This window comes from Paraburkholderia sp. SOS3, from assembly GCF_001922345.1.
GTDB lineage: Bacteria > Pseudomonadota > Gammaproteobacteria > Burkholderiales > Burkholderiaceae > Paraburkholderia.
Genome location: NZ_CP018811.1, coordinates 1032238 through 1086149 on the forward strand (window position 1 = coordinate 1032238; position 53912 = coordinate 1086149).

Annotated in this window: 62 protein-coding genes and 3 pseudogenes (1 of these 65 running past the window's edge); 37 read left to right on the top strand and 28 right to left on the bottom strand. The window is 61.6% G+C overall.

The genetic code is table 11. The features are described from left to right. Positions 1-533: 533 nt before the first annotated feature. Positions 534-1214 carry a VIT1/CCC1 transporter family protein gene (locus tag BTO02_RS04685; RefSeq protein WP_075156049.1) on the bottom strand — a complete coding sequence of 227 codons (681 nt, stop codon included), beginning with the start codon at positions 1212-1214 and terminating at the stop codon, positions 534-536. Between the two features lie 383 nt (positions 1215-1597). On the opposite strand from BTO02_RS04685, the gene BTO02_RS04690 reads away from it, so the two are divergent. Then, entirely contained in the window at positions 1598-2062 is a 465-nt protein-coding gene (locus BTO02_RS04690; RefSeq protein ID WP_075158595.1) for a glycine zipper family protein, read from the top strand. 18 nt (positions 2063-2080) lie between these two features. On the opposite strand, the gene BTO02_RS04695 is transcribed toward BTO02_RS04690, so the two are convergent. After that, positions 2081-3280, bottom strand: a complete 1200-nt coding sequence (locus tag BTO02_RS04695) for an MFS transporter (RefSeq protein WP_075156050.1) — start codon at positions 3278-3280, stop codon at positions 2081-2083. 192 nt (positions 3281-3472) lie between these two features. Here BTO02_RS04695 and BTO02_RS04700 point away from each other — a divergent pair, with 192 nt between their 5' ends. Genes BTO02_RS04700 through BTO02_RS04720 form a run of 5 tightly spaced genes read left to right on the top strand, consistent with a single transcriptional unit; the run spans position 3473 to position 7911 of the window. Then, positions 3473-4453: a chromate resistance protein ChrB domain-containing protein gene (locus tag BTO02_RS04700; protein ID WP_075156051.1), complete on the top strand. Its 981-nt coding sequence runs from the start codon at positions 3473-3475 to the stop codon at positions 4451-4453. Next, positions 4450-5637, top strand: coding sequence for a chromate transporter (locus BTO02_RS04705; RefSeq protein ID WP_075156052.1), 1188 nt, complete (start codon positions 4450-4452; stop codon positions 5635-5637). The genes BTO02_RS04700 and BTO02_RS04705 overlap by 4 nt, the downstream gene beginning before the upstream one ends. 31 nt (positions 5638-5668) lie before the next feature. Further along, positions 5669-6403: a superoxide dismutase gene (locus tag BTO02_RS04710; protein WP_232243442.1), complete on the top strand. Its 735-nt coding sequence runs from the start codon at positions 5669-5671 to the stop codon at positions 6401-6403. Between the two features lie 58 nt (positions 6404-6461). After that, positions 6462-7505 (top strand): YncE family protein, encoded by a 1044-nt coding sequence (locus BTO02_RS04715; RefSeq protein ID WP_075156053.1) that lies wholly within the window; start codon positions 6462-6464, stop codon positions 7503-7505. A 49-nt stretch (positions 7506-7554) separates the two neighbouring features. Next, positions 7555-7911, top strand: a complete 357-nt coding sequence (locus BTO02_RS04720; RefSeq protein ID WP_075156054.1) for a COG4315 family predicted lipoprotein — start codon at positions 7555-7557, stop codon at positions 7909-7911. A 20-nt stretch (positions 7912-7931) separates the two neighbouring features. On the opposite strand, the gene BTO02_RS04725 is transcribed toward BTO02_RS04720, so the two are convergent. The 3 genes from BTO02_RS04725 to BTO02_RS04730 form a co-directional block, all read right to left on the bottom strand. Then, entirely contained in the window at positions 7932-8699 is a 768-nt protein-coding gene (locus BTO02_RS04725) for an MBL fold metallo-hydrolase (protein ID WP_075158597.1), read from the bottom strand. Positions 8700-9086: 387 nt separating this feature from the next. Further along, positions 9087-9218 (bottom strand): hypothetical protein, encoded by a 132-nt coding sequence (locus BTO02_RS35375; protein ID WP_269667996.1) that lies wholly within the window; start codon positions 9216-9218, stop codon positions 9087-9089. 17 nt (positions 9219-9235) lie between these two features. Next, complete coding sequence (locus tag BTO02_RS04730; protein ID WP_075156055.1) at positions 9236-9730, bottom strand: YciE/YciF ferroxidase family protein; 495 nt, start codon at positions 9728-9730, stop codon at positions 9236-9238. A gap of 208 nt (positions 9731-9938) precedes the next feature. On the opposite strand from BTO02_RS04730, the gene BTO02_RS04735 reads away from it, so the two are divergent. From BTO02_RS04735 to BTO02_RS04755, 5 genes are all read left to right on the top strand, one after another. Beyond that, positions 9939-10826: a manganese catalase family protein gene (locus BTO02_RS04735; RefSeq protein WP_075156056.1), complete on the top strand. Its 888-nt coding sequence runs from the start codon at positions 9939-9941 to the stop codon at positions 10824-10826. Positions 10827-10860: 34 nt separating this feature from the next. After that, positions 10861-11370 (top strand): ferritin-like domain-containing protein, encoded by a 510-nt coding sequence (locus BTO02_RS04740; RefSeq protein ID WP_075156057.1) that lies wholly within the window; start codon positions 10861-10863, stop codon positions 11368-11370. A 128-nt stretch (positions 11371-11498) separates the two neighbouring features. After that, complete coding sequence (locus BTO02_RS04745; protein ID WP_232243443.1) at positions 11499-12140, top strand: hypothetical protein; 642 nt, start codon at positions 11499-11501, stop codon at positions 12138-12140. A 144-nt stretch (positions 12141-12284) separates the two neighbouring features. Further along, complete coding sequence (locus BTO02_RS04750) at positions 12285-12590, top strand: hypothetical protein (RefSeq protein ID WP_075158599.1); 306 nt, start codon at positions 12285-12287, stop codon at positions 12588-12590. Positions 12591-12729: 139 nt separating this feature from the next. Then, the gene (locus tag BTO02_RS04755) at positions 12730-14025 is read left to right on the top strand and encodes an NRAMP family divalent metal transporter (protein WP_075158600.1); all 1296 of its coding nucleotides are present in this window, start codon (positions 12730-12732) and stop codon (positions 14023-14025) included. Positions 14026-14081: 56 nt separating this feature from the next. Here BTO02_RS04755 and BTO02_RS04760 read toward each other — a convergent pair. From BTO02_RS04760 to BTO02_RS04800, 8 genes and pseudogenes are all read right to left on the bottom strand, one after another. After that, positions 14082-15205, bottom strand: a pseudogene (locus BTO02_RS04760) (ATP-binding protein). 160 nt (positions 15206-15365) lie between these two features. Next, complete coding sequence (locus BTO02_RS04765) at positions 15366-15668, bottom strand: hypothetical protein (RefSeq protein WP_075156058.1); 303 nt, start codon at positions 15666-15668, stop codon at positions 15366-15368. 439 nt (positions 15669-16107) lie between these two features. After that, on the bottom strand, positions 16108-16323 hold the full coding sequence (locus tag BTO02_RS04775) for a hypothetical protein (protein ID WP_075156059.1): 216 nt from the start codon (positions 16321-16323) through the stop codon (positions 16108-16110). 93 nt (positions 16324-16416) lie between these two features. Beyond that, positions 16417-16707 (bottom strand): hypothetical protein, encoded by a 291-nt coding sequence (locus BTO02_RS04780; RefSeq protein ID WP_075156060.1) that lies wholly within the window; start codon positions 16705-16707, stop codon positions 16417-16419. Positions 16708-17050: 343 nt separating this feature from the next. Next, positions 17051-17317: a translation initiation factor IF-1 gene (infA, locus tag BTO02_RS04785; RefSeq protein ID WP_075156061.1), complete on the bottom strand. Its 267-nt coding sequence runs from the start codon at positions 17315-17317 to the stop codon at positions 17051-17053. Between the two features lie 30 nt (positions 17318-17347). After that, positions 17348-17572, bottom strand: a complete 225-nt coding sequence (locus BTO02_RS04790; RefSeq protein ID WP_075156062.1) for a hypothetical protein — start codon at positions 17570-17572, stop codon at positions 17348-17350. Between the two features lie 632 nt (positions 17573-18204). Further along, positions 18205-18417, bottom strand: a complete 213-nt coding sequence (rpsU, locus tag BTO02_RS04795) for a 30S ribosomal protein S21 (RefSeq protein ID WP_075156063.1) — start codon at positions 18415-18417, stop codon at positions 18205-18207. 463 nt (positions 18418-18880) lie between these two features. Then, positions 18881-19084, bottom strand: a complete 204-nt coding sequence (locus BTO02_RS04800) for a cold-shock protein (RefSeq protein WP_075156064.1) — start codon at positions 19082-19084, stop codon at positions 18881-18883. A 367-nt stretch (positions 19085-19451) separates the two neighbouring features. Between BTO02_RS04800 and BTO02_RS04805 the strand changes: the two genes are divergently transcribed. The 4 genes from BTO02_RS04805 (at position 19452) to BTO02_RS35495 (ending at position 22273) form a co-directional block, all read left to right on the top strand. After that, a complete protein-coding gene (locus tag BTO02_RS04805) occupies positions 19452-19688 on the top strand; it encodes a hypothetical protein (RefSeq protein ID WP_075158602.1) in 237 nt (78 codons plus the stop codon). Between the two features lie 426 nt (positions 19689-20114). Continuing rightward, positions 20115-21122 (top strand): S1 family peptidase, encoded by a 1008-nt coding sequence (locus tag BTO02_RS04810; protein WP_083614984.1) that lies wholly within the window; start codon positions 20115-20117, stop codon positions 21120-21122. 86 nt (positions 21123-21208) lie between these two features. Next, positions 21209-21469 carry a hypothetical protein gene (locus tag BTO02_RS04815; protein ID WP_075156066.1) on the top strand — a complete coding sequence of 87 codons (261 nt, stop codon included), beginning with the start codon at positions 21209-21211 and terminating at the stop codon, positions 21467-21469. A gap of 570 nt (positions 21470-22039) precedes the next feature. Further along, positions 22040-22273, top strand: coding sequence for a DUF6723 family protein (locus tag BTO02_RS35495; protein ID WP_075158603.1), 234 nt, complete (start codon positions 22040-22042; stop codon positions 22271-22273). 190 nt (positions 22274-22463) lie between these two features. On the opposite strand, the gene BTO02_RS04825 is transcribed toward BTO02_RS35495, so the two are convergent. Beyond that, on the bottom strand, positions 22464-23135 hold the full coding sequence (locus tag BTO02_RS04825) for a TetR/AcrR family transcriptional regulator (RefSeq protein WP_075158604.1): 672 nt from the start codon (positions 23133-23135) through the stop codon (positions 22464-22466). A 235-nt stretch (positions 23136-23370) separates the two neighbouring features. Here BTO02_RS04825 and BTO02_RS04830 point away from each other — a divergent pair, with 235 nt between their 5' ends. Continuing rightward, a complete protein-coding gene (locus BTO02_RS04830; protein ID WP_075156067.1) occupies positions 23371-23844 on the top strand; it encodes a nuclear transport factor 2 family protein in 474 nt (157 codons plus the stop codon). A 24-nt stretch (positions 23845-23868) separates the two neighbouring features. Further along, complete coding sequence (locus tag BTO02_RS04835) at positions 23869-25305, top strand: MFS transporter (protein WP_075156068.1); 1437 nt, start codon at positions 23869-23871, stop codon at positions 25303-25305. A gap of 220 nt (positions 25306-25525) precedes the next feature. Here the strand turns inward: BTO02_RS04835 and BTO02_RS04840 are convergent, their stop codons facing one another. From BTO02_RS04840 to BTO02_RS04855, 5 genes and pseudogenes are all read right to left on the bottom strand, one after another. Continuing rightward, positions 25526-26263, bottom strand: coding sequence for a glutathione S-transferase family protein (locus tag BTO02_RS04840; protein WP_198039189.1), 738 nt, complete (start codon positions 26261-26263; stop codon positions 25526-25528). Positions 26264-26380: 117 nt separating this feature from the next. Beyond that, positions 26381-26566 (bottom strand): annotated as a pseudogene (locus tag BTO02_RS35610) (integrase); the annotation flags it as partial. Positions 26567-26789: 223 nt separating this feature from the next. After that, entirely contained in the window at positions 26790-27686 is an 897-nt protein-coding gene (locus BTO02_RS04845; protein WP_075156069.1) for an NmrA family NAD(P)-binding protein, read from the bottom strand. A 31-nt stretch (positions 27687-27717) separates the two neighbouring features. After that, positions 27718-28272 carry a carbonic anhydrase gene (locus BTO02_RS04850; protein WP_075156070.1) on the bottom strand — a complete coding sequence of 185 codons (555 nt, stop codon included), beginning with the start codon at positions 28270-28272 and terminating at the stop codon, positions 27718-27720. Positions 28273-28387: 115 nt separating this feature from the next. After that, positions 28388-29374, bottom strand: a complete 987-nt coding sequence (locus BTO02_RS04855) for a nitrilase-related carbon-nitrogen hydrolase (RefSeq protein ID WP_075156071.1) — start codon at positions 29372-29374, stop codon at positions 28388-28390. Between the two features lie 213 nt (positions 29375-29587). Between BTO02_RS04855 and BTO02_RS04860 the strand changes: the two genes are divergently transcribed. Next, entirely contained in the window at positions 29588-30544 is a 957-nt protein-coding gene (locus tag BTO02_RS04860; RefSeq protein WP_075156072.1) for a GlxA family transcriptional regulator, read from the top strand. A 368-nt stretch (positions 30545-30912) separates the two neighbouring features. On the opposite strand, the gene BTO02_RS04865 is transcribed toward BTO02_RS04860, so the two are convergent. After that, a complete protein-coding gene (locus BTO02_RS04865) occupies positions 30913-31506 on the bottom strand; it encodes a TetR/AcrR family transcriptional regulator (protein ID WP_075156073.1) in 594 nt (197 codons plus the stop codon). A 169-nt stretch (positions 31507-31675) separates the two neighbouring features. Between BTO02_RS04865 and BTO02_RS04870 the strand changes: the two genes are divergently transcribed. Further along, positions 31676-32608, top strand: coding sequence for an NADP-dependent oxidoreductase (locus tag BTO02_RS04870; RefSeq protein WP_232243445.1), 933 nt, complete (start codon positions 31676-31678; stop codon positions 32606-32608). 91 nt (positions 32609-32699) lie between these two features. Here the strand turns inward: BTO02_RS04870 and BTO02_RS04875 are convergent, their stop codons facing one another. Together BTO02_RS04875 and BTO02_RS04880 are read right to left on the bottom strand one after the other, a co-directional pair. Further along, positions 32700-33545, bottom strand: coding sequence for a helix-turn-helix domain-containing protein (locus tag BTO02_RS04875; protein ID WP_075156075.1), 846 nt, complete (start codon positions 33543-33545; stop codon positions 32700-32702). 37 nt (positions 33546-33582) lie between these two features. Continuing rightward, the gene (locus tag BTO02_RS04880; protein WP_075156076.1) at positions 33583-34140 is read right to left on the bottom strand and encodes a carboxymuconolactone decarboxylase family protein; all 558 of its coding nucleotides are present in this window, start codon (positions 34138-34140) and stop codon (positions 33583-33585) included. 462 nt (positions 34141-34602) lie between these two features. Between BTO02_RS04880 and BTO02_RS04885 the strand changes: the two genes are divergently transcribed. The 7 genes from BTO02_RS04885 to BTO02_RS04915 all read left to right on the top strand — a co-directional run bounded on the left by BTO02_RS04885 (position 34603) and on the right by BTO02_RS04915 (position 41903). Then, positions 34603-35310, top strand: coding sequence for a DUF4396 domain-containing protein (locus tag BTO02_RS04885; protein WP_075156077.1), 708 nt, complete (start codon positions 34603-34605; stop codon positions 35308-35310). A 90-nt stretch (positions 35311-35400) separates the two neighbouring features. Next, positions 35401-35871 carry a MarR family winged helix-turn-helix transcriptional regulator gene (locus BTO02_RS04890; protein ID WP_442953435.1) on the top strand — a complete coding sequence of 157 codons (471 nt, stop codon included), beginning with the start codon at positions 35401-35403 and terminating at the stop codon, positions 35869-35871. A gap of 29 nt (positions 35872-35900) precedes the next feature. Next, positions 35901-36464, top strand: a complete 564-nt coding sequence (locus BTO02_RS04895; RefSeq protein ID WP_075156079.1) for an isochorismatase family protein — start codon at positions 35901-35903, stop codon at positions 36462-36464. Between the two features lie 2 nt (positions 36465-36466). Beyond that, entirely contained in the window at positions 36467-36796 is a 330-nt protein-coding gene (locus BTO02_RS04900) for a hypothetical protein (RefSeq protein WP_075156080.1), read from the top strand. Beyond that, on the top strand, positions 36793-38022 hold the full coding sequence (locus BTO02_RS04905) for an MFS transporter (RefSeq protein WP_075156081.1): 1230 nt from the start codon (positions 36793-36795) through the stop codon (positions 38020-38022). Before BTO02_RS04900 ends, BTO02_RS04905 begins: the two co-directional genes overlap by 4 nt. A 516-nt stretch (positions 38023-38538) precedes the next feature. Next, positions 38539-40302: a phospholipase C gene (locus BTO02_RS04910; RefSeq protein ID WP_075156082.1), complete on the top strand. Its 1764-nt coding sequence runs from the start codon at positions 38539-38541 to the stop codon at positions 40300-40302. Between the two features lie 155 nt (positions 40303-40457). Further along, complete coding sequence (locus BTO02_RS04915) at positions 40458-41903, top strand: cytochrome-c peroxidase (RefSeq protein WP_075156083.1); 1446 nt, start codon at positions 40458-40460, stop codon at positions 41901-41903. 194 nt (positions 41904-42097) lie between these two features. Here the strand turns inward: BTO02_RS04915 and BTO02_RS04920 are convergent, their stop codons facing one another. Beyond that, on the bottom strand, positions 42098-42916 hold the full coding sequence (locus BTO02_RS04920; RefSeq protein WP_075156084.1) for an alpha/beta fold hydrolase: 819 nt from the start codon (positions 42914-42916) through the stop codon (positions 42098-42100). 371 nt (positions 42917-43287) lie between these two features. On the opposite strand from BTO02_RS04920, the gene BTO02_RS04925 reads away from it, so the two are divergent. Beyond that, positions 43288-44205 (top strand): LysR substrate-binding domain-containing protein, encoded by a 918-nt coding sequence (locus BTO02_RS04925; protein WP_075156085.1) that lies wholly within the window; start codon positions 43288-43290, stop codon positions 44203-44205. Positions 44206-44545: 340 nt separating this feature from the next. On the opposite strand, the gene BTO02_RS04930 is transcribed toward BTO02_RS04925, so the two are convergent. Next, entirely contained in the window at positions 44546-45352 is an 807-nt protein-coding gene (locus tag BTO02_RS04930; RefSeq protein ID WP_075156086.1) for a helix-turn-helix domain-containing protein, read from the bottom strand. Between the two features lie 125 nt (positions 45353-45477). Here BTO02_RS04930 and BTO02_RS04935 point away from each other — a divergent pair, with 125 nt between their 5' ends. From BTO02_RS04935 to BTO02_RS04960, 6 genes are all read left to right on the top strand, one after another. Then, the gene (locus BTO02_RS04935; protein ID WP_075156087.1) at positions 45478-46308 is read left to right on the top strand and encodes an NAD-dependent epimerase/dehydratase family protein; all 831 of its coding nucleotides are present in this window, start codon (positions 45478-45480) and stop codon (positions 46306-46308) included. A gap of 87 nt (positions 46309-46395) precedes the next feature. After that, the gene (locus BTO02_RS04940) at positions 46396-46683 is read left to right on the top strand and encodes a LysR family transcriptional regulator (RefSeq protein ID WP_075156088.1); all 288 of its coding nucleotides are present in this window, start codon (positions 46396-46398) and stop codon (positions 46681-46683) included. Between the two features lie 671 nt (positions 46684-47354). After that, positions 47355-47924 (top strand): carboxymuconolactone decarboxylase family protein, encoded by a 570-nt coding sequence (locus BTO02_RS04950; RefSeq protein WP_075156090.1) that lies wholly within the window; start codon positions 47355-47357, stop codon positions 47922-47924. Positions 47925-47989: 65 nt separating this feature from the next. Continuing rightward, entirely contained in the window at positions 47990-48148 is a 159-nt protein-coding gene (locus BTO02_RS34110) for a hypothetical protein (RefSeq protein ID WP_198039190.1), read from the top strand. Positions 48149-48203: 55 nt separating this feature from the next. After that, positions 48204-48875, top strand: coding sequence for a peroxiredoxin-like family protein (locus BTO02_RS04955; protein ID WP_075156091.1), 672 nt, complete (start codon positions 48204-48206; stop codon positions 48873-48875). 89 nt (positions 48876-48964) lie between these two features. After that, positions 48965-49681, top strand: a complete 717-nt coding sequence (locus tag BTO02_RS04960) for an SDR family oxidoreductase (RefSeq protein WP_075156092.1) — start codon at positions 48965-48967, stop codon at positions 49679-49681. Here BTO02_RS04960 and BTO02_RS04965 read toward each other — a convergent pair. Together BTO02_RS04965 and BTO02_RS04970 are read right to left on the bottom strand one after the other, a co-directional pair. Further along, positions 49658-50590, bottom strand: a complete 933-nt coding sequence (locus BTO02_RS04965; protein WP_075156093.1) for a LysR family transcriptional regulator — start codon at positions 50588-50590, stop codon at positions 49658-49660. The genes BTO02_RS04960 and BTO02_RS04965 overlap by 24 nt on opposite strands. A gap of 206 nt (positions 50591-50796) precedes the next feature. Continuing rightward, positions 50797-51120 carry an oxidoreductase gene (locus tag BTO02_RS04970; RefSeq protein ID WP_269667997.1) on the bottom strand — a complete coding sequence of 108 codons (324 nt, stop codon included), beginning with the start codon at positions 51118-51120 and terminating at the stop codon, positions 50797-50799. 36 nt (positions 51121-51156) lie between these two features. Here BTO02_RS04970 and BTO02_RS04975 point away from each other — a divergent pair, with 36 nt between their 5' ends. The 4 genes from BTO02_RS04975 to BTO02_RS04985 all read left to right on the top strand — a co-directional run bounded on the left by BTO02_RS04975 (position 51157) and on the right by BTO02_RS04985 (position 52597). Further along, the gene (locus BTO02_RS04975) at positions 51157-51495 is read left to right on the top strand and encodes a glutathione S-transferase N-terminal domain-containing protein (protein ID WP_232243447.1); all 339 of its coding nucleotides are present in this window, start codon (positions 51157-51159) and stop codon (positions 51493-51495) included. Then, a complete protein-coding gene (locus BTO02_RS35000) occupies positions 51449-51667 on the top strand; it encodes a glutathione binding-like protein (RefSeq protein ID WP_232243504.1) in 219 nt (72 codons plus the stop codon). Before BTO02_RS04975 ends, BTO02_RS35000 begins: the two co-directional genes overlap by 47 nt. A 75-nt stretch (positions 51668-51742) precedes the next feature. After that, positions 51743-52087 (top strand): HdeA/HdeB family chaperone, encoded by a 345-nt coding sequence (locus BTO02_RS04980; RefSeq protein ID WP_075156094.1) that lies wholly within the window; start codon positions 51743-51745, stop codon positions 52085-52087. A 33-nt stretch (positions 52088-52120) separates the two neighbouring features. Next, positions 52121-52597: a cupin domain-containing protein gene (locus BTO02_RS04985; RefSeq protein WP_075156095.1), complete on the top strand. Its 477-nt coding sequence runs from the start codon at positions 52121-52123 to the stop codon at positions 52595-52597. A 122-nt stretch (positions 52598-52719) separates the two neighbouring features. Here BTO02_RS04985 and BTO02_RS35615 read toward each other — a convergent pair. Further along, positions 52720-53124: pseudogene (locus BTO02_RS35615) on the bottom strand (hypothetical protein); the annotation flags it as partial. Then, positions 53099-53912, bottom strand: the 3' portion of a protein-coding gene (locus tag BTO02_RS04990; RefSeq protein WP_075156096.1) for a GGDEF domain-containing protein. It continues 380 nt past the right edge of the window; only the last 814 of its 1194 coding nucleotides appear in the window; its start codon lies off the right edge, out of view; the stop codon is at positions 53099-53101. The pseudogene BTO02_RS35615 and the gene BTO02_RS04990, both read right to left, overlap by 26 nt.

The window sequence follows — 53912 nt, forward strand, 5'->3', positions numbered from 1 at the left end:
CGCGCGCTGCCCGTTTTTCCGATGTAAGGTGTCAAGGAACCGTCCGGTCGAAGAGCCGGCTTCAAGGTCGACGGCCTCATGGTGGTTTCGGGTTCGACACGGCACGGTGATCCGCGGTGTCAGCGCAGTGTTTCGAAATACTTGCAGCTCACTTCCAAAAGATCGACGCTTCTGCGAGGTGGCGCAAACACGTATCGTCGTCGAGAGACAAGGATGGTACTCGCGCTTATCTGAAGGAATTCTTAAGAAATGCGGCGCAAAATAATTTTTGCGCGGCCGGCCTCGTTTCCGATTGTTACCAATTCGGATTCGCGGTCTACGGCTCTATCGGATTGGACTCAATGTCGTCGCTATTTCGCGTCGCGTCGCATCGCAAAGCGCACCCTTGCCCGGTACGATGGCTTACGAAAAGAAAACGCGTTGGCCGATCTGCGCGCTTCGATGTCTTTGACGTCGGCCAGCGCGGAGTCGCCCGACCCCGTCTGCGAGGAAGGCGGATACCCGAGCATTAACCTCACACCAAACTGCGTCGATCAACCGCCGAGTGCAATGATCGCCATCGTCAGCAGAATTCCAAGCGCCGTCATGGCGAAGCCCGCTTTCATGGCGCCCGCATCGGTGTAGCGTCCTAGCGCGAAGCCAGCAGCGAAAAGTATCAGAAGCGTGAGCACACGCGAGGCGATCAGTGCCGTCCCGAGATCCTTGACAATCAGAAAGGGCAGCGCGACCGGGAAGGTTCCCAACACGACAAGCAGGAAGATGCCCAGCGCGCCGACGAAGTCCTGACGCACGAATGTCGCTCGAGGCGGCAACGTCGGCATCGCTGCCAGGCGTGCGCGGATTCGCTCGAGGTCGGCGTCTTCCGCGAACGATTTAAGCGTCTCAGGCAACGCATTGCGGAGCGCACGTATGGCCACCACCGGATCGCGTTCCCGTTGCGCCGTTAGCGCGATCTTCAGGCGCTGCCCCCGATCGACGAGCGTGCGTACCAGATACATCACGGCGTCGGCGAGTCCCCACGCGAGGTTGCATCCGAGTGCGGCAAAGAACATTTTGTACCCGGCGTCCTGGCCGGCGCCGGTTGCCTTGACGGCGCCGACGAACGTCAAGGCCATGAACAGACCAAAACATAGTTCGCAGACGCGATCGACGGGCTTCAGAACCGGTTCGCGCTGTGCGGACTCCGCGTGCCCGGCCGGCATGATGGTGCTCATTTTTGCCCCCAACTCAAAGTGGACAAGGTCGCGCGTCAGCTCGGCAGGAACAGGACGGTCAGCATGAATGCGGCGATCGTGACCATCCGCCCTCTCCCGGGCTGCATGGGACGTCGTTCCATCACAGCGCTGATCGAGACAATGCCGGTTGATTCATGTCAAGCCGATGCCTCGACCGTGGCTCGGGCCGGTCCGCAAAAGGCTCATCGCAGAACACAAGAACACTCGATGCACCGTGTCCGATTGGCCGGAATCTCCGTCCTTGATCTGTCGCAATGGACGACGCCCCTGGCGTCCTATGCTTGTATTGCATCGCGGCCGACGGGATGCGCGGCAACGGCACGCGCGTCCGCTTTCAACGGCCATCCATCAAGGAGCACCCCATGAACGCGTGGACGAAAATCGCGTCGATCGCCCCGCTGCTGTGCCTTCAGATCGCAGCGCAGGCACAGCCCGTAGCGTATCCGGCCAAGGGCCAAAGTTCGCAGCAACAGCAAAAGGATCAATCGGCATGCGTCTCTTGGGCCAAGTCGAAAACCGGCGTCGATCCTGCTACGGCCGCTGCCGCTGCGCCGCCGCCCTCGGGTCCCGCGGTAGGCGGCGGTGAGCGGGTGTCGGGCGCCGCACGGGGCGCCGCCGGTGGCGCAGTGATTGGCGCGATCGCCGGCAACGCCGGCAAAGGCGCCGCTATCGGAGCGGCTACCGGCACAATGGTCGGAGGAGTACGGGCCCGTCAGAACAGACGGAATGCAGAAGCGTCCGCCCAAGCTCAGAATCAGAACGCCATGGCCGCTTTCAATCAGGCCTATTCCGCTTGTATGAGCGGTCGCGGATACACGACGCAATGAACGTTACGCCTGCGCAAGCTAAGGTCTGCCATGCGGAGCCTTGCCGGAAAGAAGCAGTGCGATTGTTGCCAGACTGAACGCAGCACCTGCATGGAACGTAGCGGCGGCCCCTAGCTTGTCCCACAGTTCGCCTGCAATGACGCTCGACGCCAGCGTAACCGTACCGCTAAACAGATTGAAAAAGCCGAACGCCGTGCCGCGCAGTTGTGCCGGTGCGGTATGAGACACCATGGTGGCAAGCAGTCCCTGCGTCATGCCCATGTGAAGACCCCACAATGCAACGCCCAGCAGCACGACGCTCCAGTGTGCTCCGTGCGCCAGCACGACGTCTGAAGCGATCAGCACCACGAGGCCGGCGATCAGCAGTTTGACAGGGTTCATCGTGTCGGCGAGCTTGCCGAACGGATAGGCCGACAGCGCATACACAATATTCATCGCGACGAGGAGGAGGGGAACCAGCGCAACGGGAACCCCGCTGCCCATCGCGCGCAGCACCAGAAATGCCTCGCTGAAGCGGGCCAGCGCAAACCCGGCCCCTATAACGACCACCCACCAATAGCTTGAGCCTAGATTCCTTAGGTTATCCAAACTAACGGGATTCATTCTCCTTGCACCGGGTTCGCGTGACGGTTCCCGAATGCCGAAGGCCAGCAGCGCGACGGCGAGCAAACCGGGTATGACAGCGAGCCAGAAGGCAAGCCGGAAGTTGTCCGCCCACAATGACATGATGACCACCGCCAATAGCGGTCCCAGAAACGCGCCTATCGAATCAAGCGACTGCCGCAATCCGAACGCCGCGCCTCTCAGATGAACGGGCGTAACGTCGGCGACCAGTGCATCGCGCGGTGCGCCGCGAATTCCTTTGCCAACCCTGTCGATGATGCGTGCGCTCACCACTACGTCGATGGTCGGCGCGATAGCGAACAGCGGCTTGCTTAGCGCCCCGAGTGCGTACCCGGCTACGGCGAGCCATTTCCGGATTCCGAGGTGATCGCTCAGTGCGCCGGAGAATACCTTGACGATCGGCGCCGTCGCTTCCGCAATGCCCTCGATGAGACCGATGGTTGCCGCACTCGCACCGAGGCCGACCATCATGAACATGGGCAGCAGACTGTGAACGATTTCCGATGAGACATCCATGAAAAGACTGACACAGCCTAGTATCCAGACGCTCCTCGGGACGCTTGCGAGACCGTTGAGTCGAGATCTGACTTCCATGTGTTCGTTCCATTTGCGACAAGGGACAGCGCGGTTCCGCGCGTGCAGCAGCCTACCATTCGACGCAGTCGTTAGCGGCGCGCGCGTCGACGCGGATCTGGATGTTTCCTCACGGGGCATCGCGAATACCTGACTGCTGGCGTCGAAAAAGTTAACTTGTAGATATTGTTACGCGTGAGTAGCATTGTCTACATGAATACCTTGCAGACATGGTCGCTATTCGTGTTGACGCTTCCCACCGGGAACGCGACGGCGCGCATGCGTTTCTGGCGGGCGCTGAAAGCAAAGGGCTGCGCGGTTCTTCGGGACGGCATCTATCTGTTGCCTTACAGCGAAGAACGGGAAGCCACGCTGCGCGAACTCGCTGCGGCCATTGCCGATAGCGGCGGCAGCGCATGGTTGCTGCGGGCGCCCAGCGTCGATGCTTCGCAAGAAGCCGAATTCCGTGCGCTGTTCGACCGCGTCGACGATTACGACGCGTTCATCCGCGCGCTTTCCGATTCGCGCAAGACCGTGGCCGGCCAGTCCGCCGCCGATCTGACGAAACTGCTGCGGCGCTTGCGCAAGGACTACGAGACGATCGCCGCCATCGACTATTTCCCGGGCGAAGCGGCCACGCGTGCCGAAGTGGCCTGGCAGGACTTCGTCGCGCACGTCGACACGGTGCTGTCGCCCGGGGAACCGCACGCCGCCGATCGCGCTATCCGTTCACTGTCGGTCGCGGACTATCAGCGCCGCACCTGGGCAACCCGTCGACGCATGTGGGTCGACCGCGTCGCAAGCGCGTGGCTCATTCGCCGCTTCATCGACCGCGACGCGCGCTTTATCTGGCTGACCTCACCCGAGGCCTGCCCGGCCGATGCGCTGGGCTTCGATTTCGATGGCGCGGCTTTTACCCATGTGGGCGAGCGCGTCACGTTCGAAGTGCTGCTTGCGAGCTTCGGTCTCGACAAAGACCCCGCGTTGTTGCGCGTTGCCGCCATGGTGCACGCGCTCGACGTGGGCGGTACATCTGTGCCCGAAGCGATCGGCTTTGAAGCCATCATGGCCGGCGCCCGGGAACGCGCAGCCGACGATGACGAGCTGCTCGCCGACATGGGCCGTGTGCTCGATTCGATGTACACGCACTTCGCCGCAAGCGAAAAAGGCAGCGGCTCGGGAAAGCGCTCATGAGCACGACAGCGACTGTGAGCACGCCTCGCTACACGCTCGGCCAGATGGCGCGTTATATGCTCAGGCTCGGGACTTTCGGGTTTGGCGGACCCGTGGCGCTCATGGGGTATATGCGCCGCGATCTCGTCGAGCAGCGCGGCTGGATTACCGACGCGGACTACCGCGAAGGTCTGGCACTCGCGCAGATGATGCCGGGGCCGCTTGCCGCGCAGCTCGGCATCTATCTCGGCTACGTGCACTACCGGATCATCGGCGCCACGATCGCCGGCCTTGCTTTTGTGCTGCCGTCGTTCCTGATGGTGGTTGCGCTCGGCTGGGCGTATGCGCACTTTGGCGGATTGCCGTGGATGCAGGCGGTCTTCTACGGCGTGGGCGCGGCAGTGGTCGGCATCATCGCCATGAGCGCGTCCAGGCTCTCCACAAAGACACTCGGCGCAGACAGGCTACTGTGGGTCATCTACCTGACGCTCGCCGCCGTGACCGTCGTCACCGAGTCCGAGATAGCGTGGCTGTTTATCGCGGGCGGTCTTGCGAATTGTTTCCGCCGCGCACCGCCGCGATGGTTGCGCAAGGATGGGCTCAACGCCATCGCGATTGCGCAGGCGCCCGCATTGAGCGGCATGCTGAGCGGCCTCGATCTGTCATTGCTGAGCCAGCTCGGCGTGTTCTTTGCGAAAGCGGGCGCCTTCGTGTTCGGCTCGGGCCTCGCGATCGTGCCGTTCCTTTACGGCGGCGTCGTGACCGAACACCACTGGCTCAACGACCGGCAGTTCGTCGATGCGGTGGCCGTCGCGATGATCACGCCGGGCCCCGTCGTCATCACGGTCGGATTCATCGGCTATCTCGTCGCGGGCTTGCCCGGTGCTTGCGTGGCCGCGCTCGGCACGTTCCTGCCTTGCTATCTGTTCACCGTGTTGCCGGCACCGTACTTCAAGAAATACGGGCGGCTACCTGCCGTGAAGGCGTTTGTCGACGGAATCACGGCTGCGGCCGTCGGTGCGATCACGGGCTCCGTGATCGTTATCGCGAAGCGCTCTGTCTTCGACTGGCCGACCGCGCTGCTCGCGCTCGCAACCGTATTGCTGCTATGGCGCTTCAAAAAGCTCCAGGAGCCTGTGATTGTCGTCGCGGCTGCCGCCGTCGGCCTCGTCGTCTATCCGCTTGTCCACCTGCACGCCCTGTGACCGGACGCGTGCGCGAATCTACGAGGAACTCATGGCAACACGTCGTACCTTTTTGCAAAACTCTGCCGCGGTCGGCGCCGGGATGATGCTGGCTCAGGCGCAAACGGTTTTCGCTGCAGACGGCGGCGTCTACATCGACAAACTTGTCGACGCGGACGGCAAGTACGTAGCCGCGCCGCTGCCATTCGACTACGGTGCACTCGAACCGGTCATCGATGCGCGTACGGTGGAACTGCACTACAACTTCCATCACAAGCCTGCAGTGGCTGCGGCGAACAAAGCTGAAGAAGCGCTGGCCAAGGCGCGCAATACCGGCGATTTCGCGCTCGTGAAGTTCTACGAGAAGGAACTCGCGTTCCAGCTTTCCAGCCACATCCTGCACACGGTTTACTGGACGAGCATTTCGGGCAAGGGCGGCGAGCCGAAGGGCGATCTGGCGAAGCTGATCGACAGCAACTTCGGCTCGTACGCGAAGTTCAAGATGCAGCTCGCCGCGGCGACCATCGCCACCGAGGCGTCGGGCTGGGGCATCGTCGGTTATCACCCGACGACCGGCAAGCTGATGATCCTGCAGTGCGAAAATCACCAGAAGCTGACCGCCTGGGGCATCCAGCCGATCCTCGTGCTCGACGTGTTCGAGCACGCTTACTACCTGAAGTATCAGAACCGCCGCAACGAGTACGTGAACGAGCTGTTCAACATCGTCGACTGGGACAACGCGGCGCTGAGGCTGCAAGCGGCGATGCCGTCCCGAAGGGCCGCTTGACATGCGTTCTACCAGTCAATTGCCGTAGAAAGCAAGTCGAGGTGGATAGAGGATCGTCATGAAGCACACGCGGGCCTATCGCTCTTTCGCTGGATGGCTGATCGCGCCGGCCTGCCTGATGGCGGCCGTCGCGGGACTGACGACCGGGTGTCTGGCGAAGGATTCGAACCTATCGGGGGCGCGCGGCCTGGCGCTCACGCACATCGCCGACCTACCGTTGCCGGGTCGTGCGTCGCGATTCGACTATGAGACCTACGATCCCGGCCGGCATCTGCTATTCATCGCCCACCTCGGCGACAGCGAAGTCGTGGTGTTCGATACGCTCGCTTCGCGCGTGGTGGGCCGCATATCGGGAGTCGCGGCCGTGCACGGCGTGCTCGCCATAGCGGAGCTTTCCCTCGTGTACGCATCTGCGACGGGAACGAACGAGGTTGTCGCAATCGACGAACAGACTTTGAAAGAAGTCGCGCGCATGCCCGGCGGCGTCTATCCGGACGGCATGGCCTACGCGCCCGACGTCCACAAGCTTTACGTCTCGGACGAGACCGGAGAAACGGAGACTGTGGTTGACGTGCTGACGAACCGGCGTGTCGCAACCATCGCGCTGGGCGGCGAAGTGGGCAATACGCAGTACGACCCGGTCACGCGGCATGTTTTCGTCAATGTCCAGTCGCGAAAGCAACTGGTCGAAATCGATCCGGCCAACGATGCCATCGTTGCGCGCATCGATCTGCCGGGAGCACGAGGCAATCACGGCTTGCTCATTCTCCCGCAGCAACGCCTCGCGTTTATTGCTTGCGAAGACAACGACCGGCTGCTGGTACTCGATATGCACACGATGAAAGTGACCGCGTCGTTCGACGTCGGCGGCGATCCGGACGTGCTCGCTTTCGATCCAGGCCCCGGCACGGTGTATGTGGCCGGCGAAAAGGGCGTCGTATCGACGTTCAGCGTGACAGGAACAAAGGTGTCGAAGACCGGCGACGGCTCGGTGGGCCCGAATGCGCACGTCGTCAATGTGGATCCAGCGACGCATCGGTCGTACTTTCCGTTGAAGAGCGTCGACGGGCGTCCGGTGTTGCGGGTGATGGCGCCGGGGTAACGGACGGCCTACGGCACGTTCGCAGCCGGCATGAGCAGGGGGCCTTGAGATGAAAGTGCTTGTCGGAATTGCCGTCCTTCTCGCATTTACTGGTGCGCATGCGAAAACGCCGCACGTGAACGATGGCGTGCTAGTGGACGATGACGGCATGACGCTTTATACGTTCGGCGGCAGTGGTCCGCCGGATCCGAAATCATGCGAGGGCGACTGCGCGAGAAACTTCCCACCCGCGCTTGCTGCTCCGGGCGATCGTCCCTCCAGCGAATTCACGCTGGTGCCCATGGCGAACGGTACATCGCAGTGGGCCTACGAGGGCAAGCTGCTATACCGCGGCTTGATGGACAAAAAGCCGGGAGACCGGCATGGAGACGGGCTGAACCAGGTGTGGCATACCGTCCAGCCATGAGCTGCACGGCACGAGCCGTTTCATGCCCGCTTCGCCAGATACGCATCCACAAGCTGAACCAGCCGTTCACGACCAAAGCTCGGATCGTGACCTGCATGTACGATCCGCACAGGCAGTTCGCGCAGACGTTTCATCGTTTGCACGTATGTCGGGATATCGGCGCCGCCGATTTCATCGAGCAGCGGACCGTCGTAAATGGCATCGCCGGAGAACAACGTGCCGGTGGCCGCTTCCCACAGGCCGATGCTTCCCGGCGAATGACCGGGCAGGTGCAGAACTTCGAAATGCCGGTCTCCGAGATCGACGACACTCCCTTCCTTGACGATTTCGCTGACCGTTGCCGCCCGCACGTGATACTCGGACATCTGATAGTCAGCATCGGGCAGCGCAGTGATCAGGTCGCCATCGAACGGATAGCCCACGTCGCGATAGCGCCGGATGGCAGCGTCACCCAATACGGAAGCGAGCAGCGTGCCGCGCTCGCGCGGCGCGCGCAGGTTGTCGGCTTCCAGCTCGTGCACCAGCGTATGTTCGAATTCGTGGTGGCCGCCGATATGGTCCGCATGCGTGTGTGTTGCGACGGCGGTCACCTTCTTTTGCAGTAGATGCCGCGCGGCCTCGCGCAGGCTCGCGATGCCCATGCCGGTGTCGATCATCAGATCGCGGTCGCGGCCGCGAATGTGCCAGATATTGCAGCGCATGAGCGGCACGACGTGCGGCTCCCACAGCAACGTGATGTCGTCGCTGACGCGCTTCAGTTCGAACCAACGGCTGGCTATCGGTAGCATGATCGTAGTCACTCGGGGTTGGCGGCGGCACTGCATCGAAGTCGTGGCCATAGCGGCCACGCAGCACGATGGCGAATGATGATACGCCGCCTGGCCAGCGAGAAGTTAATGTTGCTTCGTGCCGGCCGCGTACCGCATGCATAGCCGGCGCACGGCATGCCGAAGATCAGACGAGCTTCCGCTTGCCGAGCCGCGCCGATCACCGACCTCCGTGTTCATTCGCCTCGTCCCGTTCAGAGGCGCCAGGATTCATTCTGGAAAGGAAGGGCAATGAGCCGATTCTTTGGTTGTGGCTGCCGCCGCACGTTCACATTGTCCCTGCTCAAAGGGCGTTGAGCCGGCCGACCAGTTGGCGTCGCCATGAGAGCAGCGCGTTTGACGCCGCCCTCAACTCGTCAGCGACATGCAGACCGCCAGCAGCCAGATGCCGATCTGATAAGCGAGCAGCGCACGCTTGATACGGTCTGCAGTCCGTCCGTGGTACGGGCCCGGCTGCACCGCGGCCGGAGGGGTTCGCATATGCGGCATACGAGCCTTTACTTGCCCAGTGCTTCGGCGGCCACTTTCTGCTCGGCGAGCAAAGAAAGCTTTTCGTCCGTAGCCTTTTCTTCCTTGAGCGTCTCGGCCAGCAGCCTGACCGCATCGTTTTGCCCGAGTTGCTTCGCGAGCGCAATGAGTGAGCCGTACGCTGCGATCTCGTAGTGCTCGACCTTCTGTGCGGCCGCGATCAATGCGACATCCAGCACCGGCCCCTTTTCGATCTCCTCGATCTGCTCGCGGCCTTCTTCGACAAGCCCTTCCATCGCGACACACTTCACGCGCTTCAGGCGGATGCCGGCGCCCTCGACAAGCTCGTCGATTCGTTCGATCTGACCTTGCGTCTCTTCCAGATGTGTCATGAACGCAGCGCTGAGTTCCTCGTTCGTCGCCGCGCGCGCAAGCCGCGGCAACGCCTTGGTCAATTGCTTCTCGGCGCTGTAAATATCGGACAAGGAATGAACAAAAAGATCGTCCACGGTTCTGGCAGTCATGGTCAGTGCTCCATATCGAATGACATTCATAAAAGAGATGCGCTTGGCTGGGCCAGAGCAAGCGGGAATGTGCATCGCGCGTGCCCGCTCCGTCGCGCGCGCAATAGCACCGGTTCGCAACGACCGATGAAGTCGGCGGGCCGTCCGCACGCAGGGTAGCTAGGCACGCTGGATGCGGATTACGTTGCGCCTAACCAGGGAGGTGCTCATGTTCATGCACAACAAGCGACTGCAGTACACCGTTCGTGTCGGGGCGACGAACCCCGGACTCGCGAACCTGATGCTCGAACAGTTCGGCGGTCCGCAAGGCGAGCTTGCAGCGGCGATGCGTTATTTCACGCAGGCAGTAACGGAAGAAGATCCGGGTCGCAAGGACATGCTGTATGACATTGCAACCGAAGAACTCAGCCACCTCGAGATCATCGGTTCGATCATTGCGATGCTCAACCGTGGCGCAAAGGGAGAGCTTGCCGAAGGCGTCGACCAGCAGGCGGAGCTCTATCGCAAGCTGAACGGCGCGGGCAACGACAGTCACGTCACGCAGATTCTCTACGGCGGGGGCACGCCGCTCGTCAACTCGGCGGGCGTTCCATGGACCGCCGCTTACATCGACACGATCGGCGAACCGACTGCGGACTTGCGATCCAATATCGCGGCGGAGGCGCGCGCAAAGCTCGTCTATGAACGCCTGATCAACGTGACGGACGATGCGGGCATTCGCGACGCACTCGGTTTTCTCATGACGCGCGAAGTCGCGCATCAGAAGTCGTTTGAAAAGGCGCTGTATTCGATCACACCGAATTTCCCGCCGGGGAAGATGCCGCCGAAGGAAGAATACGCGAGCGTCTACTTCAAGATGTCGCATGACGGCGCTGTCGTGAATGCGCCCTGGAACAGCGGTACGGGTCTGTCGATCGAGACAGGAGAACCGGCCGTGGACGGTGGAGATGGCATGGCATCGGTCGAACTCGATGCACAGCAGGAAACCGCACTGACCGCAATGGCCGGCCGCCTGCGCTCGGACCCCGACGGCGACCCGCCTACCGGCGCCGAACTGGGCAGCGATACCGCTGCGCCCGGCGCCGGCAGCAAATGACCGGTCTTTATATCGAACACACGGAGGACTAGCTATGACCACCCCACAGGAACACGTCGTCGACTGGCTGCGAGACGCATACGCGATGGAAAAGCAGGCCGAAACGATGCTCAAAGCGCAATCGGGACGTCTCGAAAATTATCCGATGCTGAAGGAGCGCATCGACCGGCACCTCGAGGAAACGCTTTCGCAGCAGCAGTTGCTCGAGTCGTGCCTCGATAGGCTTGGCAGCAGCCCTTCGGCGATGAAGGACCTGACGGCGCGAATGTCGGCGTTCATGCAAGGCGCGGGCGGCATGGCGGTCAGCGATGAAGTCGTGAAGGGCGGGATGGCCGGTTACGTCTTCGAGAATATGGAGATCGCGGCCTATACGACGCTCATCGCGGCGGCCAATGCCGCGGGAGATCTCGAGACGCAGCGCGTCTGCGAGCAGATCCTGCCGCAGGAAATCGAGATGGCCCGCTGGCTGCTCGAGCATATGCCCGAGACGGTGACGCAGTTTCTGGCCCGTTCGGCAGCGGACAGAAGCGAAGCGAAGCGCTGAGGGTCGCCGGGACAGGCGTCGTCAGTCGCTGAAACGGATCCGGCGCCGATAAGGAAACGCTGTATCCGAGCCGGGCCGAAGCGCTGCATCGGGTCATGCGGAAACGCGATGTGATCGAGGAGCAAATCATGAGCGATCAACCATTGGACGTGCGACGCACTGGCGACACTGCGTCGGCCGCCGACCATGCCGACGGTCTGCCGCGTCTCGCACGCGGACTCGGCTGGTTCAGCGTCGCGCTTGGCATTGCCGAACTGTGCGCGCCGCGCGCGCTGTCGCGGGTCGCAGGAATCGATGCAAATGCAACGATCGTGCGGCTCTACGGGCTGCGCGAAGTCGTGTGCGGCATCGGTATTCTCGCCTCGCGTCAGCCGCAACGCTTCCTGTGGGCCCGCGTGGCAGGGGACGTGCTCGACGTCGGCAGCACTGCTGCGGCAGCACAAACCGGCCGCACACGAGGGGCGCGCCGCGTGTTGGCGGTCGGCACTGCGCTCGCCGGCGTCGGCGCCCTCGATATTTATGCGGCGCGCGCTGCCGCATCTTCGCAAAGCGCCCGCCGCCGCGCCGGCACCGGGCCGTCGCGCGACTACTCGGCGCGCAGCGGCTTTCCGCAACCGCCTCACGTCATGTGCGGCGCGGCGCGGGTTGATTTTCAGATTCCACGCGACATGCGTACACCCGAGGCGTTGCGTCCCTATCCAACGGCGGCCGGTAAGAACAGCGCAAGTGGAACGAACGTCGCAAACGCTTTGGGAACATCGTCGAAGTGAGCAGGCGAGTTTGCTCCTTACCGAAGTCGATGCATGCGCCGGCGACGATCGCGCCTTGCGGCGGCTTTTCGCGCTGCCGTCGGGCACCGGGTACGCGCGATGCGTAGATGCATCGACGTCAATCCGACCGATGAGGAGTTTGCAATGAGCACACGTGGAAACCAGGGCGCCCCTGCGGGAGAAAGCCATGAAGCCTTCAGCGATCCTGTCGAACGCGCGGATCGCCGCCGTGAGTCGGAACGCACACACGACGTCACGGTTGAGCGCGACGGCAAGGTGTCGCAAGAGCCGCATGGAAACATGGACGAAACGTTGGTCCCCAGCGGCAAGGACCACCCCGAGCAGGGCCCGTATGAGCCGGGACACGATCAGCTAGACCCCGCTTTGCAACCGGACCCGCAAGCACCGGAAGTGCCGCAGCCGCCGCGGGGCGCCACACGTCGCACTTGACGCGATGTCGCGACACGCTGGCGGCCGCGCCGTGCGCCCGGAAACAGTCGCTGCCACGTAGCCAGTCGTCTGTTTGGCTTCAGCGGCACGGGAACAGTTTGTGCAGGTGACGATCATCGTTCCCATGCAGGCACGTCGCATGAATCGTGATTCGCAAAGACAGACGCTGCCTGTAAACGGCGGGCTCACCGAGCGGCGGGCGCGCTCGCGGGCTGCCGACGTCGGTCCGGGTCTGACGACGCTCGGCGCCGACAACGACCCGAGCGGCGTCGCCACCTACACGCTGGCCGGCGCGTGGTTTCGCTACGACCTGCTGTGGGTGTGCGTGCTGTCCTACCCGTCGATGATCGCGCTTCAGCTGATTTCCGCGCGCGTCGCTTCGATCACGGGCAAAGGGCTGACGGACAATATGCGGGAGCACTATGCTCCCGTCTTTTTTTATTTCGGCGTCGCGCGCTTCCTGATCGCCAATAGTTTCAATATCGCCGCCGACATACTGGCGATGGGCGTAGCCGTGCATGCCGCCGTCGGCGGCTCCGTCGCGTTGCTGTCGCTGTTGTGCGGCGCCGCGTCGCTGGTACTGCAGTGGTGCGTCCCCTACGCGCGCTATGCCCGCGTGGTTCAGTGGTTGGTACTGGGGATGTTCGGTTATGTCGGCGTTGTCCTGTTGCTTCAGCTGCCGTGGCACACCATTGCGATTCGTGCGTTTGTTCCGCGCATCATCTGGACGAAGGATTACACGACGATGTTGCTCGCGCTGCTCGGCACGACGATCAGCCCGTATCTGCTGTTTTCGCAGGCCGAGCAGGAGGTGGAAGAGCGCGAGGAGAACGGACAGTCGGCGTCGTCGGTCCGCTCGGATCAGGAACTGCGCAGACTACGCAGGGACACGGCGCTGAGAACTGCGCTTTCCAATGGCGCTGCATTGGCGATCATGATCGCGTCTGCCGGCGTATTCGAATTGACGCGTCCAACACCGGGCCAACCTGTGCGGCTTGATCGCGTGCTCGAGCCTTTTGCGCATGCGTTTGCACCGCAGGTGCTCGGCCTCGCCCTGATCGGCTCGGCGCTGCTCGCGCTGCCGCCCCTTGCGGGCTCGGCCGCACAGGCGGCGGCTAGTGCGTTCCACTGGCAGCGCGGCGAAAGGCGCAACGCGCGCATTGCTTTGCTGCTCGTCGCGATTACCGTGACCGGTATCGCACTTGCCGTCACGATGACGATATTGCGCATCGATCCCGTCACCGCGCTTTATTGGAGCGCGCTCCTCAACGGCATGACGATGACGCCGGTGCTCGTGTTGCTGGTGCTGTTAAGTTCGAAACGCGCGGCCGTGGGCGATCTCGTCGCGCACTGGTCGCTGCGTATGCTTTGCTGGCTCGCGACGATTGGCGCGGGCGCCGCGCTGGTCGCGCACTTCATCGCGGAATTCGTATAGCACCGCTTTCGTCTGTTCGTCCCTACGCTTGCCGGTTGACGGTTTCACCGTGCGGGCTACGCCGCCCGCTGATGACACGGCAAGCGAACTGCGAATACCGTCTGGTTTTCGTCTGACCGCACCTCGATTCTTCCGCCGTGAGCCTTCGTGATTTCGGCCGCTATGTAAAGGCCGAGCCCCAGACCGCTCGCATTCCTGCTGTCCTCGCCGGGACCGCGCCTGAGCGGATCGAAAATCGTCTCCATCGTTTGCGGGTCAATGGGCGGCCCGCTGTTCGCGACCTGCAGCGATACCGCGGACGCTTCTCCGGTCAGCGCCACGCGCACTGGCTTCGTCTGATCGCCATATTTGAGCGCGTTCCCCACCAGATTGGCGAGCAGCTGCTGCAACCGCGCGCCGTCCCAGACACCTTGCGCGCGGCCCGCTACGTCGAGTTCGATCAGGCGTCCAGGATGAGCCGCACGCAGTTGATCGAGCGCATCGGCGATCAGGACCGCCAGATCGACATCGGCCGGCACGATGTTGATGCCGAGCCCCAGTTTGATGCGATTGAAATCGCATAGGTCATCGAGCAGCGACTGCATGCGTGAGCCACTGCGGATCAGTCGTGCCGCGGCGTCCGAGACGTCCCCGCCTGCGTTCAGCGCGGCAAGATAGGCCGCTGTCATCTGGATGGTCTGCAACGGACTTCGCATGTCGTGGCCGAGCATACCGAGCAACAGGTTACGAGCCTGTTCGACCTGGTCGTTGAAAAATTCGACGGATTCGGCAACAGCCTGATCAATCGCCTCGTTGAACCGGATCATGTCTTCCAGATTGGTGTCTTCGGCCGAGTGGTTATCCATCCACAGGCGCAGAACGCTGGCACGCAACGCACGATATTCCGCAGCCAGCTGATTGACGGAAAAGCCACTGCGCGCACGCAGCAACGCATGAGTCTGTGCAGCCGTTTCCGGCGCATCGATCGGTTTCGCGGCATGTCCCAACGACTTCTCGTGCTGCTCGTCGCGCGTCTGGGGAGTCGATATGTCCTTTGCCACCGCCTGCAGAATTTGTTGCGCATGGTCGCGCAGCGCGGGGGGGCCATGTTTCTGGCCGCTGGTTGCAACGTCGCGGCAAACGCTTCCCACTGTGCAAGGATTTCGTCCATATGCAGCGCGATGAATTCGGCGAGTCGCATGTTGTCTCCCCGGGGACCGGAGCGGTAAGCGGATAGGTAGGGTTTGCGGTACCTATATTACCTCTGACGAACGCTTTGACGCCGAACGCAGACCACCCGAGCGTTTCCGCGGGAAAATCGTGCTCACGATGTCGGAAGGAATGCGTGCAACATCGCGAAGTTATGTCGGTGCGAAAACAATCGCGCCTCGATCCTCGAAATGCGTCGCTCTACGCACGAAGCGATAGACGTGCCCGGCGATCTCCATTCGATTGAGACCGGATCTTGTACGGCGGAGGATTTCCTCCGCAAGCGATGCTGCGATCGACCCGTGAAAGATCAGCAGGCTCTGCGTCCTGGCAGCGTTACCGACATACATTGCGCAAGCGTCGTTGCATGCCTGCATCATGATGACGCTCTCGCCCGCATTGAGCGAAAGGTCGAGATATTCAGCCAGATTCAATAGTGACTCGTGAGCCGTCATGATGCTCCTTTCCCGGACACAGATTGCCCGTGCGACGAGCCAATCCCGGTTATTGGCGAACGACTTCAGAGCATGGTCAACAGGTCGAGCTGATGCGGCGTTTCCGCACCGCTGATCAATGAGAACATGCACCGCGTCGCACGCTCCTCAGCCGAAAACGTGTGCACGGCCGAGAAGGCGTCCCACACGGCGCCATCAAGCGGCGTAGCGACGCTGTGTCGACGTGCGAATACCTTCAATAACTGACTGGCCCCCCGATTGATAAGACAGCGGTGAACGTCAAGAACGTAGCACTCGTGTCCCGCGCGCAGTACCAGATAGTGCGGGACTGATTGTCGAGGTTCACCCATGGCGATCGATCGCGCGAGGGGCGCCGCGCGCATCGATTCTTCTGCGCTCGCCCGGGGCATGGCGACAACGGCGCACGGGCCGCCCCACGCTAGCCGTAGCGTTGCTCGAGCCATTCGATTGCCCATTCGGTAGCAAATCTGACGGCGTCTTCGCGCGCGTCGAAACCCGCGAGGTCGCCACTCACGAGGATGTCCTGCCGGCCGCCTCCATCGCGACTACAACTGATGGCCGCATGAGCCATGAATTCTCCATCGGCCCGACGCGGTGTCGGGTCGATCCGAAAAATCGAGGAATTGAAGCGCATCTGATCTCTCCACGCGGATTGCCCGCACCATGCCGGCCCTGTATCCGCGCGGGCCTTTGTCCTGGCCACGTCGATGACGTAACCGCGATGCGCTCATCGTTCGCAGTCCCAGATCGTCTTATCCGCTGTGCAGGAGTCGATCAGATGTTCCGCGTACGCAGTCGATGCTCGTCTGGCGTCACCGCTGCTGCCGAATGCTCGTTCCACATTGAGCACGAAGACACGGCTTCGCGTCTCATCGACCTTCGGGCCAGGTTCATTGATACGGACAGCCGCATCGAAACCTTCTTCGTAGCTGCGGCTGAATCCTGCTTTCGTGGGTCGTCGCGGGAATACGAGTGGCTGGACTTCCAGCCCTTTATAGACGTAACTGGAGGCTTGCATGAAATACCTCTGGCCGCGGTGCGGCGGCGTAGTGTGTGCGAGAAAGGTCGACGCAGACCGTGCGGTCCGATCAACAGGGAAGAGGCTAGGAGATAAAGGCGTGCCGGTGGCCAGCAGGCGGGCGGACGCTCAGGGCACAAACGGAACGAATCGCCGAGGCGAGCGCGGGGCATCGGTGGACGGAACCATGGTACGCGCTTCCGGGTGTTTGTACAGCGATTTTTCGGCAACCGGCGGGCGATGTAGATGAACGAGCCCGTGGATGTCGACGCGTGTCAGACACGAGGGCCGGTTGTCGTTGCGGCGCAGTAGAGCGCCGCAACAGATGTGGACTCGCTGCGCATCAACGGCGGCGAAATGCGCTTCGTTGCGTTGCGCCGCTGCTTCGCTCGTCCTTATGCCGGAAATTGATTCTTCCCTTCGTCAGGTCGTATACCGAGAGTTCAAGCGTGACGCGATCGCCCGCGAGGATGCGAATGTGATTCTTGCGCATGCGGCCAGACGCGTACGCGCCCACTACGACGCCATTATCGAGCGTAACGCGGTAACGGCTGTCAGGCAGTACTTCGTCAACGATACCGTCGAGTTCGAGTAGTTCTTCTTTTGCCATTCGAGTTTCCTGATAGATGGGGCATTGCCGTTAACCGCGCGTGTCGACCCAGGTGCGTGCCCAGCGTGTAGAGTGCCGCAACGCCTGCTCTTCACTCGAGAAGTAATCGAGCGAATAGAACTCGTAGCGGCCTTCGGCGTGCGCGCGTTCACCGCATTCGAGCAGCAGGTTGGATGAGAAACTACCGTCGGGCAAGCGATGCGCCGAGGGTCTGACGGCATAGCCGTTGTACTGTTGAATTCGTTCGTTTTGCATTTTGATTATAGTGCTGTTCGATGGGACGCCGCGCGCGTCAAATGACGGCGAGCTGATTCGCCTCTTTTCAAAGAGGGCGTGAAGCATCAAGGAGGGAGAGGACAACGAATACTGCCGGGAAGCGAGCAATTGATGAACAGCAATCGAACTTCTTGAACTCCAAAGGAGCAGACTACCTGCAGGACGGTAGCGACGTCAATATTTAACTTGTAACGGTTGGTAGGGGATTGAATGACGGTGGATAGCGAGAAGAAGCTCGCCGCTTAGGATGTCGAACGAGGAATGTCCGTTCTGGTCGACGCCGGGAGTTCAGCGGACGCCGGTCATCGAGGCGATCCGATAGATGGGGATGCGTCCGTAGACGACCCTATTCGGATCTTCTTCGCTCTGACGCTAACGTCTCTTTGTGAATCACTTGCGGGAATTCGCTGCGCTGAGGCCTTCACGCATGCGAGCACACCGGAAGGATCTCCCACTGTTCTTGCGAGACCGTTCGCTGACCGGAGATTCTTCCTTGACTACCGACTCGATCGCGCAACCGGTCCGCCGGCGCGGCTGGGCACAACGATGCGCGAGAGACGCGGGGCGGCGGCTACATAACCGCTTCAGCACGGCTGCCCCGCAGTTACCGGTCAGTAACGCTTTTTCGGCGGCAACGATCGTTTGATCTGCTTGCGCAGGCGTGCCACTGCAGCGGCCTTTTTGCGCGTGCGTTTTGTCGTTGGTTTTTCATAGGCCGTCCGCGCACGAAGCTCCTGAATCAAGCCGGTGCGCTCGATCGTGCGACGGAAACGGCGTAGTGCAACTTCCACGGGCTCGTCGGGTTTCAGAATTAAGGTAGTCACTTTGTTCCCTGATTGAGGTCCTGCAGCAATGACGAAGATCGTCGCACACGTTGGGATAGCGGCCGACACTCGCATATCGCGCCATCAACGACGTCGCAACGTCGGGTTAGCGTTGCGCTACCGCTCCGTTCATCCTTGTGTCGAAGTTAACTCGTCCTTTCATCGGGTCGTACACCATGCGTTCCGGCGCGATCCGACAGCCCACGAGGATGCGAATGCGATTCCTGCACATACGCGCACGGCTGGGCACGCTCAGAGCCGTTGCAGACGGCATGTGACGCTACCGCGGAGAAGCGAAAAAGAACGTTGAAGCCAGAAGCCGGAACGACGTGCAACGGGGCGTACGGCGCAGGACGAGCTGCTGAATGACAGCTCAGACGAGCGATCGCGCGATGCGCGAATCACGCTCCCCGAGGGGGCGCTGCAAGCCGGCGTCCGTCGCCGGAAAGCAGGCCTTTGAAATTTACAGCGGCTTGATGTTTGCCGCTTGCAGGCCCTTCGGGCCCTGCTTCGTTTCGAAGCTTACCTTCTGATTTTCAAGCAGCGTCTTGAAGCCGTCGCTTCTGATTTCGGAGAAATGAGCGAACAGGTCTCCGCCGCCATTGTCGGGGGTGATAAAGCCGAAGCCTTTACTGTCGTTGAACCACTTGACGATACCGGTATCCATAAGAATCCTTGAGCAAAAATGAAGGTTTCCCCTGTTAAAGAGGACGTGAAGCGTCAAGGAGAGAGAGGACAACGAATACCGCCGGGAAGCGATCAATTGATGAACAGCAATCGAACTTCTTGAACTTCTGGCTGCAGGCTACCTGTCCGGCGGCACCGTCGTCAATGTTTATCTTGTAACTGCATGGGCGCAGCGTCGGCATGCAACGTTGATTTTGCGCTGGTCGCTTGCGAGTGATGTCCTGTTTTGTCGCTTGGACCGGAAACGCCCCTCGAACGGGAACCGATCGTGTTCGCGGATCGGTGTATGGTAGGAACAGCGATTGCGCGACTGGCAGCGCGCCTGCAATGCCGAGATAGGGGCTTTCATGCACCGGATGATCACGTATCGCAATTTCGAGATTCACGTCGAACTGGCTCCTGCTGCTAAAGACATGTTCGACGTGACGGTTCAGATCAAGGGTGGCGCAAACATCGATGTGCTGGGGGCGAGGGGAGACCGCGTATCCCTGCGCAATGGGCCCTTTACTGAACGATGGGCGTACCTGGTAGGCGAAGTCGCTGGTCAAGCCGCAATCGACGTGCTGCTTGGGCCGGATGCGTGATCAATCGCTGCTGGCTCTGCTGACATGAGAATGCTGCGAATCGTACCCGCTCACCAGCGCTTCGAAGTTGGAGACCTCAGCGAGGTGTCGCATGCGCGCCGGTGTACCTTTGCCATGGGTGAGTAACAAACTGCATCGTACAGGTCGACCGACCGCGCGCGGCAAACAGCGCTACGTCCGAAGGAGTGACCGGCATGCTGGCGATGGTCAACCGAAGTCGATTGACGATGGGTGGTGAAAACAAGGATTCGCGTGTCGCGGAGGCGCAGGTCGCCATCGGATCGGTCGCGAGCGACCGGCCGGAAGGCCCTCCGCAGTCACCGAGCCTGGGTTTTTGGCAGAGTCCGCGCGGGCTCCGAAGGGATTGGGCCACCATGGATCACCGTCACTGGTTAGCGAGACCTTGATCACAACAGGAGACTGGATATGAAACCGGTTCTGGTGGAGCTATACGCTAGTCCGAACGGCGACCGGTGGCTTCTGGGTCTTGGCCCCGACGAAGTTCCCGTCGTTCACCATGTCCCGGCCTCCGCATCGGGCGGCCGGTCATCCACGATTTCCGTTGCAACGTTCCTGTCGTCAGGGCATTCGGCGCCGCAACGCGACGCTCTGCTTCATCTGATCGGCCAGTTCATACGCGATCAGAAGAATTCCGCATCAACTTCATCAGACATACGAATGGCGCTATCCGGGCCCGCCGCGGATGCGCTGCTTCTCACAGGGGCGCGTGTGCGGACCTTCGCGCACACGAACCATCTCACGAACGCGAGTAGCTTCTTTTTCGATCGTGACGGCCGGCTCTTTCTGGTGACGAGTCGCCATGTCGTCTGCGACGAGCCAAGCGGACATTTTCCGGATCGACTGGAGATCGAGCTTCACGTCGACCGCGACAATCTCGGCGCATCGACATGGTTCTCCATCCCCCTATATGCCGACGGTGTCGGCCTTTGGCGGCAAGGTACAGACGACGCGGGCGCGATTGACGTGGCGGTGCTCGAGATCCGCAGGGATCGGTTGCCGGCGCACGCGGTGTTCAGCTCGTTCAGTCCCGACCACCTGCCCGGACCGGGGGCCGTCGTGCCAATTGGCGCATCGGTGCTGATCGTCGGATTTCCACTTGGGTTTCACGATTCACTGCATCACCTGCCTGTTGTGCGGCATGGCGTCATGGCGTCGGCGTTCGGCCTGCGCTTTCAGGGCAAAGGATGTTTCGTTACCGATGCACGGACGCACCGGGGCACGAGCGGCGCGCCGGTTGTCATGAGGCATGTAACGACCGGGCAGGAGACAACCGGCGCCGCCCTGCCGTGGCTGCTTCTGGGCGTCCATTCATCTACCATTGATATGGGCGCCCGGGATGTGCACGTCGACGAGACACTGGGCCTCAACAGTACGTGGTATTCAGACGTTCTAATGACTCTGACCAGCGACTGATCGATAAAGCGGGCGGAATGAAATGCCCCGACGCCACATCGAGCATCCGAGCTTTGGCTCGATAGAGTACGCCGAAGCGCCCCCGCATGGCTGCTCAGAAATTTCCACAGGACTCCATGATGAACAAGCCCTATATCAGCGCGGAAGCGATCCAGGAGCTGTTTCGTACGACGGTCGAAGGTGAGGCAAGCCAACCCGCCTCACTGGATTCTCTGCGCTGGCTCGCTGCGTTCCTTGCCCGCGAGCGCTCCACGATGAGCGCAGACGACTGGGACGGTCTCGTCCGGCTGGGGGCGCAACTATGGCGTGCTCACGAGGCGTGGGATGGAGCGCCGAGAATGCGTTGATGTCTAGAAGGCCCGGGCCTCGCCGAGCGCCTCTCAACCTGTTCGATTATTTTTTGCGAGTGCCGCCACGAGGTCGGCAGGCATCACGACGCTATGTGGGCAGACCGGCAAGAGGTCAATGTAACGGCGCGGCCCTCGATCGGGCTCGTGCACTCGTCAAGGATCACCGAACGCATCGACGCAGTGGGACCGTATCACCGCCGCGCGATCCGCACGATTAAAACGGTCACCGACAAGAACAAACCTGCCCGGGATCTGGCATCCGGTGTATAGTCGGCTCTTGCTCAGGGGCGTCGATGCCCGCGGGCAGACCGGCACCTGTATCAGGGATCCGAATATCTACTGATCTTTTCGCGCCTATTCTCGCGCTTTGATGGCCGTTGAGGCTATTCCGAAGGCTTCTACACCGCCGTGTGCATCTCAACGCCACGGTTAAATCCCGTGCAGTATGTCCCGCACAGCGGCGCCATCGCACAGGGCTTCACCTGGTTAGTCGCATGCAGGGAAACTACCGGCGCCCGCGGCTATCGGTACACGCGCACCGCGCGTCGCTGGCACGAGGAACGACAGATGGCGACCAGTCAGGCTGGAGGCGGGCGATACGACGTTACGATTTCGTTCCGGAGGACCTCATACGGTATCGTTCCGGCATTAAGGATTGTGCGGTTGCGCGATGGGCGTCTCATTTATCCGTTTGAGGGGTGCGCCGACATGCCAGTCTGCGCCGATACCGAGACCGCCATGCAATATGCTCGCGCTTGCGGAGAAAAGTTCGTTAATGGTGATATTGCAGTGCCGGAATGAGCCTCTCGAACTAATTCACCGCTTGATCCAGTTGACGCTCCCTTGCAACCGTTTCTGAACAGCCAGCCGCTTATCACGCGATGCCTGGACCGGACGCGTGGACGAAAATCGCGTCAATCGTTCCAGTGCCGTGCCTCAAGATCGCCCTTAATCGTCTGGCCGATCTGCTTTATGGCCTGAAGTTCGCGGCTCAGGTGCCCTCAGGCAATGAGAGTCCGTCACGCGTTTTGCGGACCCCCTTAGGCGTTGGCTGGTCCACTGCGGCGTCCCAGATCCCCATAGCGTCGGTCACGGCCTTCTCGATGACGGCATGCCGGACACGATCGCGGGCGAGTACGGACAGCCCTTGGAAAAAGCAGTCGAACGCGATGGACAGCGCTGCCGGATCCGTGCTGCTGCGCAGTTCCCCGCTCTGGATGCCCCGCGTTACGCAGGCGCGGAAGCCGGCGCGCGTGCGACTGCGCACCTCGCGAAGCACCTGGGTGATGGCTTCACTGCCGATGGAACTGGCCCCGGCCACGCCCAGCGCGACCATACAGCCTTTCGGGTGGCCACTCTCAGTCTGCATCCGTGCCGACCGGAGCAGCGCCAGGAACACGCCCTCCCGTGGCGGAAGCGACGTGTCATGGAGACTGCGGGTCACCTTGCCATAAATCTCCATGTATCGCTCCAGCGCCTCCTTGTACAGCGCCTCCTTGGACTCGAAGGCCGCATAGAAGCTGGGCGCGGAGATGCCCCCGCCGATCGCCGCCTTCAGCTGCGACAGAGACGTCGATTCGTAGCCATGTTCCCAGAACAGGTGCATCGCCGAAATGATTGCCGCATCGCGGTCGAACGTCCGTGGCCGGCCCCGCTGAACCATGATCAGCTCCGTTAGCAAATATATAGATACTAATCGATACAAAATGTTCGGGCAAGTCTCGACCAATAGCCTCCCGCGCATGGCAACGGGTCATTCAAGCGTACCGTTGACACGGCCTTCTACATCACCTTATATTTGTATCACTCGGTATGTAAATGCGGGGCGGCGCGGGGGTCACCACATGAGCCCCGCATTTTTTTACCTATTTGTGTACCAATTGATACGGAAAACACCCATGTCCAAAGAGCTCGAAGCACGCCTTGACGCCATCGAAAGCCGCTTCGCCATCGATGCGCTGATCGCTAACTACGCCGAGGCGTTCGACACCATGAACATCGAGCTGCTGGGCACGCTCTGGCATCCCGAATCGCGACTGCTCCTGGGCGCGAACGGCGACGCCGAGGGCCTCCCGGCCATCCTCGCGCAAGCACGCATCAACATGAAGCGCATGCCCCACATGCATCACTGGATGGCGAACGCCCTGATCACGGTGGACGGTGACAACGGCCACGGCCTGGTGGCGGCGGACTGTCTTTTTTACGATGTCGATCAGGGCACGCTGCAAGTGAGCGGCCAATACCGCGACGTCTATCAGCGACGCGAAGGCCGTTGGGCATTCCTCGAGCGCACCTTCAGCATGCACTACGCCACGCCGCTCCAGAACTGGCACCCCATCGCAGGAACGGAACGCTTCGGCCGTCCGGCTTAACGCGGTCGCTGGCCGCCGGGACTTATGCAAATGACAACCTCCTCCACGCGTCGTTGGTCGGCGTTCGCGGTGTTGCTGGTGGGCGCATTTCTGCCTCCGCTGGACTTTTTCATCGTGAACGTCGCCTTGCCGTCCATCCAAAGCACGCTCCATACGAGCGCTGCAGAACTGCAACTCGTCATTTCCGGATACGCCGCGGCTTACGCGGTCTTCCTCATCACAGGAGGACGCTTAGGCGATCTCTTTGGCCGGCGGAGAATATTCCTGATCGGCGTCACGGGCTTCGGACTGACATCGGTGATGTGCGGGCTCGCATCGTCACCCGCCATACTGATCCTCGGGCGTGTGCTGCAAGGCCTGAGTGCCGCCGCCATGGCGCCCCAAGGGCTGGCCTCCGTTCACGCCCTGTTCCCAAAGAAGGAGCGCGCGCGTGCCTTAGGCCTCTACGGCGCCGCGGTGGGACTCGCTGCCGTCGCAGCGCAGGCGCTCGGGGGTGCGCTGATCTCCGCGGACATCTTTCATCTGGCATGGCGCGTTATTTTTCTCATCAACTTGCCGGTCGTCGTCGCCGTCCTGCTCTTCGGGCTACCGTTGCTACCCGACGTCCGCGGCGACAGCCCGGCACCTGTAGACCGGATCGGAGTGCTGCTCTGCGCGCTCACGCTGGGCTTGCTCATCGTGCCTCTGGTCGAAGGGCGGGAGCTGGATTGGCCGTGGTGGGCCTGCGCGATGCTCATCGCGTGCCCCGTCGCTGCCATAGGCTTGTGCCGGTATGAGATGGCCTACGCCCGTCGAGGCGGCGCGCCTCTGATCAGCGTGGAGTTGATCCGGAGGCCCGGCCTGATGAGCGGGCTGACGGGCGTCCTTTTCTTCTACGTCGTCTCTGCTTTCTTCCTGACGTTCTCCGTCTACCTGCAGGCGGCCCTTGGCATGAGCCCATTCGAGACAGGCCTGGTTTTCCTACCGTTCGGAGTGGGCGCCTTCATCGGGCCGCTGACGACGCCACTGGCCATCCGCCTCTTCGGCGACCGCGTCCCCGCCATCGGCATGATGCTGGAGGTCGCCGGCTGCACACTGCTCGCCGCCCTCGTGGCCGGCGCGCCCGGACAGATGCCGGCTCGGTTTCCCCTGATCGGGGCGGTAGCACTTCTGGGATTCGGTCAAGGCTGGGCGCTGCCCACGCTGGTGCGTTCCGTCATCAATCGCGCACCGGCGACCGGTTCCGGGATGATCGCGGGGATCACCAATTCGGCGTTGCAAATCAGTGCAGCACTGGGTGTCGCGGTCATCGGCGGCGTCTTCTTCAGCGTCGCAGGGACGTCACCGGATCGGTTGTCCCTGGCCAGAGCATTGGTCGTCGCAATGATGTGCGTCGGCGGCAGTCTGACCGTTTCCGCTGTCCTGTCTATCGTCGCTTCAAGATCAGGCATTCGTGCCGCTGCGAGGCCTGCGCCTCGTTGAGTCCAGCCCGCCATCACTGTGAATCTGTTGCTGCTTCTCGGCCCGATAGAAGGGAGTCAGTCAAGTGGCCAGTGCCAGGAGTGAACGGGCCGTGCGAATGACGGTTTTGCGAGAGGGCCGGCCGGCCGAACCTGGCCGGTCAGTGCCTCATGCGACAGCGGATTGCCGGATGCGATCGGCAATCGTGGACCCTCTACGTCAAGCTGTTGCAGGCCTCTGATCAAGGGGCGGTAGTGCGGAAGCTTTCAAGCGCGGTGACGCGTTCCCACCATTCGCCGACGCCTTTCAGCGCCACGATTTCATCGCGATGCGGCGTAAGCGCCACGTAGGTCATGATGGGCGCCAGGTAGAGATCGGCAATGCTCAGCATGCTACCCGCGAGATACGGCGAATCGCCTTTGATTCGCATGAGCTCGTTGAGGACAAGGCGACTCTTTTCCAGCGCGGCTTTGAGTGCATCATCGTTCTGGCCGCCGATGAAATCCGGGAACAGGTAGTATCCGGCGACGCTCACCAGCGCACTGTAGCCATAGGAGTCGACGATACTCGTCACCATGTCCATTCGCGCTCGATCCTTCGGCGTCGCGGGGGTGAGCGATGGGCCGGGTAACACCGTGTCGAGATAGCGCATGATCGCGGTCGTCTCGATGATCCGGAAGCCGTCCACGTCGACGACGGGGACCTTGCCGAATGGGTGCCGGGCCCGATGCTCGTCTTCCCGCGGCTCACCCTTCAATACGTTGACAGGAACCTGGTCGTAGTCAGTAAATTGCTTCTCGGCGAGCAGCATCCGCACGGTCCGGACATAAGTGGATCCGTTGAACCCCCAAAGCCTGATTTTGATGGTCATGCCGTTTTCCAGGTTGGATTGCCGCTCGACGAGAGCGGCTATCGTAAATGAAGCGCAAATAAAACGTAAATAAAGCACCGCATTCGCGCGCGTTTTCCGTTCGGTCAATGCGCGCTTGCGGTCGACGCCTTAACGATTGTTAGGCAAACCACGGGTCGTTGCTGGCCGGGTCGATGGTACACGGTTCGCGAGATAGAGCGCGCCCGTAAGGGCTTCCTCGGAGGTATCGCAAGCCCGCAGCTTGCTATCGATCGTGGGATTGAACATCGCAAGATCACACGTTTTCGCCGCCAGCCGCAGTCGGATTCGAATCGCGCAGATCTCCTTGAGCTTCAGCGGCGGCTTCTGCCTGGTGAGCTTTTCCTTGTTTCACGGCACCTGGGGCACGCGATTGCTCATTGACGCTTCCATGATGATTCTCCCTTCAAGGGAGTCAAGGGAGGGGGGAATCAGTCTGCGTCGGCGTCGATGGACGATACCCGACCCGAAGCGGACCTGCAGTGTTCTCTTTCAAACGTCCGATAAGTGCGTAATAGCGATGATGACCGTCTCGCCTACTAGCGGTGAACCTTGCCAGACTGGCCGACAGACGCCGTGCTTCGATTGTTTCGCAATCGGCTGCATGTCCGGCGCGCTAACGTTGTGTTTCTGGCTGAAAGATCTGGCGGTTCGCGAGGACATAGTCGTGTACCGACATCGGCTTTTGTCCGGTAACCCGTTCGACAATATCGTTCGTGCCGGCGAATTCGCCAGCCTGATAGCCGCGATACACAGACGTAATGTGCTGGATAAAATGCGCCGACAACCCGATTCGCATGAGACGCGCCTCGAACGACTCCAGGCTTTCCGCTTCGTAACGCACCGGGCGACCCAACGCATCGCCGACCCTCTTCGCCATCTGCGTGTGATCGAGTTCTTCGACGCCGAACAGCGGGTATGTCTTGCCCGCATGCGGCTCGCGGTCCAGCAGGATCCGGGCGATCACACGGCCCTGATCGGCTGCGGCGATCGGCGCGTGACGCCCGTCTCCGGCGGGTACGCGTAGCAAGTCATGGTCCGCGATTTGCGCGCGCTGAAATCCGTAGCTCAGCCACTCCATAAAAAGCGTCGGCCGCAGATGCGTGACGGGAACGCCCGCCCAATCGAATACGCGCTCGCCGTACCAGTGCGCGAGCGAAGCCCGGCTCTGCGCATCGGCACTCGCGGAAATCTGCGACATGTTGACGATCGAGCGTACGCCCGCCAGCTTCGCCGCATGCGCAAAATAGGCAGTCGCATCGACGAGCTGCGGCTGCATGATCGGGTACACGAAGTATGCACCGGTTACGTTTTGCAGCGCCGCCTGGACGGCATGACTGTCCAGCAGATCGCCGGCCGCAATCTCGACGCCTCGTGCACGCAATGCCGAGGCACGCTCATCGTCGCGATGAACGAGCGCCCGCACGCGCGCGCCCTTCGACAACAGTTCTTCGATGGCTGCGCCGCCCGTCGCGCCGGTCGCACCCGTAATCAGATATAGATCGTTCTTCATGTCATGCTCCAGACTGGATCGGAAGAGAGATTTACCCCGCGGCGCGATCTGCGGACTCGCGCAGCGGTGCGGGCGGAACGACGGTCGTGATCTGGCCGGTCTTGACGTCGTACACCAGGCCCGAAACGACGAGGTTGTCGGGAAGCGCCGTGTTTGCCCGAAGCGCCGCAATGTCGAGGGCAACCGCTTCGTAGGGCTCCGTGATGGCGAGCCCATCGAGCGCGTCCGTCTCGACACCCAGATGCTTCGCGAGCAACGCGGGCGCGTGCCTATGACAGCCGATGATTCCGCAATCCGTGTGCTGAAGCAGAACAAGATTGCGGGCGCCCTCGGGGCGGCCGGCTGCTTGAGCGACCACGCTCAATATGGACAGCGTTTCGAGCAACGGTTTGTTCAACCGGCCGCCCACGTTACGGATCACTGCCGCTTCACCCTGCTTCAGGCCCAGCACATTCGCGGGATCGACGCGCGGATCGACACAGCCGACCACGACCGTTCCTGTCGATGGCATCATCCTGAGTTCGGGTGCGAATGCCGTTTTAGCGAAATCGGCGTTGCGTTCCAGCATGACATCGTTGAAGTCCATTCTTCATACTCCTATATAAATCGAGGGCGACGCGCCCGGTTGAATTCGCCGTCTTTGTCGTTTCGCACTGGCGTAACGCATTCGACGACGGGTATCGTGCGATTGCGCAAGCGGTTCAGGCGAGTACTTCCAGACTGCCGGCCGGTTCTTCGCCCTGTGCGCGAAGCGATCGCTCGATCACATGGGGCCTCGGCGCACGGTCGATCACGAGTCCCAGCACGTCGGGGCGACTGTAATGACCACGCGAATCCATCATGCGTTTGCGCTTGTCGATCTGCCAGAAATCCAGATCGGCGATGATCTCGCCCTCTCCTGCACGCAGCGGCTGACCGCCCATGTACTCGCCCTCGGGCGAAACGATGGCGGTGAAGCAGCCGCTGGAGATCGGGCCGAGCTGGCTGGTATGGGTATCCTGCAGAATCTGTTGTTGCTGTTCGGCAGTCAGCCAGGCGGTCGCATTGACCACAAAGGCGCCTGCCTCCAGCGCATGCTGGCGGATGTTGACGGAGATCTGCTCGGAGAACAGATCGCCCGCAAACGAACCCGGATACATGGCCGAATGAATTTCCTCGCCGTCCGCCATCAGCGCGTAGCGCGCCAGCGGGTTGTAGTGCTCCCAGCACGCCAGCTGGCCCACGCGGCCCACGGCGGTATCGATGGCGCGCAGGCCTGAGCCGTCGCCCATTCCCCAGATCATCCGTTCGTGATAAGTCGGCGAGAGCTTGCGTCGGCGCTGCACCAGCGTGCCGTCGGCATCGAACAGCAATTGCGTGTTGTAGATCGTGCCGCCGTCGCGTTCATTGACGCCGATCGATACCACCATGTCGGCCTGCCGGGCCGCTTCGCCGATTGCGCGCGTCGTGTCCGAAGGGACCGTCACAGCCTGTTCGAGAAGCTTGTAGTGCTCGGCGCCCATCTCGAACGGCGTTTCGATAAACGAGAAGTACGGGTAATACGGAACGACGGTTTCCGGGAAAGTCGCGAACTGGACGCCCTGCTGGCCGAGTTCGAGAATTTTCCCGACGACCTTATCGACCGTGCCTTCGCGGCTATAGAGGACAGGCGCGATCTGCACGGCGGCGGCGCGGATGACTTTCGACATGACGGTGCTCCTTTCGCTGGCTGCGAGACGTATTCGAGAAGTGCTTGTACCTTAGTGCCGCGGACCTTTACGATGATGTCGTTATTGCCACCATTCATGACATCCGCTGCCCGCCGCGGCGCATGCACGACTCGTTCACGCGCCCGTTATCCGGGAATCTCCCCAGACGGCGCTCCTTCATGCCACGTTCATATTGCAGATAGCGAAACAGATATGCACCGGATTGGCTTCGTAGTGCCGAGAAGATTTCAGATGATGAGCCTCGCTGCGCTCACGGTGTTCGAGGTGGCGAACATTCCTCCGCGAGGGCCGTGCTATGACGTCCACGTGCTCTCCGAACATGGCGGGCCCGTCGAATCGTCGGGCGGCATGACGTTGAACACCGAGGCATTTGGCGATCCCGCATTCGACACGATCATCGTGGGCTCGATCACGGAAATGAAAATGCCGTCTTCCGACGCTGCCGTCGTCGCGTTCGTAAAAGAGGCCGCCAAGGCTTCGAGACGGGTGGCGTCGATCTGCAGCGGTGCATTTGTTCTTGCCGAGGCCGGACTACTGGATGGCAGGCGCGCGACGCTGCATTGGGCTCATGCATCCGAATTCCGCGCGCGCTTTCCCAACGTCGTCACCGACGAAGACCGGATCTTTGTCAACGACGGTTCCACCTGGACTTCGGCCGGAATGACGGCCGGCATCGACCTTGCCCTCGCGTTGCTCGACAACGATCTGGGCCCCGATGTCGCGAAACTCGTCGCTCGACTTCTGGTGATGAATCAGCGTCGGCTGGGTGGGCAAAAACAGCATTCCGCGCTGCTCGACATGACGCCCAAATCCGACCGCATCGAATCGGTACTCGCGCACATCCGGCGAAACCTGCGCAATCCGCTCACGATCGATGAGCTTGCGGACGTGGCGAACCTCAGCCCTCGCCAGTTCAGCCGCGCCTTTGTTGCCGAGACCGGTCAGTCGCCTGCAAAGGCAGTCGAACAGCTTCGCCTCGAAGCTGCCAGATTCATGATCGAACAAGGGCGACACACCATCAACGTGGTGGCGCAGGAGACCGGCTTCGTGGACCGGGAGCGCATGCGCAGAGCGTTCGTCCGGTCGTTCGGTGTACCCGCCGACGTCATGCGCAGGATCGCCCGTCGGGAATCGGTCACGGGTGGTTGAAATTTGATCGGTTGTCGTGCCGTCCCGCAGAGGCGAAAGACGAACGATCTGGTCGGGCGGCTTGCGCTGCTGCGCTTGTGGTGATGGCGAACGGCTGCAATTGGGTAGGCTGCGGTCGCTCGGAACGTAGCGACGAACGTCTCCTCCTGGCCGGCTGCAGCCCCGCGCAGTCGCCCCGACGCGCCCCGAATCGACCTGTGCAGCCATCTCGAGCGCGTCGTCAACTTCGACGCCGCGCTATCGGACCGTGCTTTCAAGCCTGGTATGGCCAAGCTGAAGATGTGCGGCGCGGAGCTTTTCGTCCGGCGTTAAATCAGCAACCCCTTGTGACAACTTCGAAGCCGATAACGGCAGTCCGTGTGTGAGCACTACCGCGCCCCTGTCTCGTCACCCGGTCCCCGGGCGAACGTCACGAGATCGCTCAATTCCTTGAACGCGTGTTCGACCTGGACGCCGAGATCCGTCGATCCGTTTTCGAACCAGGCGGCCACTGCCTGACTCAGCGCCGCCATTCCGACTTGTGCCGCCAGGCTGGCGGCCCGGTCGGGCACGCCGCGCTGCCGGAATGCCTCGACGAGCGCCGCCATGACGGCGCGGGACTTCGTCTGCGCCCGCTCCTGCAAGGCGGGGTGGGCCGCGATGATGTGTCGACGCGGCTCGGTAAACGAGCGGTTCTGGATGAAGAGCGGCTCGACCGACGGGAACGCGCGAAAGAGCGCTTCCAGCGGACCGACACCCGACGGAACGCTCGCCACCGCGCTCGTCAGTGTCGAGATGAACTCGTCTTCCCCGCCGAACAGCACTTCGCGCTTATCGGGGAAATGACGAAAGAAAGTGCGCTGCGTGACACCGGCCTCAGCCGCAATGTCGGCCGCCGTCGTGTCGTCGTAACCACGGGTTTGATAGAGCTTGAGCGCCGCTTCCTGAAGACGGCGTCGCACTTTCTCGGGATCTCTGGGCATGATTCACCAATGGTATTGTCACAAGCTGACTTTACGCGTATCGTCAGCATATGACGATACGCTATCGTTGTTCTCGGGCCGCCGCAAGCGTGGCAGAGGCGACCGCGCGTCTCGCATCTGTTGCCAACCGTCACGGAGAATTGCGATGTCGGGTTCCGATCCATCAACGATGAAAGCCCTTTGGGTTCAGCGCTATGGTGCGCCGGCCGATGTGCTGCATCTGGCCGATGTTCCTCTGCCCGCACCGCGGGCTGGGCAGGTGCGTGTACGGGTTCATGCGTGCGCTTTCAATCCGGCCGACTGGGCGGTATGCCAGGGTTTCTTTCCGCTGCCGCCGCCGCGCGGCATCGGCTTCGACGTGGCGGGGACGGTCGATGCGATCGGGGAGGGCGTCGCTGACGTCGCCATCGGCGATCGCGTGTTCGGCGTTCCCGACTATCTCGGCTATCCCACCGCGGGCGCGGCGGAATTCGCCGTCCTGAAAGTATGGTTCGCCGTGCCGCACGGGTTGAGCCTCGAGCACGCGGCGTGTCTCCCCATGGCGGTGGAAACGGCCACCCGCAGCATCGACCTGCTTGGTCTATCGAAAGGGCAAACCATCATGATCAACGGCGGCGGGACGATGACCGGGTTCGCCGCTGTTCAGATCGCGCTGCTGCGAGGCGCCCATGTGATCGCCAGCGCCGGCGAAACGTTCGCTGATCGCTTGCGTGCGCTGGGCGCGAAAGTGACACCGTACGGCGAAGGGATGGTCGAGCGTGTTCGCGAGATCGCGCAAGGCGCGACCGATTTCGCCTTGCATACCGCGCGTGTCGAAGGCGTGCTGCCCGACCTCGTACGGATCGTGGGCGGCGACCCTCTCCGGGTCATGAGCTTCAGCGATTTCGACGAGGGCGGACTCGGCGTTCGCACGACAGGGCGCGAGAAGGGCGTGGTGCATCGCTACGACGTGCTCGGACACTACGCACGACTGGCCGCCGTCGGGCAGTTCGCCATTCCGGTCGCGCGCACGTTTACGTGGGAAGACTGGCGAGAAGCGGTCGAACTGAGCATGGCCGGGCGCGCGCACGGCAAGCTGCTGCTCATTCCCGGACCGCGTTGAACGGCGGCTTCCAGAGGGGAATCCGACGCTCGAGGCGTCGCATCTGCGGCCGAGTTCGACGCGAGCGCGCGGGGGAACATCGGCCCTCCGTTCAGCGATGTCTGGAATGCACGGCGAGCAACTGCCGGTGGCGTGCTGCGGTTTCGTCATCGGCGGGGAACATGCATTCCAGCCGTAACTCCTGTGCCGCGACGTTCTGCGGCGCGCCGACGGTGGTGACCATCGAGAAGTATCGAAGCACGGCTCCCTCGCTCATGAAGCCAATCGGAATCATCGGCATCGTGGGTGCGACGCACGTCCCAAGATGCATCTTCCAGTCGCGCGGCACGTCTGGATAGGCAAGCAGTTCGTCGAGCAGACGTCTGGTGCCGGCATCGACCATGTGGCCGACCGATTCCCTGTGCACGCGTTGCAGCAAGCTTCGCGAGACCGTGTCCCAATCGGCCACGAAGGGACGCATCCCCTGCGGATCGAATATCAGATGCAGCATGTTGCGCGGGCCTTTGCGCGAGGCCATGTCGATGAAGCAGTCGAAGAAGAGCGGCGCCGCGTCGTTGGTCATCAGGACATTCCAGTGGCGATCCATCACGATCGCGGGAAAGGGTTCGTGCTGGCGAACGACCTGTTCGAGCGCGCCGATGACGCTATGCATCTCCTGTGCGTTCCATGGCGCCTCTGAATACATGGGTGCGTAGCCGGCAGCGAGCAACAGGGCATTGCGCTCGCGCAGCGGCACATCGAGCGTCTGTGCAAGCGTCAGCAGCGTGTCCCGGCCGGGCACGCTGCGCCCGCTTTCGATGAAACTGATCTGACGCTGCGAGACGCCTGCCTCGAGCGACAGATCGAGCTGACTCATGCCACGCACGTCGCGCCAGTACCGCAGCAGGCCGCCGAGTTCGCTCGGCAGCGCTTTCGCATCGGGACTGGTGGCGTTCATCGGACTCCCCCAATTGACATGGATGACCAGGGATGACTCAGGGTACAGGCGCATGCCAGGCGAAGGCATCGAACTGCGCTTCGAGCGGCGGGTGCGTCACGCTGCTCGTGTAGTTCGTGATCGTCGATGCGGCCACCACCGCGATGACCTCGAGTATCTGCTCGATGGTGAACCCCGCTTCGAGAAAGCGCTTCTGGTCCGATTCGGCCAGGTGGCCGCGTTTTTCTATCAGCGTGCGCGCGAGTGCCGATAGCGCAGCCAGTGCAGGGTCGGCAGGCAAGGCGCCATGCCGGAGCGCATCGATATCGGCGCGGTGTACGCCCTGCTTCAACGCGAGCGCCGTGTGAAACGCGACCGGCCATTCGCTGGCGTTCGCGACGGCATTGGTGAGCAACACTGTCTGAATCTGCGGCTCGGTCAGGCTGCTCGCATGGACGCGCTGGAACAGGCCCACGAAGCCGTTGATCAGCACCGGCGACCCGGCCATCGTGGCCGCGATATTCGGGATCAGCCCGAACGCCTGTTGCAATTGCTGGAGCATGGGCCTCGATTGCGCGGGAGCGGTTTCGACTGTGTAAGCGGTAAAACTGGGCATGGTATCTCCCGGGAGATGAGCGCTACCGGAATGGAGGCGCGACAGCCGAAGAGTAGAGGTGGTCGTTCATTGTGCCAATTACATCCCATGTAATCAGCGCTGCGAACCGTGGCATGCGGCGTATGGAATTGTCGTGCGGGATGAGCGGGGATCCAGCCGAGTCCTGCCTTCTTCCTGCGTTCGCGGCTAGCTGAACGACGGCTGGCCAAGCTCGTCGTCCATCGCGGCCCAATGCCCATTGGTGCCGTGCCCGGGTTCGACGACTGCGCCGGCAAACGCGCGATCCGGAATAGCGCTTGCTGATAGGACACGGTGTGTCATTTCGAGAGGTTGCAGCCATGAGAAAAAGACCGCAAGGCCCCGTCCTATCCGTTCGCGTCCCCGGCGAAGCGCGCCGATTATCGGCGAGGATCCGGATGCGTGTCGTTCCAACGCTCGTCCACGTTTTGCGAAGGCTAGTCGATGCTCAATAGCAGCTTTCCGAACTGGTTGCATATCCTGTCACTCGTATGGATCGTGCTGGGGGTGCTGTGCGCCGTCGCAATCGCGGTCGACGAATTCAGATACCCGCAGAAAATGTGGATCATGAATCTCGTATGGCCGCTCACAGCATTGTTCGGTACGGTCATCTGGCTCGCCGCCTATTTCGCGTGGGGCCGTCATGCGCCCGGTAGCCATCGCCAGCGGCAGCCCTTTGCAGTGATGGTGACGAAAGGAACAAGCCACTGCGGGGCAGGTTGCACGCTCGCGGACATCATCGTCGAATGGTCGGCGTTCGCCTTTCCCGCATTGGCGATGTCGTTCGGGTGGCATCGAATATTCAGCGAAAAGACATTCGCTGTCTGGATTCCGGACTTCATCGTCGCATTTCTGCTGGGCATCGCGTTTCAGTACTTCACGATCAAGCCGATGCGCGACCTGTCGGTCGGACAGGGTTTGGCCGCTGCCATTAAAGCAGACATCGGATCCATCAGTGCGTGGCAAGTGGGCATGTATGCGGCAATGGGCGCGATTCAGTTTCAGTGGTTCAGGCCGGCCTACGGACAGGTGGCGAGCGTCGCGAGTCCGGAGTTCTGGTTCGCCATGCAGCTTGCGATGCTCGCCGGATTCGTTACCAGCTTTCCGGTCAACTGGTGGCTGCTGCGGGTCGGCGTAAAGGAAAAGATGTGAGCAGCCGGCCGGCGGTGCGAAGCCCGCTAGCGTCCTTTCCCGATACCAGGGTCGGCGAATATACAGCTAATCTGTACAGTTAGACTGTATATGTGCTATCGTCTTTTTATGACGAAACAATCAAACACGTCCGAGACGCCCGAGTTGGCCGCTCTGGCCGGCGAGCTGCGCATTTCGCTGGGCAAACTGATTCGACGGCTGCGGGATCAGGCACATCCGGGCGACTTCACTTCGGCCCAGAAGTCGGTTCTTTTGCGCCTGGATCGCGACGGGGCCGCCACGGTCTCCGCTCTCGCCCGGGCAGAGAGCGTGCGTCCGCAATCCATGCGCGTCACGGTCGCCGGTCTGGAAGCGATGGGGGCCGTGAGGGGTGAGTCCGACCCGGCCGATGGCCGGCAAACGCTAATAAGCCTGACCCCGCGTTTCCGGAAACAGCTCAAGGCAAGCCGCGCTGCCAAAGAAGACTGGCTGGTGCGCGCCCTCCAGGCGCAACTGTCTGCGCGGGAACAAGGCGAACTCATGGCCGCGATCAAACTGCTACAGCGACTCGCCGACTTCTAAGCCATTCCCGGTCCCTTTCACGAAATAACATGGCTCTTTCCACGCTCGATCCGAACACCGCCCTCATCATCGTCGACTTGCAAAAGGGCATCGTCGGCTCCTCCTTCATCCATCCCATTGACGGGATCGTGAGTCGTTCGCGCGCGCTGCTCGACGCGTTTCGCGAACGCGGCCTGCCGGTCGTCCTCGTCAACGTTGCCGGGGTAGCGCCTGGCCGCACCGAGCGGCAGCGCCGCAGCGAACCGTATCCGGCTGGGTGGACGGATTTCATCCCCGAGCTTGATCAGCAGCCCGGCGATATCGTCGTGACGAAGCGAACCTGGGGCGCGTTCGCCAGCACCGACCTCGAAAACCGGCTGAAGTCGATCGGCGTCACCCAGGTCGTCGTCGCCGGTGTCGCCACCGGAACGGGCGTCGAGTCGACCGCACGCCAGGCGTACGAGCATGGCTTCAACGTCACGTTAGCCCTCGACGCCATGACTGATGCGCGTCCCGAGGCTCACGAATACAGCATCCAGAACGTCTTCCCGAAGCTGGGCGAAACCGGCACAGCGCAGGACATCATCGACCTGCTGGCAACGAGGAGCGTCTAGGAATGGCATGGCTTCATTTTGTGTCGTGGTTCCTGGGCGGTGCCTTTCTCACGAACGCTGTACCGCACTACGTGAGCGGCCTGATGGGAAGGCCGTTTCAAAGTCCATTCGCGAAACCGCCGGGGGAAGGGCTGTCGTCGTCGACCGTGAACCTGCTCTGGGGTTTTTTCAATCTGATTTTCGGCTATCTGCTCGTTTGCCGTGTCGGCAATTTCGACCTGAGAGACACGAGTGATGTCCTCGCGCTCGGGCTCGGCTCGCTGGCACTCGGGTTGTACACGGCGCGACATTTTGGCCGCTTCCACGGCGGCAATACGCCGGGACATTCGTGAGCGTTCCGGCTGCCGGCGTCTTCCGTTCGCTGAGAAACGTCAACTACCGCGTCTGGGCGGCAGGCGCGCTGGTTTCCAACGTGGGCACCTGGATGCAACGCACAGCGCAGGACTGGCTCGTGCTGACCCAACTCACCCATCACAATGCGGCGGCCGTGGGCACAGTCATGGCGCTCCAGTTCGGGCCGCAGCTCCTGCTGCTGCCCTGGACAGGATTCGCCGCCGATCACTACAACCAGCGCAAACTGCTGATGGCGACCCAGGCCGTACTGGGCATTCTGGCCTTGATGCTCGGTCTTCTCACGGTGACTGGCATCGTCCAGCTCTGGCACGTCTATGTATTCGCGTTTCTGTCAGGCTGCGCCTCGGCGTTCGACGCCCCCGTGCGTCAGACATTCGTGGCCGAACTTGTCGGCGATGCGGATCTACCGAACGCGGTCGCGCTCAACTCGACTTCGTTCAACGCGGCACGGATGATCGGGCCGGCGGTGGCCGGTCTGGTCATCGCTTCGATTGGCACAGGCTGGGCATTTCTGCTGAACGGCGCCAGTTTTCTCGCGGTGCTGGCGTCCCTGTTTCTGCTGCGCGTGTCCGCTCTGCATGCGAATGCACGAGCACACCGGTCCAAGGGAAGTCTCACCGGGGGATTGCGCTATGTATGGTCCCGACCGGACCTCAAGGCGATCCTCGTCATGTTGTTCCTGATCGGCACGTTCGGATTGAATTTCCCGATCTTCATCTCGACCATGGCGGTCAGTGTTTTTCACGCCGATGCACGCGGTTACGGACTCCTGTCGTCGATCATGGCCATCGGTACCATTTCGGGGGCACTGCTTGCCGCCGGCCGCGATCGGCCACGGTTCGTGTCCTTGCCGATCGGCGCGGCGATCTTCGGAATCGGCTGCACGCTGGCCGCTATCGCGCCAGGCTACTGGTTATTCGCTGCCGCGCTAGTCGTCATTGGTGTGGCCGCCTTGACCTTCACCAACGCCACCAACAGCCTGATGCAGCTCACGACCGAGCCTTCCATGCGGGGACGGGTGATGGCTTTGCGCGTCGCCATCGCACTCGGCGGTACGCCGATCGGAGCGCCGCTCGTGGGCTGGGTAGCCGACCATCTGGGGCCGCGCTGGGCTCTTGGTGTCGGCGCAACGTCGGGCATTGCCGCGGCGATGGTAGCCATCCACGCCATGACGCAACAGATTCATCGGCCACGCGAAGGCTGATTCGAACCGCACGACTTGCAGTGATGTGGCGATCGGGGCCCATTCAGAAGCGGAGCGGGCGCTCCAATGTCCGGCTGAGATCCTCGACCCAGCGCGGTCAGACAATTATCTCCAAGCCGGTCAGTCAGATCCGGATTTAACGACCGGAGTGCCACTATGCGACAGCCGCTCTGCCACGTTCGTCGCGGCGCCCGGTCGTCCGTCAAGCGCGCCATTCGTTGCGACAGTCCCCCCGCATTCCGCACACAAGCGGATACGGACTACCCAGATACATCGGAATCCAGAACGATTCCTGAGGAGGTGAGATTTGCCTCGCGCGCTTTGAAAGTATTCGGAAAGTAATGATAGTGAATATTAAAGAAGGTATTTAGAAAGCTAATAGCCTCTATTTATTTATATTCCGATGTTTCAATTCGGTGGCTTCAAACCGTAGATACGCAGAACGCATCGCCTGATGCATCTGCACTTTCCACAAGTACCGAAAGCGCTATACCGCGAATCTGGAGCCCCCCGAGCATGTTTAGAAACGCCTTGTTACCCATATCGCTGGCGGTGACGCTATTTGCGCTGGCCGCCTGCGGAAGCGACGATAGTAGCGCCCCTGCTGCGTCAACGCCGCCCGCGGCCGCGTCCGTATCTGTTCAGGACGCACTTCCAACCGCTACGCCGATCAAGCACGTAGTCGTGATCTTTGGCGAAAACCGGTCGTTCGACCACTACTTCGGCACGTACCCGAACGCCGCGAACCCGCCGGGCGAAACGCCGGTGTTCACGCCGCTGCCGAATACGCCCAAGGTGAACAACCTGCTCGGCGCCACGCCTTCGCTGCTGACGGCCAACCCGAACACGATCAACACGCAGAATCTGGCGATCGTGGTCACGCCGGCCATTCCGGCGTCGGGCACGCAGGCTGCCGTGCCTGCCGTGACGATTTCGCCGTCGCTGCTGAACCCGTTTCGTCTTGACCGCGCTCAGGCCAACACTGCCGACCAGAGCCACTCGTATGGTCCGGAACAGAACGCCTATGACAACGGCGCGATGGACGCCTTCCCCGCCAACACCGGCAAGGCGACGACCGGCGCCGCTGGGCAGTTCGGCACGAAGGCTCAGGTGATGGGCTACTTCGACGGCAACACGGTGACGGCGCTGTGGAACTATGCGCAGAACTTCGCCATGAGCCAGAACGCCTACACCGACACGTTCGGCCCGTCGACACCGGGCGCTATCGCCGTCATCTCCGGCCAGAACAACGGTGTGGTGCCCGTGATCGGCAACGCGTCGACGGTGGCCGACGGCCAGGGCGGCCTCAGCCTGACCGGCGATACGGATCCGGCCGGCGACACCTGCTCGTCGACAAAGAGCACGATGCACATGACGTCGAAGAACATCGGCGATCTGCTGAACGCGAGGAACATCACGTGGGGCGGCTTCATGGGCGGCTTCAACCTGCAGACCATCAACGCCAACGGTTCGACGGGCTGTACCCGCACGACCTTCTCGAGCGTGCTCGGCGGCAATGTGCCGGACTACGTTCCGCACCACATTTTCTTCCAGTACTACGCGTCCACGGCGAACCCGACGCACGCACGCCCGAGCTCGCTCGCGGCGATCGGCAACACGCTCGAAGCGGATGGCAAGACGGTTGATCCGGCTAACCACAACTACGATACCGACGACTTCTTTGCAGCCGTTTCGGCGGGCAACTACCCGTCGGTCAGCTACCTGAAGGCACCGGCAATCGGCGACGGTCACCCGGGCAACTCGGATCCGATCGACGAACAGGCGTTCATCGTAAAGGTGGTCAACTTCCTGCAGCAGCAGCCGGACTGGAAGAACACGGCCGTGATCATCACGTACGACGACTCGGACGGCTGGTACGACCATCGTTACCAACCGCCGAAGACAGCTTCGTTCTCGTCCTCGGATTCATTGAATGGCCCGAGCACCTGCAACGTGGCGGGCACGTCGGTGCAAGGCGTGGGCGTGAACGGCGCGGCAGTGCAGGGCCGTTGCGGCCCGGGCACGCGCATTCCGTTCCTCGTGATCTCGCCGTATGCAAAGGCCAACTACGTGGACGACGTGCAGATCAACCAGTCTTCGGTGGTGAAGTTCATCGAGGATAACTGGCTCGGCGGTCAACGCATCGGCCAGGGTTCCAACGATGCGAACGACGGCAGCATCATGGGCATGTTCGACTTCACGCAAAACGTGACCACGCCGCGCACCCTGTTCCTCGATCCGAACATGGGCACCAAGCTGGCGGCGGCCCCCACGAACTAAAGAAGAAGCTTGCTTCATTTGTCCCGGGACCGGTGCGCGAGCGTAGCGCGCGCACCGGCCGGCGATGAAGACGTCTGCGTCCTGTGCGTCGAGCCGGGCACTCCGTCGGCTCGACCATTTGTTTTGTGCTGTTGCGCCCTTGCTTTTCTGATCACATGAACCAGCCATTGCATACCGTTTCGCCGGCGGCGCCTTCCGCCGGCGGCGCCCCCGCACCCGATGCCGTTCGCCGGACCGCCCGTCGCACCGTTTTATGGAGTCTCGCGGTTAGCATGCTTGCCGCGTTTGCCGTGAGCGCCTATGCGCTTGTCTATCCACAGCGGATGCCGGAACCGGTGGGATTGCTGGTCGAGGATCTGACCGGTGCGAATCCTCATCCGATCGTGCTCAGGCGGCCGGTGGCGCAGCCTTTGAGCGGGCTCGCGCAGCTTGGCAAACAGATATTCAACGATCCGTCGCTGTCGGCGTCGGGAAAGCAGTCGTGCGCGTCATGCCACAGCGCGCAGAATTCATACGGACCGCCAAATGCATTTCCTGTGCAGTTTGGCGGTGCGCATATGACGCTCGCGGGCTACCGGTCGCCGCCGTCGCTGGCCTATCTGTATCGGCAACAAGGATTCAGCATCGGGCCTGAAGCGGCAGAAACCGATATTCCGCCGGACTTGAGCGCGCTTGCCGCGCAGGCCGCGGGCACGACGCGAGCGGTGAAGACGGCGGGCGCGGCTCCCGCGGCGCCGGCGATGGTGCCGCAGGGCGGACTGTTCTGGGACGGCCGCGTCGATACTTTGCAGGAGCAGGCCTTAGGTCCGCTGCTCAATCCGGTGGAGATGGCCAATACCAGCGAAGCCGAGGTGGCGCACAAGCTGGCGGCGGCGAAGTATGCCGATGCCTTCAAGGCGTTTTTCGGCGCCAACGTGCTCAATACAACGGGTCTGCTGGTGGCGGAGGCGATGTCGGCGGTGAGCCGCTACGAGTTCGAAGATCAGTCGTTCCATGAATTCAGCAGCAAGTACGACTATTGGCTCGAAGGCAAGGCGCGCCTGACGCAGGCCGAGTTACACGGCATGCGGCTTTTCAACGATCCGAACAAGGCGAACTGCGCGGGATGCCACCTGAGCCAGCCGAGCAAGGACGGCTTGCCGCCGTTGTTTACGGATACGCAATATGAGGCGCTGGGCGCGCCGCGCAATCCGGAAATTGCGGCCAACAAGGATCCGAAGTTTTACGATCTGGGCATCTGCGGGCCGTTCCGCCGCGATCTCGCGAACCAGACGCAATACTGCGGAATGTTCCTGACGCCGACCTTGCGCAATTCCGCCAGGCGGCCGGTGTACTTTCACAATGGCGTCTATCACACCCTCGAGCAGGTGATGGATTTCTATAATTTCCGGAACACGAATCCGGACAGGATCTATCCGCGCGATGCGTCCGGGAAGGTGGTGAAGTACAACGATATTCCGCCGCAGTTCCAGGCGAATGTGGATGTGGTCGACGCGCCGTTTGACCGGAAATTTGGGGATCAGCCTGCAATGACCGAAGGTGAGATGCGTGACATCATCGCGTTTGTCAAAACGTTGAACGACGGGTTTAAACCCGATTAGGGCCGTCGATAGTCTCGATAAAAATTGCACGGCGACGTTCCGGCCGTTGGACTTGCGATGGCACGCATCCGATTATCTGACTGAGACGAACGCGGACCGTCTCACCGAGACCCCAAGCGGAGGTATAGGTGAAGTGGCGCACCTGTGGAGCGCGCCACTCGAATTGCCCGGATTGGTTCGAGCCGGCGTCCCGTTCAGGATTTGATGAACTCGAGAAGGTCGGGGTTCAGGACGTCCGCGTGGGTGGTCAGCATGCCGTGCGGGAAGCCAGTGTATGTCTTCAGTACACCGTTCGCGAGCAGGTCGACCGCGCGGGGCACCGAACTGGCGAACGGCACGATCTGGTCATCTTCGCCATGCATGACAAGTACCGGTACAGTGATTTTCTTCAGATCTTCGGTGTAGTCCTCCAGCCAGGAGGATACGGTCTCGTAGTGGGCCTGGGCGCTGCCCTCCATGCCCTGGCGCCACCAGTTCGCGATCACCGCCTCAGACGGCCTGGCGCCCGCACGGTTGAATCCATAGAACGGACCCTCCGGGACTGCCCGGTAAAACTCCGACCGGTTGCCAAGCACGCCTGACTTGACGGCGTCGAACCACTCCCGCGGCTGACCTGCAGGGTTCGCGTCGGTTTTGACCATGTTCGGCGTCAGCGAGGCCACCAGCACTGCCTTGGCGACCCGGTCCTGGTGGCGAGCGACGTAGCGGGCCACCTCGCCACCGCCGGTGGAGTGCCCGATGTGGATTGCATCGCGGACGCCGAGGTGTTCGGTCAGTGCAGCGAGGTCCGCGACCCAGTGGTCCATGTCGTTGCCGGTGCCGACTTGCTCGGACCGACCGTGCCCGCGCCGGTCATGAGCGATCACCCGGTAGCCGTGTTGAAGGAAAAACATCATCTGGGCGTCCCAGTCGTCGGCGGACAGGGGCCAGCCATGGCTGAAGACGATCGGCTGACCGGACCCCCAGTCCTTGTAGAAGATCTTTACGCCGTCCGGAGTGGTGATCGTAGGCATCGCTGGTACCTCCTGTAAGAGATTGATTGATGTACTGGTTCTCCGCGGCGTCGAGAATGCTGCCCGCGGCTTCTTTCGAAGTCTTATTTCATGCGCATCACGAAACGTGCAAGCGGAGCGCACTCCGACATCGCTGCTATGGATTTCTAAGTATTAATCGGCGCGACGCGCTTGCTCATGGCGCTTGAATGCGTCGAGTACAGGAATCGGCCTGTGATTGAGCACTCGGAATAGGGTGGCCACGCCAGTAGGACCCCACCGGGGCGCTTGGCTCGTCAATATGGCAGCCGTTGCAATATAGGTATCCCTTGCCACGATGACAAAGACTTTCTATGATTTGACCTATGCCTCAAAGGCATACAGGAGAGCCAATGGAACTTCGACATCTGCGATATTTCATCGCGGTTGCGGAGGAAGGAGGTCTGTTGACAGCCGCCCAACGGCGGCTACACACGTCGCAGCCGTCACTTAGCCGGCAGATCCGCGATCTTGAATTCGAAGTAGGTGTGAAGTTACTGGAGCGCCAGGCGCGCGGCGTGGCGCTCACCACTGCCGGAAAAATTTTCCTTGATCACGCGCGTCTGGCGCTGCTTCAAGTCGAAGCTGCTATCGACGGCGCGCGGCGTGCGGAACAGCCTGAAAAACCCACCCTGGCTATGGGCTTCCTTGCGGGGCAGGAAGTCGTATGGTTACCGCACGCGCTGCACATCCTCCGCGAGGAGGCACCGGATGCGGAGATCACACTGTGCAGCCAGTCTTCTCCTGAACTCGCTCTTGGGCTGATGCGAGGAAAGCTCGACGTCGCTTTCCTTCGTCCCGAGAGACAGACCGTTGGCCTGTCATTCAAAGTCTTGGCGAAGGAGCCACTGATCGCCGTACTGCCAGCAGACCACCGGCTGACCTCACGCAGGAAAATGCGCCCGCAGGATCTCGCCAGCCAAATTTACGTCAGTTCGTCCAGGACTTCTCCCGTACTGGAATCCGTGATCCAGCAATACGCATCGAGTGTCGGAATATCGCTCAAGGCGGGATACGAGGGCGAAAACCTGCCGTCCGCAATGTCGCTCGTTACGTCAACGGGTGGCGTTACGCTTATCCCGCTGTATGCGCAAAATATGCTGACACCAAATGTTGTTGCAAGGGCGCTTGACGGCGTACCTCCGACGATTGATCTCGTCTTGGGATACAGCGATGCAAATACAAACCCGTTACTTCTGCGGCTGTTATCTCGTGCGGACGAGTTGGTTGCAAATGTTCAAGACCAAAGCATCATTCGCTATGCCGTCTAGGTCATGAACGCTGGCTCGGGCACTGCGAGATCGAATGGCCGCTGTACCGGGCAGGCCCGTCGTCTGAATGTCAGAGTCGCACGAAACACGAATGACGCTTCCTGGCTGCTGTTGACGGAGGCGCTTGTCGCTCATCGATCCGAGGCGGCCTCTCGGCCTAATGCGACCACTACGGCAACTTGCGACCTCGGAACAGTCATTCATGAACGGTGAGCCGCGACATCCCTGGATACCGAGGGACGCTCAAGTCTGCAGAGTTCGAGAGCGATTGCCACGCGCTGAGGTCCTATTGTCGACTTGTACCGGCTAAAGCAGCCGGCCGGATCTCGCCGGACATCGATTACAGCTGCGCCGCCCTGTCTTTGTACTTAAGCATGCCCAGGTGGCCGAGTTCGCGACGGAACGCTTCGGGTGTTGCGCCCGCGAAGACGTGAAAATCTTCGATGAGATGCGCCTGGTCGTAGTAACCGGCCGCGGCGGCTATGCTCGCCCAGCTTGCATGACTGCTTTCGCGCGCGAGGTCCGTCGCGCGCGAGAATCGCATGAGTCGCGCAAACGTCTTTGGGCTCATACCAACCGTTTCGAGAAACACGCGGCGCAGATGCCGTTCGCTTATTCTCAGGTCAGAGGCAACTTCGCTCACATTTGCGTTAAGCAATTTCTTCGCGGCTTCGCATACTAGCAAGGAGTGACCCGAGTTCAGGTCGTCGGGCGACAGTCGAGCCGCAATGGCTCGCTCGAGAATCATCGCTGCATCGGTGGCCTTCGTCGCCGTCGCCAGATCGTCGTACAGGTTTTGCGTTTCGGCGGCGCTCCACACCTGTTCCACCGGCACTACGTGTCCATTGAATGTGGAGGGCGGCGCTCCTAGCACCGCACCCGCCTTGCCCAACTGGAGACGGGCCAGGATGGTCCACTGTCCTTTGCGAATGATCTTTCGGGTTACGCGTCGGCGCGCCCCGAGCACGTGAATGTCCAATCCTCTGCTTGCAGAAGGTCCGAACCTGACCACGAGATGCACCTCGGGGCGCGGAATCGCCAGTCTCAGCCCGTCCATGAGGCATTCGTCCGCGAACATGGCATCAACAATTGACGGGACCGGGGTATTGGACCTTGCTTGTCCGCAGTGAATGGCTTCAATGTGCATGGGCACATTGTAAACGGCGTTCGACCGTCGCGCGAACGATACGAGACCTGTCCGTTTTTTCCAATTCAAGCCGGAGACCAGCGGATACAGTCGTCGGGTCCCATCACTCTGACAGGAGTCGGCGCATGAAAATTCTTGTGACTGGAGCAACCGGAAAGGTCGGAAGTCGGCTTGTGAAGCGCCTGGCCCAGCGCGGCGATCAGGTGCGCGCCATGATCCGTGACCCGCTGCACGCAACGCAATTCAAAGCGGATGGTATCGAACTCGCCGAGGCTGACCTCCTTGATGCGGCCTCACTCGAAGCGGCAGTCTCTGGCACCGACGTCGTGGTGCACAGTGCGGCATTTTTCCGTGGCGCCACACCTGAGCAGGCACATAACGTCAATGACGTTGGCACACAGCGTCTGGCAACCGCCGCTCGTGCCGCCGGCGTGAAGCGATTTATTTTCCTAAGCACGGGTCTGGTCTATGGGCCAACTGGCGAACGTCCGGCGAACGAAGACGATCATTGCGCACCAACTGCCGCTTACCCGCTGAGCAAGCTTGCGGCCGAACGATTCCTGCTTGGCCTGAAGGATCCGGATGTGCGGGTGCTACGTCTGGCCTTTGTGTACGGCGACGGCGATGCGCACATTCGGGAAGCGGTTACTCTCATGCGTGGATTTTCTCCAACCCAGCGTATGTCGATTGCGCATCATGCCGACGTGGCTCAAGCTGTTGCACGGCTGCTCGACACCTCTGACCCGACGTACCGCATCTACAACGTGGTCGACGAGGAGCCACTCCGGATCGCCGAACTCTTCGCTTCCATCGGAGCGCCGCCGCCGGACGGATCGGATGCTAAACGTGGAGCGGCTTTCGAGACGCCGCTCGATGGTCGTCGTATCCGCGATGATCTAGGCTTCAGACCCATGTTTTCACGCCTCGCGGATGCCGTCGCCGCGCGTGCCCTTTAGGATCACCACGCACTGAATTCAAAGAGCAGAGTGACCGACCGCGTGCGTGCTTGCCAAGCTGGGGGCTCAGAGCATCGGAGAGCCGCCGTGGACGAACTTCGAGCGATTTCCACCTTTATCTGCGCTGCCGGATTGGGCAGTTCCAACGGGGCCGCGCACGCGCAGGGCTGCACACCACAGACAGTCAGCAAGGCGATTCGTCAGCTCGAAGAACATCCCGACGTGCGGCTCTTTCACCGCACGACGCGCAAGAGCGCATTGACCGATGACGGAGCGCGGCTGCTATCGTCCGTGCGCGCCGCGATGAGCCGCGTGCGCAGTGCGTCATGCGAGGACGAGGGGCCCATTCGTATCAGTGCGGGCGGCGCGGCTTGAAGATCGCTTGACCGACGCCGTCGCTGGGCGCATCGATGCCGGTTTCAAGGCAGTCATCGCGCAGAGAATCGACGTTTCAGGCGGACAGGGTATCTGACGTTTGCGTCTTCGGTGAACGTCCGTTGACACAATTTGATCAACGCCTAGTTGTTTGAAACGTTCGGAGGGCCGCTTTCGGTGGATGTGCGGCAATTGCAAATATAAAAGGAGCGGCCGCTCATGGCCCGAACTCCGTCCCGCACTCAGCGGGCGAGGACGCGATCGATCGCATTGCGCGCCACGCCGAATTTGGCCATACGAGCGCGACGGTCCGATGAGCCAGGGTATGAACGAAGCTACGCGTTCACGGCATTGCGCAGCTCGGTGTTTCCTCTGTTAAACGAGAAGGCTCGAAACGGGACGTGTGGGAGTTTCGTTCTCCCGGTGGACGACGTACGGGACGCTCAACTCGCCGGGCGCGAGACGATGCTGCACAAGCATCGCATGCCTGAATGCATACCCCATGTAGAAGGCCAACCATTCTTCCACGAGCCCCCTGAGACGGATAGCCCTCAACGGCACAGCCACCGCTTTATGCCTCCCTGGAATGAGTGTTATCGACGGCGCCTGCCTTCTCCGACAAAGCGCTGACCTTCATGATCTGCTCACCGTCAACCAACAGGAACAAAACGATGAGCAACTTCAAGACCTACACGATCGATAATGCGCCGGCTGCATCGAAGCCCAGCCTCGAAGACACGCAACGCGCCTTCGGTTTCGTCCCCAACCTGCAAGCGAACATGGCGGAATCGCCCGCGCTGCTGGCCGGCTACTCGGCGCTGTGGGATCTGTTCTCAAAGAGCACGCTGACACCGCACGAACAGCAGGTGGTCTATTTGACCTCGAACTTCGAGAACAACTGCCATTACTGCATGGCCGGTCACTCCACGCTGGCAAAGATGATCAAGATGGACGCAGGCGTGATTGCCGCGCTGCGCGCCGGCACGCCGCTGCCCGATGCAAAACTCGAAGCGCTGCATCGCTTCACGACGCTCGTGGTGCGTGAGCGTGGCTTCGTCCCGGATGCCGATGTCGACGCGTTTCTCGCCGCCGGTTACACCCGTCAAAACGTCCTCGAAGTGATTCTGGGTGTGGCGACCAAAGTGATGAGCAACTACACGAACCACATTGTCCACACCGAACTCGACGGCTTCATGGCCGGTAACGAGTGGACCAAACCGATCGCTGCTGCTGCCGCCTAAAGCCGGCCCCGGGAGCCCTCGCGGCTCCGGTCCAGCCTCATACCGAAGTTCACCGGGAAACCGCCATGTCCACGTTCGACCGCTATCAACACGCGTACCGCAATGCTCGACCGACCCAGCGCCTGCGTCGTGCGATCGACGAAGGCATCGGCTACGGCCTCGCGCTCGAAGGCATCACCGCGGCCGAAGTAGCGCGCACCGCCGCTGCGCAGAGTGCAGCCTGAATCCGCTCGTCACGCGATTTCCCGATTTCACTATTCTTCTCGACGGAGACCTCTCATGTCACTGCAAGACAAACTCGATGCATTCCGGGCCGACTTCAAGGCAGGCAAACCGCCGTTCAACGCGCCGCCGGAGATTCATCCGGTGATGGAACGCGCCACGGCGGAACTGATTGCAAGCGGGCAGGCCGGCCGCGCAATCAAGGCCGGCGATCGCGCGCCGCATTTCAACCTCAAAGATCAGGATGGCAACGACGTATCTTCCGCTGCATTGCTGGCGAAGGGGCCGCTCGTGGTGACGTTCTATCGCGGCGTATGGTGCCCGTACTGCAATATCGAATTGCAGGCGATCAACGAAGTGCTGCCGAAGATTCAGGCCTATGGCGCGAACGTCGTGGCAATCTCGCCGCAAAGCCCGGTCAACAGCCGTAAATCGGTGCGTACCAACGAACTCGGTTTTCCGGTGCTGAGCGACGCGAACGGCCAGACGGGCGCCGATTTCGGATTGCGATTCGCGTTGCCCGACTATCTGGTCGAGTTGTACAAGAATCTGAAGAACGATCTGCCCGCGTTTAACAACGACGCGAGCTGGACCTTGCCGATGCCCGCGCGCTACGTCATCGGACAGGACGGCATCGTGCTGTATTCGGAGGTCAACCCCGATTACACGCGTCGTCCGGACCCGTCGGACATGTTCCCGGTTCTGGAAAAGGCAACGGCCAACGTCTGAGGCCGGCAGTTCAAAACCAGCCGGTGCCGCCGGCGCCGGGGGAATCCGGCGCTGCTGTTCGATTCCATTCAGTTCGTAAAGGACATCTGATGACACGGCGTACATTTCTCGTCACCGGTGCGACCAAAGGCATTGGCCTCGCGCTAACAGAACGGCTGATCGCCGACGGCCACCACGTGGTGGGCCTCGCGCGCGACGCAAGCGATTTTCCCGGCGAACTGGTCCGCGTCGATCTGGCCGACCGCGCCGCCACCGGCGCGGTACTCGATGACCTCGTGCGCCGCCATGCGTTCGATGGCGTGGTAAACAACGTCGCGCTAGTCAGACCGCAGCGTTTGGGCGAAGTCGCGCTAAGCGACCTTGATGACGTTCTCGCGCTGAATCTTCATCCCGCGGTGCAGACCGTGCAGGCACTCCTGCCCGGTATGCGGGCGCGCGGTTGGGGACGCGTCGTGAATATTTCCAGCCTGACGATTCTCGGCATGACGCAGCGCACCGCCTATGCAGCGGCGAAAGCGGCGCTCGTGAGTTTTGCGCGATCGTGGGCGCTGGAACTGGCCAGCACGGGCATCACGGTAAACGCCGTCGCGCCGGGTCCGACCGAAACCGTGCTGTTTCGCGCGAACAATCCGCCGGGGAGCGAAGGCGAGATGCGCTATCTGGCCTCGGTGCCGATGGGTCGCTTCGGCCAGCCGCATGAAATTGCCGCGACGATCGCGTTTCTGCTATCCGACGCGGCTGCCTTCATGACCGGTCAGACGCTTTACGTCGATGGCGGCGCGTCAATCGGGAAGCTCGCTTTCTGAGGCCGCGCCGTCGGCACCACTGCCGGCGGCACCGAGAATCTCTTCAACGAAGGCGACGAACGCTCGGGCCTTCGCACTCACGAGGCGCCCGGCCGGGAACACCGCCCACAGGTCGATCGAGGGCAATTCCCAGTCGGTCAGTACCGCTTGAACGGCGCCGTCGGCAAGTTCCGGCGAAAACATCCATTCCGATGCGATTGCGAGGCCCATGCCGCCGAGCACCGTCGTGCGGATGCCTTCGGCGGCGCTCACGCTGACGCGTCCACTCACGACGACGGCCACCTCCTTGCCTTGCTGGCTGAACGCCCACGACTCGCCACCGCCTCGCAACGAATACACGATCACCTGATGCTGGCTGAGGTCCGCGGGGGTCGCCGGTACGCCCGCTTCGGCGAAGTAGCCGGGCGTACCCACGACCAGCCGGCGACTTTGAGCAATGCGGCGCGCGGTCATGGCCGAATCGTCGAGCGAGCCCATGCGCAATGCGACGTCCACGCCTTTTTCGAGCAGGTCGATGGTGCGATCGTCCAGTACGATATCGATCTGCAGGTTGGGGTGCCGGTCCAGAAACGTCTTGAGCGCAGGCAGGATGTGCAGCCGCGCGAAGGTCACGGCGGCACTGATGCGCAGCACACCGGATAGTCCGGTCGACGCGTCGCGCGCGACATGCTCGGCGAGGTCCACTTCTTCGATTGCGCGCTTTGCGTGTTCGTAGAAACGCTGACCCGCATCGGTGGGCGTCAGGCCGCGCGTCGAGCGCAACAGGAGTCGCACGCCGAGTCGCTCCTCGAGTTGCGCGATCGACTTCGAGACGGCCGGTTGCCCGAGTTTGAGCCGCTTCGCGGCCGCCGAGAAAGAGCCGGCCTCCACAACGCTGACGTACGTTTCCATCGCTGCCATCCGGTCCATGCCGCCGTTTCTCCTTGAAGGGCCGTGAAGTTTTTATCGTGACTGAGATATGTGTTCAGCCGGAAGTCTATCGCGCCGGGACATGGCCGATGAAGTTAGCGGCGTCAGCGGTCTTTGCAATCGACATCGCGATCGGAATGCGCAGACGAAACGGCCCCGGCGCAGGCGATCGTGCGGCAGGGCCGTCAACAACGCTCGCTTGCGGTTCAGAGAGCGGGCGCAGTGCTGAGGAAGGAATAATCGGTGTAGCCGCGCGCATCGCCACCAACGAACGTCGAGCGGTCGTAATGGTTCAGCGGCGCCCCGACGCGCAGTCGCTCCGGCAGATCCGGATTGGAGATGAACAGGCGCCCGAACGCGACGAGATCGGCATCGCCCGCTTCGATCATGCGATGCGCGCTGTCCGCAGTAAAGCCACCCGCCGCGATGAGTGTGCCCTTGAAGACGCGACGCAAGTCCCTGGCGGAGATCGCCGAGGCCGCTGCGGGGATGTCATCGTTACCGCGCACTCGCGACTCGACCGTGTGCACATCAGACCGATATCTCTCTCAAAAGGAACGCAGGCCATGTACCACGTCCGCGCATTCGCTACTCCCAATTCCGTCAAGGTGCCGATTGCACTCGAAGAGCTCGGAATCGACTATGTGCTGCATGCCGTCGACGTTCGGAGAGGCGAGCAGAAGAGGGAGGGATTTCTCGCGTTGAATGCCAACGGCAAAGTGCCCGTGCTGACCACCGAGGACCGTAGCTTCAAACTGGCAGAGTCTGCAGCCATCCTTGTGTATCTCGCCGAGACGCACGGCAAGCTGCTGTCGCGAGAGCCGTTGCAGCGGGCGCGTACGTTCGAACAGACTGAAGCTGCTCGATGCGCTCCTCTTCGAACAGTCGTTCGTCGCGGGCAATGACTATTCCATCGCTGATATCGCCCACTTCGGCTGGATATGGCGACGCGCGTTCCCGGACCTGACGCTCGACGAGACGCCGCATGTGCAACGCTGGTGCGACACGATACCAGGACGCCCAGCTGTCGCGCGCGCGATCGCGAAAGTGGAGGAGCTTACCGTGGCGGCTGGTTAGGTAATTCCGGCCTAATTCTGCGTCGATACGCTGCGCAGGCAGTCTCGAATTTCACAACCGATCAAGGAGTGTCAGATGAAACGCGCAAAAACCATCGCAGCCGCCATATGTGTTCTCGTCGTCGGTGCATCCGGTGCGTCCGGTGTGGCCCGCGCGGCCGAACAGAAAATCGCGCCCGCGAAAATGACGTGCTCGGACTTCGTGCAGGTTGACGACGCATATAAGCCCGCGCTTGTCTATTGGGTTGCAGGCGTCGACAAGCTCGGCGTGACGGGCACCGAAACCACGGTGGTGGATACCATGCAGCCCGTCGCGGCGACCGTCGCGCAGGAGTGCCGGAAGGATCCGCAGACCCGGTTCATGAGCAAGGTCCGTTCGATGATCAAGTCGAAGCAGATCGCACTGTTCGATCACCACTGATCCCACGAGTCATCGACAGCAAGGACCGACATCATGGAACGGCAACTCTCCGACAACGGAACGATCACTGACAGCGCCATCCACATTCCTGCCATCGGCCTCGATCTTAAGGTGTGCATCGGACCATCGTCGACGCAGGGACGCGCGACGCTCATTGAAACCTGCGATGCACCGGGCTTCGGGCCGCCGATGCATCGGCACGAGCACGAAACTGAAGTGTTCCATGTGCTGCAAGGGCGCTATCTGTTCGAAGTGGACGGCAAACGCGAGGTCGTGCAGGCAGGCGAGACGCTGACGGCGCAGGTCGGCACCACGCATCGTTTCGTCAACATCGACCATGACGCCTCGCGCATGCTGGTACTGATCTCGCCCGGATTCGATGCGGCCGGCTTCTTTAGCGAGTTGCGCGACGCGATGGCGGGCGGCCATGCCGATCCGGCGGCGCTCGCGCGCCTGGGCACGAAATGGCACATCGAGTTTCTCGGGCCGCCGCTAACGGCGGAGCAATGATTTGCTGAGCGACCGCGCGGGCAATCGGAATCATGGGCATTCGTGGGTAAGGTGCACGTCTCGCGATGCATTTTCCAGTCGCTCGGCACGTCTGGACAGGCAAGCAGTTCGTCGAGCAGACGCCTGGTGCCGGCATCGACCATGTGGCCGACCGATTCCCTGTGCACGCGTTGCAGCAAGCTTCGCGAGACCGTGTTCCAGTCGGCCACGAAGGGAGGCATTCCCTGCGGATCGAAGATCAGATGCAGCGTTTCGGGTCCGATTCGGCCAGGTGGCCGCGTTTTTCTATCAACGCGCGCGCGTGTGCCGATAGCGCGGCCAGTGCAGGGGCGGCAGGCACGGCGCCGTGCCAAAGCGCATCGATATCCGCGCGATGTACCCCCTGCTGCAACGCGAGCGCCGTGTGGAGGCGCGATAGCCGAAGAGTCGACGTGGTCGTTCATTGCACCGATTACATCCCATGTAATCGACGTGGTTCGAATGCTTGCCGCCTTTGGCCGATCACACGGCGTCAAGCTCGGGGGCATCCCGCGTCTGACCTGACGGCTCCGTTACCACCCGGTTCCTTCCCGCACGCTTTGCCGCATAGAGCAGGCGATCGGCGCGTGCCAGCAACTCCCCGAGCGCCTCGCCAGGCCGATACCGGGCAATCCCGGCACTCGTCGTGACGCGCAGCGTCGTATCGATTTGATCGAAGCGGGAAGTCTCCAGCACGGTGCGCAAGCGCTCGGCGATCTGATACGCGAATGTGTCGTCCACGCGCGGCAGCAGGAGCACGAACTCCTCGCCGCCGATGCGCGCCACCACGTCCTTCTCGCGCACTCCGGCGCGCAGGATGGCGGCGAACTGGCGCAGCACTGTGTCGCCGGCCGCATGTCCGTAACGGTCGTTAATGGATTTAAAGTTGTCGATGTCTAAAGCGATCAGCGCGAGCGGATAGCTTCGCCTGTCCGCGACGCGGCGGCCCGCCAGGCGTTCAAACGCACGCCGGTTCAACGTTTCTGTGAGCGGGTCGAGATCGCGTTCGACCGTCAGCCGGTCGATCACGTCCGACATCGCGGCGGCCAGCAGCACCAGCCCCAAGACAGCGCCCATCAGAGCGAGCGACAACTGCAGCATGACCCAGAAGAGGGTCTGCCCGAACGGCGCGGTGCCATGAGGCAGTGGGTGGATCGTAGTGAGCGGCGTCCTGATGAAAAAACTGGCGCCAAAGATCAGCAGCACCCAGAGAAGAACGCGGTTAACGGTGCGTCCGTTGCAGTGTTTTCTGAAACGGAGCGCGGTCAATATCATTGACGCCCCGGCGCTAAGATTC

Excerpts from the sequence above, each read along its gene's own strand:
- BTO02_RS04685 (WP_075156049.1), bottom strand. The coding sequence starts at position 1,214 with ATGAGCACCATCATGCCGGCCGGGCACGCGGAGTCCGCACAGCGCGAA.
- BTO02_RS04690 (WP_075158595.1), top strand. The coding sequence starts at position 1,598 with ATGAACGCGTGGACGAAAATCGCGTCGATCGCCCCGCTGCTGTGCCTT.
- BTO02_RS04695 (WP_075156050.1), bottom strand. The coding sequence starts at position 3,280 with ATGGAAGTCAGATCTCGACTCAACGGTCTCGCAAGCGTCCCGAGGAGC.
- BTO02_RS04700 (WP_075156051.1), top strand. The coding sequence starts at position 3,473 with ATGAATACCTTGCAGACATGGTCGCTATTCGTGTTGACGCTTCCCACC.
- BTO02_RS04705 (WP_075156052.1), top strand. The coding sequence starts at position 4,450 with ATGAGCACGACAGCGACTGTGAGCACGCCTCGCTACACGCTCGGCCAG.
- BTO02_RS04710 (WP_232243442.1), top strand. The coding sequence starts at position 5,669 with ATGGCAACACGTCGTACCTTTTTGCAAAACTCTGCCGCGGTCGGCGCC.
- BTO02_RS04715 (WP_075156053.1), top strand. The coding sequence starts at position 6,462 with ATGAAGCACACGCGGGCCTATCGCTCTTTCGCTGGATGGCTGATCGCG.
- BTO02_RS04720 (WP_075156054.1), top strand. The coding sequence starts at position 7,555 with ATGAAAGTGCTTGTCGGAATTGCCGTCCTTCTCGCATTTACTGGTGCG.
- BTO02_RS04725 (WP_075158597.1), bottom strand. The coding sequence starts at position 8,699 with ATGCTACCGATAGCCAGCCGTTGGTTCGAACTGAAGCGCGTCAGCGAC.
- BTO02_RS35375 (WP_269667996.1), bottom strand. The coding sequence starts at position 9,218 with ATGCGAACCCCTCCGGCCGCGGTGCAGCCGGGCCCGTACCACGGACGG.
- BTO02_RS04730 (WP_075156055.1), bottom strand. The coding sequence starts at position 9,730 with ATGACTGCCAGAACCGTGGACGATCTTTTTGTTCATTCCTTGTCCGAT.
- BTO02_RS04735 (WP_075156056.1), top strand. The coding sequence starts at position 9,939 with ATGTTCATGCACAACAAGCGACTGCAGTACACCGTTCGTGTCGGGGCG.
- BTO02_RS04740 (WP_075156057.1), top strand. The coding sequence starts at position 10,861 with ATGACCACCCCACAGGAACACGTCGTCGACTGGCTGCGAGACGCATAC.
- BTO02_RS04745 (WP_232243443.1), top strand. The coding sequence starts at position 11,499 with ATGAGCGATCAACCATTGGACGTGCGACGCACTGGCGACACTGCGTCG.
- BTO02_RS04750 (WP_075158599.1), top strand. The coding sequence starts at position 12,285 with ATGAGCACACGTGGAAACCAGGGCGCCCCTGCGGGAGAAAGCCATGAA.
- BTO02_RS04755 (WP_075158600.1), top strand. The coding sequence starts at position 12,730 with ATGAATCGTGATTCGCAAAGACAGACGCTGCCTGTAAACGGCGGGCTC.
- BTO02_RS04765 (WP_075156058.1), bottom strand. The coding sequence starts at position 15,668 with ATGACGGCTCACGAGTCACTATTGAATCTGGCTGAATATCTCGACCTT.
- BTO02_RS04775 (WP_075156059.1), bottom strand. The coding sequence starts at position 16,323 with ATGCGCTTCAATTCCTCGATTTTTCGGATCGACCCGACACCGCGTCGG.
- BTO02_RS04780 (WP_075156060.1), bottom strand. The coding sequence starts at position 16,707 with ATGCAAGCCTCCAGTTACGTCTATAAAGGGCTGGAAGTCCAGCCACTC.
- infA (WP_075156061.1), bottom strand. The coding sequence starts at position 17,317 with ATGGCAAAAGAAGAACTACTCGAACTCGACGGTATCGTTGACGAAGTA.
- BTO02_RS04790 (WP_075156062.1), bottom strand. The coding sequence starts at position 17,572 with ATGCAAAACGAACGAATTCAACAGTACAACGGCTATGCCGTCAGACCC.
- BTO02_RS04800 (WP_075156064.1), bottom strand. The coding sequence starts at position 19,084 with ATGGATACCGGTATCGTCAAGTGGTTCAACGACAGTAAAGGCTTCGGC.
- BTO02_RS04805 (WP_075158602.1), top strand. The coding sequence starts at position 19,452 with ATGCACCGGATGATCACGTATCGCAATTTCGAGATTCACGTCGAACTG.
- BTO02_RS04810 (WP_083614984.1), top strand. The coding sequence starts at position 20,115 with ATGAAACCGGTTCTGGTGGAGCTATACGCTAGTCCGAACGGCGACCGG.
- BTO02_RS04815 (WP_075156066.1), top strand. The coding sequence starts at position 21,209 with ATGGCTGCTCAGAAATTTCCACAGGACTCCATGATGAACAAGCCCTAT.
- BTO02_RS35495 (WP_075158603.1), top strand. The coding sequence starts at position 22,040 with ATGGCGACCAGTCAGGCTGGAGGCGGGCGATACGACGTTACGATTTCG.
- BTO02_RS04825 (WP_075158604.1), bottom strand. The coding sequence starts at position 23,135 with ATGGTTCAGCGGGGCCGGCCACGGACGTTCGACCGCGATGCGGCAATC.
- BTO02_RS04830 (WP_075156067.1), top strand. The coding sequence starts at position 23,371 with ATGTCCAAAGAGCTCGAAGCACGCCTTGACGCCATCGAAAGCCGCTTC.
- BTO02_RS04835 (WP_075156068.1), top strand. The coding sequence starts at position 23,869 with ATGCAAATGACAACCTCCTCCACGCGTCGTTGGTCGGCGTTCGCGGTG.
- BTO02_RS04845 (WP_075156069.1), bottom strand. The coding sequence starts at position 27,686 with ATGAAGAACGATCTATATCTGATTACGGGTGCGACCGGCGCGACGGGC.
- BTO02_RS04850 (WP_075156070.1), bottom strand. The coding sequence starts at position 28,272 with ATGGACTTCAACGATGTCATGCTGGAACGCAACGCCGATTTCGCTAAA.
- BTO02_RS04855 (WP_075156071.1), bottom strand. The coding sequence starts at position 29,374 with ATGTCGAAAGTCATCCGCGCCGCCGCCGTGCAGATCGCGCCTGTCCTC.
- BTO02_RS04860 (WP_075156072.1), top strand. The coding sequence starts at position 29,588 with ATGCACCGGATTGGCTTCGTAGTGCCGAGAAGATTTCAGATGATGAGC.
- BTO02_RS04865 (WP_075156073.1), bottom strand. The coding sequence starts at position 31,506 with ATGCCCAGAGATCCCGAGAAAGTGCGACGCCGTCTTCAGGAAGCGGCG.
- BTO02_RS04870 (WP_232243445.1), top strand. The coding sequence starts at position 31,676 with ATGAAAGCCCTTTGGGTTCAGCGCTATGGTGCGCCGGCCGATGTGCTG.
- BTO02_RS04875 (WP_075156075.1), bottom strand. The coding sequence starts at position 33,545 with ATGAACGCCACCAGTCCCGATGCGAAAGCGCTGCCGAGCGAACTCGGC.
- BTO02_RS04880 (WP_075156076.1), bottom strand. The coding sequence starts at position 34,140 with ATGCCCAGTTTTACCGCTTACACAGTCGAAACCGCTCCCGCGCAATCG.
- BTO02_RS04885 (WP_075156077.1), top strand. The coding sequence starts at position 34,603 with ATGCTCAATAGCAGCTTTCCGAACTGGTTGCATATCCTGTCACTCGTA.
- BTO02_RS04890 (WP_442953435.1), top strand. The coding sequence starts at position 35,401 with ATGTGCTATCGTCTTTTTATGACGAAACAATCAAACACGTCCGAGACG.
- BTO02_RS04895 (WP_075156079.1), top strand. The coding sequence starts at position 35,901 with ATGGCTCTTTCCACGCTCGATCCGAACACCGCCCTCATCATCGTCGAC.
- BTO02_RS04900 (WP_075156080.1), top strand. The coding sequence starts at position 36,467 with ATGGCATGGCTTCATTTTGTGTCGTGGTTCCTGGGCGGTGCCTTTCTC.
- BTO02_RS04910 (WP_075156082.1), top strand. The coding sequence starts at position 38,539 with ATGTTTAGAAACGCCTTGTTACCCATATCGCTGGCGGTGACGCTATTT.
- BTO02_RS04915 (WP_075156083.1), top strand. The coding sequence starts at position 40,458 with ATGAACCAGCCATTGCATACCGTTTCGCCGGCGGCGCCTTCCGCCGGC.
- BTO02_RS04920 (WP_075156084.1), bottom strand. The coding sequence starts at position 42,916 with ATGCCTACGATCACCACTCCGGACGGCGTAAAGATCTTCTACAAGGAC.
- BTO02_RS04925 (WP_075156085.1), top strand. The coding sequence starts at position 43,288 with ATGGAACTTCGACATCTGCGATATTTCATCGCGGTTGCGGAGGAAGGA.
- BTO02_RS04930 (WP_075156086.1), bottom strand. The coding sequence starts at position 45,352 with ATGCACATTGAAGCCATTCACTGCGGACAAGCAAGGTCCAATACCCCG.
- BTO02_RS04935 (WP_075156087.1), top strand. The coding sequence starts at position 45,478 with ATGAAAATTCTTGTGACTGGAGCAACCGGAAAGGTCGGAAGTCGGCTT.
- BTO02_RS04950 (WP_075156090.1), top strand. The coding sequence starts at position 47,355 with ATGAGCAACTTCAAGACCTACACGATCGATAATGCGCCGGCTGCATCG.
- BTO02_RS34110 (WP_198039190.1), top strand. The coding sequence starts at position 47,990 with ATGTCCACGTTCGACCGCTATCAACACGCGTACCGCAATGCTCGACCG.
- BTO02_RS04955 (WP_075156091.1), top strand. The coding sequence starts at position 48,204 with ATGTCACTGCAAGACAAACTCGATGCATTCCGGGCCGACTTCAAGGCA.
- BTO02_RS04960 (WP_075156092.1), top strand. The coding sequence starts at position 48,965 with ATGACACGGCGTACATTTCTCGTCACCGGTGCGACCAAAGGCATTGGC.
- BTO02_RS04965 (WP_075156093.1), bottom strand. The coding sequence starts at position 50,590 with ATGGACCGGATGGCAGCGATGGAAACGTACGTCAGCGTTGTGGAGGCC.
- BTO02_RS04975 (WP_232243447.1), top strand. The coding sequence starts at position 51,157 with ATGTACCACGTCCGCGCATTCGCTACTCCCAATTCCGTCAAGGTGCCG.
- BTO02_RS04980 (WP_075156094.1), top strand. The coding sequence starts at position 51,743 with ATGAAACGCGCAAAAACCATCGCAGCCGCCATATGTGTTCTCGTCGTC.
- BTO02_RS04985 (WP_075156095.1), top strand. The coding sequence starts at position 52,121 with ATGGAACGGCAACTCTCCGACAACGGAACGATCACTGACAGCGCCATC.